We start from the raw sequence: 57671 nt of genomic DNA on the forward strand, positions 1-57671 counted from the left end.
CTCGACTTGCATGTATTAGGCACGCCGCCAGCGTTCGTCCTGAGCCAGGATCAAACTCTCCATTAAGGTAGTCTTTTCGGTCCGAAGGCCGAAATGACTACAAGGTTTGTTCGACTTGCTCAAAAGTAATGCTAGCGAGAATTTTCATTCTCTATTTAACACTCACTCGTTGTTCAGTTTTCAAAGGGCAATGAAAATGCTTGGGTTTACTCTCAACTCCGAATTACTCATCCGTCGAAAGCAACTCTTATATCTTATCACACTTTCAATCGCGAATGCAAGCTTTTTTTCTCGCATTTTATTTTCTTAAGCGCATGCCTCAGAAGCGACAAGTGTTAATATATCAAATCCTATCGAATAATGCAACCTCTTTTTTTAAGCCAATCTTTACAAGATACATATAGAACTCGATTCTGCCGACACCTGTAAAAAAAGCGTACGGCTCTCGGGAGCCATACGCTTGTCTTTCTTAATGCTTTACTCTCCCTGACGTTCACGCATAAGCGGGAATAGCAGTACGTCACGGATCGAAGGCGCGTTCGTCAGCAGCATCACCAGACGGTCGATCCCGATGCCGAGGCCTCCGGTAGGCGGCATGCCGTATTCGAGGGCGCGGATGAAATCATCGTCCATCTCATGCGCCTCATCATTGCCCTGCTCTTTTTCTACAAGCTGCGCCTCAAAGCGCTGCCGCTGATCGATCGGATCGTTCAGCTCGCTGAAAGCATTCGCATGCTCTCGGGCCACGATAAACAGCTCGAATCGGTCCGTGAACCGGGGATCGGTCTCGCTTTTTTTAGCCAATGGCGAAATCGCCACGGGATGTCCCGTAACAAAGGTAGGCTGAATCAGCGTTTCTTCTACAAAGGTCTCGAAGAACTGGTTGACGATGTGACCGAAAGTCATCATAGGCTCAACCGGAACTTTATGCTCCTTCGCCAGGCGATGCGCCTCTTCGTCGCTCATCTGCACGCTGAAATCCACGCCCACGACTTCCTTGATCGCATCCACCATAGTGACACGACGCCAAGGAGGCGACAAATCGATTTCCTTCCCTTGGTACATAATCTTGGTGGAACCGAGCACTTCTTGCGCGATATGCGCGATCATTTCCTCGGTGAGTCTCATGATATCCTGATAGTCGGCATACGCTTCATACAGTTCAATCATGGTGAACTCCGGATTATGACGGGTAGAGATCCCTTCATTGCGGTAAACGCGGCCGATTTCATAAACCTTCTCCATCCCGCCCACAATAAGACGCTTGAGATGAAGCTCGATAGCGATCCGCATATACAACTGCATGTCCAGTGTATTATGATGCGTGATGAAAGGCCGAGCAGCCGCTCCGCCCGCGATCGAGTGAAGAGTAGGCGTCTCCACCTCCAGATAACCGCGAGCATCGAGGTAACGGCGCATAGACTGAATAATCCGGGAACGGGCAATAAAGGTTTGTTGAACGTCCTGATTCATAATCAGATCGACGTACCGCTGGCGGTAACGAAGCTCTACATCCTTCAGGCCGTGATACTTCTCCGGAAGCGGAAGCAGCGATTTGGATAAGACGTCGACAGAATCCGCCTTAACGGAAAGCTCTCCGGTTTTGGTACGGAAGAGAGTGCCGGTAACGCCGATCAAATCTCCGATATCGAGCAGGCTATAGGCTTTATACGAGTTTTCATTCAAGGCGTCAGCGCGTACATAAATCTGGATTTTGCCGGTGATGTCCTGCACGTGGGCAAAGCCGGCCTTCCCCATTTCCCGCTTCTGCATGATCCGGCCTGCAATCTTGACCTCGACCGACAGCTCATCCAATTCTTCCTTCGTTTTGGATTCATACGTCTTGGCGATATCCCCCGCATGATGCGTACGGTCGAATTTTTGCCCGAACGGATCGACACCCAGCGCGCGCAGCTCATCCAACTTGTTGCGTCTTATTTGCAGCAATTCATTTAATTCCATGTCCACGGTCATGTTCTTCGCTCCTTGATTCATAAGTCCGACTTCCAGGCTAATAGGCAAAAAAGCTTCCTAAGGAAGCTTCTTCTAAAAGAGGTTGTTCAAAAAGCCTCACTCGGTCGCGAAGTAACGGATGAAGCAACGCGACATGAACCCTCAAATCACCTTCGAGGCCCGGTACCCATGGTGAGGGTTTACCGGCATGTCGCTCTTCCTTCCTCAGTTTCTCGCGCTTTTGCCCAGTGCAGATAGGGTTGGCTCTTTGAACTCGCATCTCCAAGACCTGCCTGCTTACTTCTGAATGTCGATAATTTCATATTGAATAACGCCTGCAGGTACGGTTACATCAACAACTGAGCCTTTGTTCTTACCGAGAATAGCCTTGCCGACCGGGCTCTCATTGGAAATTTTGTTCTGGAACGGATCGGATTCGGCCGTACCGACGATCGAGTACTCCAGGATATCTCCGAACTCGAGGTCCTTCAGAGTAACCTTGGAGCCTACGCTTACGGTATCGGTATCCACTTCGTCATTATTAATAATACGGGCATTGCGGAGCATCTTCTCCAGCGTGATGATGCGTCCCTCGACGAACGCCTGCTCATTCTTCGCATCCTCGTATTCGGAATTCTCACTGATGTCTCCGTAGCCGATAGCTACTTTGATCCGCTCCGCCACTTCACGCCGCTTCACAGACTTCAGATGTTCCAGCTCTTCTTCGAGCCTTATCAGACCTTCCTGGGTGAGAATGACTTCTTTTTCGCTCATTGCCACATATCTCCCGTCATGTGAAAGATTTTCATAGAACCAGATCGATCGAACATGAGTTCGCTTTGAATTGCAATATGAACGCATGGAAAGCGGCTTAACTCCCGCTAACCCCGATGACTATTGAATGATTATATTTCAAGCCAACTTAAATGTCAATGTAAGCCAAATAACGGAAAAGCCCGACCTCGGCCGGCCTGAAATACTTACTGCGCCGCCACTTCACGATCCTCCAGCGTATGAATGAAATCATTCAGCAGCTGGACCATCGCATCGCGCTTCGTTTGCTCCATGATAGCATCTTTAATACGCGCTGCCCCGTGAAGCCCCTTCAAATACCAGGCCAGATGCTTGCGCATCTCCTTCACGGCTACGGATTCGCCTTTGAGCGCAGTCAACCGGTCCAGGTGAAGAATCGCAATCCGTATCTTCTCTTGAGGGGACGGCTCCGCCGGGAGCTCCCCGTGGGTCAGGTACTGAATCGTGCGGTACAGCATCCATGGATTGCCCAGTGCGGCCCGGCCGATCATGACGCCGTCGACTCCGGTATGATCCAGCATCCGCTTCGCATCCTCCGGCGTAAACACGTCCCCGTTGCCGATAACCGGGATTTTGACGGACTCCTTCACTTCTTTGATAATGTCCCAGTTCGCATGGCCGGTGTACATCTGAACCCGGGTACGTCCATGAACCGCAACCGCAGCGCCGCCGCCATTTTCCACGGCCTTCGCATTCTGCACGGCATACACATGATCGTCATCCCAGCCTATGCGCATCTTGACGGTAAGCGGTTTGCTGACAGCCTTGGAAACGGTAGCGACCATCTGTTCGATTTTACCGGGGTCCAGCAGCCAGCGCGCTCCGGCGTCGCATTTCGTAATTTTCGGAACCGGACATCCCATATTGATATCGATGATATCGGCGTTCGTATGCTCATCGACATATTTAGCCGCTTCGACGAGCGTCTCGGTATCTCCTCCGAAAATTTGCAGACTGAGCGGCTTCTCCCTCTCATCGACATACAGCATATCAAGCGTGCGGTGGTTGCCGTGCAGGATCGCCTTGTCGCTGACCATCTCCGCACAAACAAGACCGCAGCCGAACTCCTTGGCGATCAGCCGGAAGGCGGGGTTGCAGACTCCGGCCATCGGAGCCAGAACAACATTGTTGGGGGCGGTGACGTTACCGATCGTTAGCATTTGCATTCACTCCTTTCCTGATGTTCATTCGTTACAAACGTCCGCTTCGGGCAGAAACGAGAGACGGCTCCAGTTCCTCCGGATCGATCCCCAGTGCTTCCGAGATCTTAACGATGATGGCTTCATCCGCTTTGCGCGTCCCCCGCTCGATAGCGCCCAGCACAGCAATGGATACCTCCAGCCGCTGAGCCAGTTCGTTTTGTGTAAAGCCTTTTAATTTGCGAAAAGCGCGGATGCGCTGAGCTAGCACGTTTTTCTCCAAGGCCTAACGCCTTCCTTTCCTTCAACCCACTCTAGCCGCTCTCGGAAAGCCCGCGCATCGGGCACCTCCAGCTTCTCCATAGCATCGATCAACGGAACGAGGACGAAAGCCCGCTCCATCATGCGTGGGTGGGGTAATATCAAGTCCGGATCATCCTGACGGACATCCCCGAACAACAGCAGGTCCAGATCGATCGTACGGGGTCCCCAGCGGACCTCGCGCTTGCGGCCAAGCCTCTGCTCTACTTGCTGCATCCGCTTCAAAAGCTCATAAGGCGGATGCGAGGTTCTTACCGCTACCACCATATTAAGAAAGGAGTCCTGATCGGTATACCCGACCGGCTCCGTTTCGTATATCCCTGAACAGGAGGCCGTGTGTATCCCTGAATCCTCCCCTAACAGCCGGATTGCCTCCGACAAGTACCGCTCCCGGTCCCCCATATTGGAACCCAGAGCGATGTAAGCCAAGATTAGCGGCTCGCGCTCCTGCGCGTCCGTTGCATTCATCCGTTATGCCCGCTTTCTATGAATTTCTGCCGACACCCCGTCAAACTGAATCGCTACCGGAGGATTCGGCTTGTGTACGCGTACCGTAATGGCATGTATACCAGTATAAGTGGATAGCACCTCGGATGCAATATGTTCGGCCAGCGCTTCGATCAGCTTGTACGTACGCTCTTCGACGATGCTTCGGATCAGTTCGGATACTTCCGCATAGTTCACGGTATCCTCGAGCGCGTCGGAGCGGCCCGCCCGATCCAGCGGCATATGCAGCTCCGCATCGACGACATAACGCTGACCCAGCTTGTTCTCTTCCGGGAACACGCCATGGTAACCGTAGAAGGCCAGGCCCTTCATCGTGATTTTGTCCATTGCCGCAAGTCTCCTCATTTCGCTTTATATTCGTAGCGGATCATCATGTCCTCATGTCAGGCACGATGCCGAAGGATAGTGTCCGTCATATCGGCTACACGCCGCATCGCAAGCACATCATGCACCCGTACGATATGACAGCCTTGGGCGATCCCGAGGGCAACCGTCGCAGCCGTCCCCTCCACCAGATCATGCGTGGGCAAATCAAGCGTACGGCGGATCATGCTCTTGCGGGAAGTCCCGAGCAGCACCGGGTAGCCGAGCGCCGCAATCCGGTGAAGTTCGTTCATCAGCTGCAGATTCTGCTCGTAGGACTTGGCAAAGCCGATCCCGGGATCAAGCACGATCTGCTCATCCCGGATACCGGCCTTATGCGCGCGTTCTATCATCAGCCACAAATCTTCCATAACATCCTGTATAAAATTAGCATACACCGCTTCCACCCGATTATGCATCAGAACGATCGGACAGTTGAAATCGGTAGCGACAGCGGCCATATCAGGATCATACATCAGACCCCAGATGTCGTTGAGAATCGTTGCCCCGGCCTGCATCGCTTCACGCGCGGTTTCGGCCCTGTAGGTGTCGACGGAGATCGGCACGGTGAGGCCGGCTTCCCGCAAGGCCCGAATGACCGGCGTCACTCTCCGCCGTTCCTCCTCTGGGCTGACGGGGTCGGCGCCCGGCCGGGTCGACTCACCGCCGATATCGAGTATATCGGCCCCCTCCGCGACCATCTGGCGCGCGCGTGCTACGGCAGCCTCAAGCTCTACATAAGCTCCTCCGTCCGAGAACGAATCCGGAGTCACATTCAGAATCCCCATGACAAGAGTCCGGCCGCTTGTACCGGCTTGCCGCCCTAGGTCGAAGGGCATTGTCCCTGCAGCGTTATTCATTTACCCTATTGCCCCTTCCTGTAAACATCCTTGTCGTCTCGGCCCGGTACAATTGCTGCAGACGCCGCGTGAGCGTGCCGGTCTCTCCCGTACCGACCTGCAAGGCCGCCCCCTTCCGATCCAGAAGAGTGGCAACCGGTACGATCTCTTGAATCGAATTGGTCAGAAACACCTCGTCCGCACCCGCAAGCCGTTCCCAGCCGTAACGTCCCTCAGCCGCTTCGAGACCCAGCTCCGCAGCAAGCTCCAGCACCTTGCGCCTCGTTATACCCGGGAGCAGACCCGTGTCTACCGAAGGCGTGAACAGCCGATCCTTTTCTACGAAGAACAGATTGCTGACCATCCCCTCGCACAAGTCTCCCGCTCCGTCCAGAAACAGTCCTTCGGCGCCGGCGGCCCAGGGGTAACCGTTCAGCTCGTGCCTGGCCAGTATATTATTCATATAATGCAGCGACTTCAGCCTTATCGGCCCTTCCGGCGTATTGCGCCTTAGCGACAAGAGCTGCAGAGCCTTGGGTGTCGGGAACACGGCAGGATCGTAAGGCGGCAGCGGCTTGACGTAGATGAGATCCCATGGCGCTTCATAGTCTCCAGGCGGCAATCCCAGCGCCTCGACTCCCGCTGTCACCGTCAGCCTGAAATACGCATCGCTCAGGCCATTGGCCGCGAGCAGAGCCGCGAACCGTTCCTCCAATCTCCGGCGGTCCGGGCGGTAGCGGATTCCCAGCGCTTCACAACCGGCCAGCAGCCGCTCCAGGTGCCAATCAAGCAAGTAAGCTTCGCCGCCATAGGTTCGAAATGTCTCGAATAGCCCCATACCGTAGAGAAAGCCGTGGTCGTATACAGAGACCACGGCTTGTCGTTCCTCTATAAGGATCCCCTTGCAATCGATCATCATACCCGGCTCAGGACGGTCTCTTGAAGGAAATTGCGAAGCATCTGATGACCGTAGTCGGTGATGATGGATTCCGGATGGAATTGCACGCCCTCGATCGGGTACTCTTTATGACGCAGCCCCATGATCTCGCCTTCGGCGGTTTCGGCGCTGATCTCGAGGCAATCCGGAAGCGTCTCCCGCTTGACGATCAGCGAATGGTAGCGCGTAGCCGTAAATGGCGAGGGCAGATCCTTGAAGACCGTCTTGCCGTCATGGAAGATTTCCGAGGTTTTGCCATGCATCAAACGTTCGGCCCGAATGACTTCGCCTCCGAACATTTGGCCAATGGACTGATGCCCCAGACAAACGCCAAGAATAGGAACCTTCCCTTTAAAGTGATCGATCAGGGATAAGCTGATACCGGCTTCATTCGGTGTACACGGTCCCGGCGAAATCAGAATATGATCCGGAGCCAATTGCTCAATGCCAATCAGATCGATCTCATCATTGCGGCGAACGACAATCTCCTGTCCGAGCTCCCCGAGGTACTGCACCAGGTTGTACGTAAAAGAATCGTAATTATCGATTACCAGAATCATCGTAAACTACCTCCTGCGGCTAATCGGCTGCCGCTCGCTGTATTGGATAGCTTTCCACATCGCCTTGGCTTTGTTCATCGACTCCGTATACTCCTTCTCCGGCACGGAGTCGATCACGATCCCCGCGCCGGCCTGCACATAACCAACACCATTACAAACGACCAAAGTCCGGATAATAATATTAAATTCCATATCTCCATTGTAATCGATCCAGCCCATCGACCCTGTATAGGGGCCGCGGCGGACCGGCTCCAGCTCTTCGATGATTTCCATCGTGCGGATCTTGGGAGCCCCTGTAATTGTCCCTCCGGGAAAGGTAGCGGCGATAACGTCGAATGCATCGCGTCCTTTTGCGAGCTTGCCCTCCACCTCGGAGACGATGTGCATCACATGCGAGTAATATTCGATAACCATAAACTCTTTGACCTGAACGCTTCCATATTCCGAGATACGTCCGATGTCATTGCGCTCCAGATCGACCAGCATAATATGCTCAGCCCGCTCTTTCTCATGATGGATAAGCTCAGCGGCCAGCTGCCGGTCCTCCTCTTCGCTCGCGCCGCGCGGACGCGTGCCTGCGATAGGACGCGTACGGACGACTCCCTCCTCCAGCTGGACAAGCAGCTCGGGAGAGCCGGAGACAAGCTGAAAGTCGGCGAATCGGAGCATACCCATGTACGGGGACGGATTCACCCTCCGCAGCCATTCGTAGATCTCTTCAGGCTCTGCGGAAAGCTTCTTGTGCTGCCGCACCGACAGGTTGACCTGGAACACGTCGCCGGCCGCGATATATTCGCGAATGCTCCGGACAGCGGCTATATAGTCGGCTCGGGGAAAATCCGCCGCAACATCTTGCATCGATTCGGGATCGATCTGCAAGAGGTCCTCGTCCATGCACCGGCGCTTTTCCTCCGCTTCTTGAATGTGCCGCGCGTCCTGCCAAGCCGCTTCGAGCCGGTCCCACAGCGACTTCATCTTGTCAACCGCGGCTGCGGCCGCCTGATACATCGACTCTAACCCCGACTTTGCACCTGTATCCCCGGAGGGAAGATGCGTATGGAAAGCGCAGTACAGTCTGTTGTCCTGATGGTCGACGATCCACAATTCATCTACACGAACAAAAGCATAATCCGGTATGGGCAAGTCCGCGGCAGCCCGTACCGGAAGACGCTCGATCGTGCGGATCGTGTCATAGCTCCAGAAGCCGAGGCAGCCTCCAAGCCACTTGGGGGCCTGCTCGACACGCGGCGACCGGTAAGGCGCCATCCATTGCTTGACCAGCTCGAGCGGTTTACCCTGCAGGCTCTGCGGGCACTGCCCTTGTTCCGTAACTACGGCTTCCAGGCCAGTGCCGCGAATCTCGGAGACCGGCCTCAAGCCGAGAAACGTATACCTTCCTCCCTTACCGCTTTCCAGCACGAAGGCCCCAGGCAGTGCCGTCTCCCAGGCAGGAGCCCAGGAGAGCATAGGACTTCCCTTCAAAGGGAAGCTTCGGACGTAAGGCAGTACGGAATAATCCTTTGCCCAACTTGTCCACATGTCATAGGATGTCAACAGCATCGATCATTCCGCCTTTTCTTCCGTTCGGATTCAAGTGTTGGAATTAGTATACTTGAAATCCGCTATGAAAAAAAGGGGATTACCAAAAAGCCCGCTCAGGTGAGCGGGCCATGCAGGCTGCAAGCTTAGTCTTCGAATTGATACAGAGGAGTGGACAAATAACGTTCCCCGTTACTAGGTACGACAGCTACAACGCGCTTGCCCGCACCAAGCTCCTTGGCTACTTTCAGAGCGGCAAAGATGGCTGCTCCGGAAGAAATACCGCCGAGGATGCCTTCTTCTTTCGCTACGCGGCGCGACGTTTCGAATGCATCGTCATTCTCAACAGGAATAACAGCGTCATACAAGCTGGTGTTCAGGATATCCGGCACAAAACCGGCACCGATACCTTGGATCTTGTGAGGACCTGGCTTCCCGCCGGAAAGTACAGGGGATGCAGCAGGCTCAACGGCATAGATCTTAATGTCAGGGAAGTTTTCCTTCAAGACACCGCCAGCGCCTGTGATCGTACCGCCAGTACCAATCCCGGAGATGAACGCATCCAACTTGCCGTCATGAGATTTAATAGCTTCTACAATCTCAGGTCCCGTCGTTTCCCGGTGAACCTTAACGTTCGCCTGGTTTTTAAACTGCTGCGGGATGAAGTAGCCTGGGTTTTCAGCTACGATCTCTTCAGCGCGCTTGATGGCGCCCTTCATTCCTTCGGCTCCTGGCGTCAGAACGAGTTGAGCACCATAAGCACGCAGCAGGTTGCGACGCTCGATGGACATCGTTTCCGGCATAACGAGGATCGCTTTGTAGCCTTTAGCCGCAGCGACCAAAGCCAGCCCGATTCCCGTATTTCCGCTCGTCGGCTCTACGATCGTATCGCCCGGCTTGATACGGCCCTCTTGCTCAGCTACCTCGATCATGCTGATCGCGATCCGGTCTTTTACACTCGCACCCGGATTCTGGTACTCCAGCTTCACATAAATTTCAGCGCTGCCTTCCGGCACAACGCGGTTAAGCTTAACAAGCGGCGTATCCCCAATCAATTCCGTGATGCTTTGGACCAATCTTGCCATTCGTATTCTCCTCCTCAAGAGCGCCAAAAATATCCGACTAATTTGCTAGGTATTATACAGTCAATATTATCAACCCATGAGGATGTTGTCAATATGAAAGTTAGCCGGATGCTACCAGCTCGGTCTCCCGGATCTGCACGTTCCACTTCTCGCGGAGCTTAGCTATCGTTTCCTTCATGGGCAGAGCTTCGCGCAGAGCCAATTCCCGGCGCACCTGCTCGCGTATCGCTTCGGGCGAGCCCTTGGATTCGACCTTGCGTTCCCTCAATTTCACAATAACATACTTACCGTCCACCTCGACGGGCTTCGACACCTGTCCAGGCTGCAGCTGCTTGCCCGCCTTCAGAATGGCAGGATGGATAAACGGATCGTCCTCATCCAGCCACCCCAGATCGCCCCCCGAGTTGCGCGTGGCGTCATCCAGCGATCGTTCCTTAGCGACTTTGGCAAAATCCGTTCCCTTGGCCAGCTCCGAGCTTGCCCGGTTCGCCTGTTCCCGGCTCGCGGTGACGATCTGCTCGAGACGCAACTGCACCCTAGGTTGAAATTCCTCCTGGTGATGCCGAATATATTCGTCCACTTCGACATCTCCGACTTGGATGCCTTGAATCGATACCTTTTCCATCAGCAGCTTGTGCTTGACGTCTGCATTCAGTGCTTCGCGGGACAGACCCAGTTGTTCCTCCATCGCTTGATAAAACTGACTTTCACTTTCATAGCCTTGCTGCATCCGTTCCAATTCCCGCTTGATCTCTGGCTCATCGGCGCTGATGCCGACCGCTACCGCTTCCCTGCGAACGACCTCCCGGTCAATCATCTGGTCGAGCACTTCTTTGCCGTATTTCTGAAGCAATTGTTGCTGCAAATCTTGCCGTGTAATGACTAATTCTCCGATGCTGGCAATCGCTCGCTCTTGCTCGGCCTTGCTCGGCGGTTCCGGGTTCGAATGGGCATCAGCGCTTGGCTGCTGATAGAGACGGGCCGTTAATACGGAGGAAAGGACGCCGACGGCGACCAGCAAGATTGAGATCATTCCCCATAGTACCTTAACGTTTCGCATGTCCTATCCCCTCATATAATCACTCGCTTGAGTTCCGGTCACAACCGCTTGACGCTGCTATCGTAAGCTTCGAAGATTTATAACGATTCGATCAACGCGGTTAGATCGTTCCCGGCGAACCGATACGTTTCATTGCAAAAGTGACAGGAAACCTCGGCCTGCCCGTCCTCAGCCAGAAGCTGCTCCAGCTCCGATTTCCCCAAGCTGATCAAGGTTTGCTCCACCCGCTCGCGCGAGCACTTGCACTGGAAGCGGATGTCATCGCGCCGCTCCAGCACCTGCACGTCGGGAAGCAACGTCTGCAGGATCGACTCCAGACTTTCTCCCCGCTCTAGAAGGCTGGTGATCGGCGGAAGTCCGGAAAGCTGCTTTTCAAGCTTCACAATCTCCGCATCGCTCAACCCGGGCAGCAGCTGGATGATAAAGCCTCCAGCCGTTTTGACCGTGTAGTCCACATCCACGAGCACACCAAGCGCTACCGCTGACGGCGTCTGTTCCGACTGGGCAAAATAATAAGTGAAATCCTCGCCAAGCTCCCCCGATACGATCGGAATGCTGCCGCGGTAAGGCTCCTTCAGGCCCAGATCCTTGGTCACATACAGAAAGCCTTCCGTACCTACAGCGCCTGCCACATCCAGCTTGCCGATTCCGTTGAGCGGAAGATCGACAGACGGATGATCGACGTATCCTCTTACTTCTCCATGGGCATTGGCATCGGCGACAACTTGACCGATCGGCCCGCCGCCCTTCACCTGAACCGTGAGCTTCTCCTCGCCCTTCAGCATGGCGCCCATCATCAGCGCGGCCGTGGCTGTGCGTCCGAGCGCAGCCGTAGCTGTAGGCGTCGTCTGATGTCTGACTCGAAGCTCTTCAACGATCGTTCTCGTTCTAACGGCAAAGGCACGCACTTTACCCTCTAGGGCAGTCGCCCGAATTAAATAATCCTGCATGGTCCACTCCTTCTTACATATTCCGATTATAGATGATCTGCAGCCCCTGCAGGGTCAAGAGGGGGTTGACAAGCTGAATCGTACGTGACTCGCTGGCGATCAGCTCGGCTAATCCGCCTGTTGCCACTACGGTGGGGTCTGTCTTGTATTCTTGCCGGATACGGTCGATGATACCGTCCACCTGCCCGGCGAAGCCGTAAATAATACCTGCCTGCATTGACGAGACCGTCGTGCGCCCTACAACGCTTCTAGGCTTCACCAGCTCGATGCGGGGCAGCTTGGCTGCATGCTGATACAGCGCTTCCGTTGATATGCCGATCCCCGGCGCGACAGCGCCTCCGATGTACTGTGACTTTTCATCGATATAATCCAAGGTTGTGGCAGTGCCGAAATCAACCACGATACAGGGAGGCCCATACAGCTCAATGGCCGCTACCGCATTGACGATCCGGTCCGCTCCCACTTCCTTCGGATTTTCGTAACGAATGTTCAGCCCCGTCTTAATCCCCGGTCCCACGACCATAGGCTTTTTCTTTATATACTTTACACATAACTGCTCCAGCACAAACATGAGCGGGGGCACCACCGAAGAGATGATGACGCCCTGCACCTGCTCAAGGCCGATGCCGGCATGCTGAAACAAATTGTACATCATAATCCCGTATTCGTCCGCTGTGGTCGCCCGACTCGTGCTCAGCCTCCAGTGATGAACCAGCTGCTTCTCCTTGTAAAGGCCGAGTACGATGTTCGTATTGCCCACATCCACTACCAGAATCATGCGTTCGAGTCCTCCCCGGGACCCTTGCGTTCATTGAGATCCAGGCTGATGTCGAGGGCCTGCACGGAATAAGTCAAACGGCCAACCGAGATGACATCGACCCCCGTTTCTGCGATCGCACGTACGGTATCCAGGGTGACCGTGCCCGAGGCTTCTATCAGAATATGCGGCGCGGCGCTTTTCATGCGCTGAACCGCTTGGCGCATAAGCTCAGGCTGCATATTATCCAGCATGATAATATCCGGGGCTGCTGCAAGCGCCTCTTCCAACTGCTCGAAGCTTTCTACCTCGATTTCGATTTTCATCGTATGCGGAATGTTCGCGCGTGCACGGCCGATAGCCTGGGCTATACCGCCCGCGCCCTTGATATGATTATCCTTGATCATGACAGCATCGTACAAGCCGTATCGGTGGTTATGTCCGCCCCCGACGCGCACCGCATACTTCTCCAGGGTCCGATGGCCCGGAGTCGTTTTGCGGGTATCGACAAGCCGCACAGGCAGTCCATCCAATCGCTCTACAAACTGACGAGTCCGTGTAGCGATACCTGACATACGCTGCAGCAGATTCAAGGCAAGCCTTTCCCCAAGCAAAATGCTGCGCGTGCTCCCATGTATCTTCGCAAGAACAGTTCCGACCTGAACAGCCTGTCCCTCGACAGCCTTGACTTCAAAACGAAGCTCCGGGTCCACGACCGAAAATACCGTTTCCGCCACAGCTAGACCTGCAACAATGCCTGTGTCCTTCACATGGATAATACCGACAGACTGCGAGGATTCTGGAATCGTCGTCATCGTGGTCACGTCGCCCATCCCGATATCTTCTTCAAGCCAGGCCCGGATGCTGTTCTCCAGTGCCGTCCGGTTTATTTCAAACATCGTCAATCCGCCCTTCCGTCGTCCCATTCCCGCGGCTGAACACCGTATGCTTCCGCCACACCAGATCGTCACGCTCCGGGAAATCCTCCCGATAGTGTCCCCCGCGGCTTTCCTCTCTAATCAAAGCGGCTTCCGTCGTCAGCAAAGCACAGATCAGCAGGTTAGCGAATTCATATTCCTCCCGCTTGCTAAGCGAGCTGTCGAAAATCGCAAGATGCCGCTTCAATTCCTCGTAACCTTTGGCTAATCCTTTGCCATTACGTACAAGCCCCGCATAGCGAAGCATCAGCTTCTGCAGCTTTAGCTTCTTCTCGACCACCGGCTGGATCGCCTGCTCGTGGGAACGCTTAAACTCAGCGATGGGAGGCGTGCTCCCCACTGGCGGCAATTCATTAATGCGTTCGACAATCCTTCTGCCGAATACAATAGCTTCGGATAAGGAATTGCTAGCCAGCCGGTTAGCGCCATGAACGCCGGTGGAAGAAACCTCGCCGCAAGCAAAGAGACGCTTTACCGTAGTTTCGCCGTGAAGATCAGTTTCAACGCCGCCCATCATATAATGCGCAGCAGGCGCTACCGGAATCCAATCGGAGGAAAGATCGAGTCCGTAGTGCAAGCAGGTTTCGTAGATCGTCGGGAAGCGCTGCTTAACCCCTTCCTCCGATTCATGGGTGAAATCGATATACACGAACGTAGATTTCGTATTTTCCATCTCGCTGACAATGGCACGGGCCACAACATCGCGTGGCGCAAGCTCAAGCTGCGGGTGGTAGCGTTCCATGAAGCGTTCTCCGTTAATGTTCCGCAATACGGCGCCTTCTCCCCGAACGGCCTCGGAGATGAGAAAACGCGGCGCACCCGGGTAGCATAAGGCCGTCGGATGAAATTGAATAAACTCGACATCGCGAATACGGGCGCCGGCCCGGTAAGCGATAGCGATTCCGTCGCCTGTGGCAATATCGGGATTTGTCGTATAACGGAACAGCTGCCCCGCGCCCCCTGTACAAAGCAGCGTCGCCTTGGCTTTCACGAAAACCTTAGCTCCACTCGGCTTCTGCACGATCGCCCCAAAGCATTCGCCTTCATGCGTAATCAGATCGATTACAAAATGATCGTCCCATATTTCAATATTCGGGTCTTGCTTGGTCTTCTCCGACAATGCACGTACGATCTCCGCTCCAGTCGCGTCGCCCTGCGCATGAAGGATACGGCGCTGACTATGCGCGCCTTCCTTCGTCAGAGCATAACGCCCGTCCTCCATATCGAACTCGGTACCCAGACCGATCAGGTCCTCGACTCCGGCCGGACCTTCATGTACCAAGACGTCTACCGCCGTAGAAGAGCATAAACCGGCTCCCGCGATCAACGTATCCTGCCTGTGATAAGCCGGAGAGTCCTCATCGGAGATGACCGCCGCAATTCCCCCTTGCGCGTAACGGGTATTGCTGTCGAGCAGCGATTTTTTGGTCACCATCAGCACCTTATGCTTTTCAGCGGAGCGGAGTGCCGTGAACAGTCCGGCTATGCCGGCTCCGATCACTATAACATCCGTATGTACAGTTGGAAGCTGCTCCAGGTCAAAATTAACCATATAACGCGGAATTTTAATTTCATTCACCTTCCCGGGCAAGAGAAGTAGCGCATGCTACTTGACCAGCAGCATGCGCTCCAAGGATGCACGAGCCTTGTCGGCCACGTCTTGCGGTACATAAATTTGGGGACTGTTCGTTTCCAGGCACTTGACCACTTTCTTCAAGTTGTTGACCTTCATATTCGGACAGACCAAATATTTGGTTGCGAAATGGAACGTTTTATCAGGGCTGTCCAGCCGGAGCTGATAGCCAGTCCCATCCTCCGTGCCGACAATAAACTCCTTGCAGTCCGATTCCTTACAATACTTGATAATCGCCGTCGTACTGCCGACGAAATCACCCAATTGGACAACCTCCGGCCGACATTCCGGATGAACGACGAACTGGGCATTCGGGTACTGGGCTTTCATTTCTTCGACATCTTTGACGGTAAGCATATCGTGAGTATTGCAATACCCTTCCCAGATGATCATTTTTTTGTCTGTGAATTTGGAGACGTAATCGCCCAGGTTTTTATCGGGAACCCAAATAATTTCATCCGAATCTACAGACTCGATAACTTTAATTGCGTTGGCCGAGGTACAGCAAATATCCGTCTCCGACTTCACATCGGCCGACGTATTGATGTAGGCGACTACCTTAGCGTTCGGATGCTGCCGCTTCAGAGCACGCAGACCATCGACATTCACCATATCGGCCATAGGACAGCCCGCCCGTTCATCCGGGATAAGGACGGTTTTGTTGGGCGCTAATATTTTGGCGCTTTCTCCCATAAAATGAACGCCGCAAAAAACGATGACATCCGCATCCGTCGAAGCGGCCTTCTGAGCCAATAAAAAGGAATCTCCACGGAAATCGGCGACTTCTTGAATTTCATCCCGTTGATAATAGTGAGCAAGAATAATAGCGTTGCGTTCCTTCTTCAGTTGCATAATCCGTTCCTTGAGTTCGCGCTGCTGTTCCGCTTTGCGCTCGAGAGCCAGAGCTTCCATCATGCACCTTCCTTTACTTCCTTATGATAAGACCCCTAGATGGTGAAAATGTTCACAAAGATATTAAAGATTTACACCTAATTTACACGTGAGGCCCCTGCTATGTCAATGCTTAAATACCAGTGAAAGCAGGCGAATACAGGCATTTCCCACTCGCCCGTTCCGTCCCTCTGCGGATTAGGCATAGTTTCTCGCGAATCGCCTGCTTTTAACCTGGTGCAATAAAGGAAAAACCGATGCAGTTAAGCATCGGTTCCTGTAGCTTATTGGTTCGATTCGTCATCCGAATCCTTTTTGTCGAAGTCCAGCTTGTTGGCATCCGCACTTGTTTCCTGGCTTTGGATATTAACTTTGATATCTTCGCCTGGTTCCGTGGCGGAGCCGGGCTTCGGCCCGAGCTTGCCGCTATCGATCAATTCCTTGATCTGTTCTTTCTCAAGCGTTTCCTTCTCGATCAGCGTCTCGGCGATCAAACGAACCTGGTCGCTGTATTGGGTCAAAATTTCCTTAGCCCGCTCATAGCAGCTGCGGATAATCGACTGCATTTCCTGGTCGATCTCATAAGCGATCGCGTCGCTATAGTTTTGCTCGTGCCCGATGTCGCGGCCCAGGAATACTTGACCTTGTGTCGTTCCGAACTGCATCGGACCGAGCTTCTCGCTCATGCCGAACTCCGTAATCATACGACGGACAATGCCTGTCGCCCGTTGGAAGTCACTGTAAGCCCCCGTGCCGATCTCGCCGATGAACAGCTCTTCGGATACGCGCCCGGCCAGCAAGCCGGTAACTTTATCGAGAAGCTCGTTCTTCGTCTGCATCATCTTGTCTTCTCCCTCTTTCGGGAGCATCATCACATACCCGCCGGCACGGCCGCGCGGAATGATGGTAACCTTATGCACGACATCCGCATGCTCGGCATGAATACCGACAATCGTATGGCCCGCTTCATGGAAAGCGACCATGCGCTTCTCACGTTCGCTGATCACGCGGTTTTTCTTCTGGGTACCGACGATCACACGGTCGAACGCCTCATCAATCTCATCCATCGAGATATCCTTACGGTTGCGGCGCGCGGCGATCAGTGCGGACTCATTCAACAGATTCTCCAGATCAGCTCCGGAGAAGCCGGTCGTATAACGCGCCAGCTGGTCCAGCTTCACATCTTTGGCCAGCGGCTTGTTGCGAGCATGCACCTTCAGTACCGCCTCGCGACCCTTCACATCCGGACGGTCAACCGTAATCTGACGGTCAAATCGACCCGGGCGGAGCAGGGCAGGGTCAAGGATGTCTGCACGGTTCGTGGCCGCGACAATAATGATACCCTCGTTCGCGCCGAACCCGTCCATCTCGACAAGCAATTGGTTAAGGGTTTGCTCCCTCTCGTCATGACCGCCGCCTAGACCGGCGCCACGCTGACGTCCGACTGCATCGATCTCATCTATAAATATGATACAAGGGGCATTTTTCTTCGCATTCTCGAACAAGTCACGCACGCGGGATGCACCGACCCCGACGAACATTTCCACGAAATCAGAACCGCTGATGCTAAAGAACGGAACCCCGGCTTCCCCGGCAACCGCTCTGGCGAGCAATGTTTTACCGGTACCCGGAGGACCTACAAGCAGAACCCCTTTGGGAATACGCGCGCCGACAGCGGCGAATTTGCGAGGGTCCTTCAGGAACTCGACCACTTCGACGAGCTCTTGCTTCTCCTCGTCTGCTCCAGCCACGTCCTCGAAGGTAACTCTCTTCTTCTCTTCATTATAAAGCCGCGCCCGGCTCTTGCCGAAGTTCATGACTTTCCCGCCGCCGCCTTGGGCTTGATTCATCAGGAAGAAGAACAAAATGAAGATGATGACGAAAGGAATGATGGATGTGAAGAAGCTAATCCAAATGTTATCCCCTTCCATCTTCTCGACGACAATCTTACCGGCGGGAATGTCGCTTTGTTCGATCAAACGGAAGATATTCGTATCTCCCTGTTCATACGGCGCACGGGCTTCGAAATTTTTCTTCTCCGGCGTTTCCGCGTTCTTGAGCGTCCCCCTGACCAAATACGTTTGGGCGTCATACTTGACGATAATGGAATCTACATTCTTGTTTTGTAAGGCCACCCGAAGCTCGCCATAGCTAATGACTGACTTTTGATCGTTCTGGGTGCTTATGAAATGGACGATTCCGACGGTGACCAAAAAGATCAGCAGATAAAAGCCTGTGTTACGTATAATGCGATTCATCCCCTACCTCCTCTCGACAAACGGCAACTTTGTATATTGTACCACAGCACGTCTTTGCTTCTCAAGAAATGCTAAGTGGCGTAAATCTCAGGCTTGAGCACGCCGACATAAGGCAGGTTGCGGTATTTCTCCGCGTAGTCCAGACCGTATCCGACAACGAATGCATCGGGTATGACAAAGCCCTTATAGTCTGCATCCAATTCGGCCGTTCTACGCGCCGGCTTATCAAAAAGAGCGGCGACGTTAATGGATAAAGCATTCCGTCTCTCCAGCACATCGATCAGATAGCTTAACGTAAGACCGCTGTCAATAATATCCTCGACGATGAGGATATGGCGGCCTTCCACGGGAATATCCAGATCCTTGATGATCTTAACGACGCCGGATGACTTCGTGGAATGCCCATAGCTGGACACAGCCATAAAATCAAGCTCAAGCGGTATCGTAATATTCTTAACCAGATCGGACATAAAGATAAACGCGCCCTTCAATACACAAATGACGAGCGGGTTGCGGCCTTCGAAATCCCGGCTGATCGCTTCTCCCATTTCCTTCACTTTGTCTTGAATTTGCTTCTCGCTGTACAGGATTTCTTGAACGTCGTTTTGCAAGAGTAGTCCTCCTACTGTAAGTTAAAATCGGTTTGCAGCTCTATCACCAGCCTGCGCTCGCTTTCCGCCCGGACCATCGCGTGCGACGATCTTCTTACCCCGGGCAGCCACAGAATCCGTCCTTGCGAGTCGGTTATGATCGGAATACGTTCCCTTAGCCGGGCAGGCACCTTCGCATCGATGAACATATCCTTTACTTTTTTCGAGCCGTTTAGTCCATAGACAGACATGCGGTCTCCAGGCAGCCGGCTTCGTATCACGAGGGGAAACGACATGTCCACCACGTCGAATACCTCGCTCATGGCGCCTTCCGGACAGACAGGTACGAGATTCTCCCGCTCCAGCCAGTAGAGCCTCATCCAGACACCCGTCTCGGTGATTGCTAGCTCTGTCTGTCCCTCAGACACCTCATAGGTATAAGGGACGGGGGGTAACACCATAGTATGAAGCATTACCCGATCATATTCCCTGCTGAGCATGAGCGAAGAATCCAGCTGCAGTCGAAGATTTGCACCTTGAGTACGGACGGCAGCGCTGCGGATTTGTTCGATCCTCTGGTAGTCGGCGCATTCCGGTTCTAGAGCAAGATAACTTAATATTAGTTTAATCAATCGCCTTTGTAAAGCGACGTGAAGCGTGGCAAACCACGAGGCCGACCACGAGATTTCGCCGCTTGCGACGGCCACATGTTCATCCAACAGTTCCTGAGTCAGCGACTGGAGCAGGTCGTCCTCGGCTCCGGCCATCTCGGCAAGACGGTTCAATGATTCGGGCAGGCGCTCCTGATAGCGGGACAAGTAAGGCAGTACGTCCAGCCGTATCTGATTGCGGAAATACTTCGTGTCCAGATTACTGCTGTCGATCCGGTACTCCAGCGACAAATCCCGGCAGTATTGAATAAGCTCCGCTTTATATATACGGAGCAAGGGGCGGACAAGTTCCGTTTCTTGCTCCATTCTCTTCAGCGGTATACCGGTCAGGCCGGTCAAGCCCGTCCCTCTCAGAATGCGCATCAAAACCGTCTCCGCCTGATCGTCGGCATGATGAGCCAGCGCTACGCGCCGCGCATCCGCCTCCCTGGCCGTTTCCAGCAAGAATTCGTACCTCCGGGCCCGGGCCGCTGCCTGGGAATTCCCGCCGTACCGCGCCAAGTAGCCGGGCATGTCCAGCTTCCTCAGACGGAAGCCCACCCCGAGCTGCTGCGCCAGCCTCTCTACAAAGGCCGCTTCTTCCGCAGACTCCTCGCCCCGGTACCCATGATCGACATGCGCGGCCGTCAATGTCCATCCCCAGGAGGCCGACAACGCGAAAAGGAGATGCAGCAGCGCGACGGAATCAGGGCCTCCCGAAACCGCAACAACTACTCCGTCTCCTTCTGCCAGAAGCGATTCTTCGCGTATGAGCCGCTCCACCTTTGTTCGTAACGTCCATCCCGCTTCCATAGCTGTCCCCTTTCCATCCAAGCCTTTCGTCGGCGCACGAGTCTGCGCTTCTAATAGATGCTATAAGCGGTCATCAGACCCAAGACTTGTCCCTACGTAAACGAGTAATACAGCGCAGCGGCGAACAGAACGAGCGAGGCGGCAAAGCACACCTTAATCCACGAATCCATAGCGGCCGGCCTTGGAACCGGACGACTGGACTGCCGGCTGCGGGCCCGCCAATCGGCAAGCGCCTGCTTCGAGGTCTCGTAGCGACCGGTCAGCGCCTTGCGAAGCACCGGCTCCACCGCACTCAAGTGACGATTGGTTTTTAGCATATCCAGCAGCACATCCGTGCTGCGGTTCTGCGGCAGCATGGCGGCAGCCTGAACGAACTTGCGTTCCCGGTCCGTCACGCTGAGCAAAAGTACGGCAAACGAAAACAGGTCATAACCGTCGCACGCCGTCCGCTCGCCGGCACTCCAGTATCCGCGGTCGAATACCTCCGTAAATTGCTTTACGCTTCGGCCTTTGGCGGTCACACCGCCAAAATCGATCAGTTCTACCTCACCGTATTCCGTTACCCGCATATTCTCCGCCTTCAGGTCGCAGAAGGCATAACCGCTGGCATGAAGCTCCACCAGCTTGCGGAGCAGGTGCTGACCGATCAGATAAGTCCAATCGAGCCCCTTGTCCCGCAAAAAATCGGTCAGTGATTTTCCTTTGATATATCGCATGACACTGAACGGATATTCCGTCCCCTTCCACTCCAGATCGTCGGATTCGATCCAAACCTGTTGAAAGGAAGTGGAGGAACCCGAGAGCACCTTCAGCGCATTGACCTCCGACTGATGCTCCAGCGTATCGAAGCCAAGCTTGAGCGCATAAGACTTCTTGCCGCGCTTGACCAGGTACACCTTGCCATTGGCGCCTTCCCCCAGCAGTCTCTCGACCTGGTACTCGTTCTTGTTCCATTTCCCGATGATGACTGTTCCTGGGGAAAATGAGAGATCAAACGATGTAGTCACTCCATATCCCTTCCTCACGCGTTCTTCCCGGAACCACCTGCGCAGGAATGGCAGGCAGCTTGTCAACTCCATACCTTTCATCGGCATTTCCGGCGACAAACTGTACTACTTTCATCAAGGCCGGGCCTGTCGGCGTCGTGCCCCTCATGTTTAATTTATAGAACAACCTGTTCAGATTTGCAAGATTAGCCGTCCAATCGAGATCCATCTCCACTTCCTGCTCGCCGCTCAAGTTGCCGGGGAAATGGAATACGGACAGCAAGCTTTCCCCCGTCCGGGCCTGCAGGCTTAGCTGCAGATCGCGGATCGATTCCTTGACCGCCTGCAGCTTCGGCTTCATGCTGGCGCTCGCATCGATCAGCAGGGCCACCTTCAGATCGGCTTTTTCCGCCCAATCGTCGATCACCCGGACCACCTCGGAACGCTCGTGCGGCGGAAGAGCCTCCACCTTGTCATGTCCGAGAATACTGCGAAGCTCCTGTCCGACTGCCTGCCGCACGGTTTGGGCGACTGTTTTGCGCGTCATCATCTGCACGGTCTGCGAGAGCTGTGCCGGCTTCACGATACGACTGATCCCTCCGCCGGCCCCTGCAATCTCTTCTATCTCGGAAGCTCCCAATACCCCAAGCTCCCCGTCGTCGGTAATTCCCACAACATGTACGACAATGCCTTCGGCATAAGCGTGGGCAGCAGCGATAACCGGACTCATCCCCACATTCGAGCATCCATCGGTAATGAGAATAATCTGCTTCATACACATTCCTCCCAAGCTATATTATTCTCATGATTTCCACTTGGAAGAATTCTAAACTTGTAGGAATCCAGGATACCGAATATACCGAATTATCGCCTGGACGTACACGCAGAAAGCGGCGTCCTTCACGGACCCCGCTTGTTACGTTATATATAGAAGAAACATCAGCTCACCGTTCGGGGGCGCTCGATCGGGTCGATCCCCGGCATCCGGAAGGTGGCCCACTGCGGCTGGAATTTGTCGATCCTCGCGACAACGACCGTCATATCGTCATAAATATCCCCGTGATGGTAGCGGACTACCCGTTCGAGCAGCACATCGGCGAAGTCCTGCGGATGATCGGAATCGATCTCTGTAATCATCCGCTTCATCCAGAGCTCCTTGTTGACGGCATGGCCCGGCGCATCATAGATCCCGTCCGTCATCATAATCAGAATATCGCCGTGCTTAAGCGGCACCGTAACGAGATCAACATCGATATCATGGAGAATCCCTACCGGCAAATTGTTGGCGGTCACCGGAAACACCTCGTTTCCTCGCTTGATGAAGCTGGGCGTCGATCCGATTTTCATAAAGGTCGTATTCGCATTGTACAAGTCGATCAAGGCGACATCCACCGTAGCAAATACTTCATCCGACGAGCGCAGCATAAGCACCGAATTGACCGACTTGATCGCCAGCTTCTCATCCATGCCCGATTGAAGCAGCTGCTGGAGGATAGACAAGGCCGCGCTGCTCTCCGCTCGGGCGCGCTCGCCATTCCCCATGCCGTCGCTGAGAGCCACGGCGAACTTCCCATTGCCCAGCTCAACCGTGCTGAAGCTGTCCCCCGACAGCAAATCCCCGCCCTTCGCAGCGCCGGCGATACCGGTCTCCACCTCGAATTCCTTGGCCGAACCGAAGAGCACCGTACTGTAGCCCTCCTTACGCTCTACGGCCAGCTCGTTTTTCACAGCGATATGCTCGCCCAGTATTTCCGATAGGAGCGGGGCGATAATTTTCCGGCATTCATCGAAGCCCCGGGTATATTGGTGGATGATTTCGATCTCCACATTGCCTTCATCGAGATTAATGATATCGATGCTGTGAATCGACAAGCCCAGCTCCTCCAGCGCGCTGCGGATCTGCTCCTCTTGCATGAAGAGCTCCTGGCCTTCGCGCTTGATTTCTTTGGCCAAATCCTCCATCACCTGAGACACGCCGGACAATTGCTCGGCCACCAGCTGCCGGCTATCCCAGATTTGCTTTTTCCAATGCTGGTCGTTTTTATATACATGATACTGCTGCTGCATAATCTGCAGCACCTGATCAGGCTTTACGCACAGCCTCTTCCACTCCGGCAAAATATCCTTCCTCGTCATCACCTCGCGCAGCTCCACCTCCGTCATCATATCGGTCATATATTTGTAGGTTTGATAGAAACGGTCGTCCCAACACTGGTTGCGCTTCCAGCAGGAGGCGCAGGATTTCTCGGCTATCGTATTCATAAAGTGCCCGATCTCTTCGTCTTTACGGAGCGGCTGAGTGTCCACGGTGATCTGCTTGAAGCTCCGGGACAGCTGCCGGAACACCTCCGAGAACTGCTCCACCCGCTGGGCCGTCACATCCCGAACGCGACGGGCATAGTCATGCTGGGACTTCAAATTTTCCTGCGTGCCGGGCACATACTTGGCCAGCGTCTGAACAACGGCGGCCGGCGTAAGCAGGAATAGCGCGACAGCCGCAACCGATTCCCAAGTGGAACTCATAATATCCGCCTGATTGCCCAAGTAGACCGATAAAATGGATGAGCCGAGCAGCATGCCGAACGCGACGCCCATCCGGCTCCCTTCTTTGAGCAGACCCGCCAGCATCCCCGCAAAGGCCAGCAGGCTCATCTGATAAATAGCGCTGGAGTTGGCCAGGCTCAGAATGAGTCCCGTTACGACGCCCACCGAGGCTCCGAGCGGAGCGCCCCCGACCAGAGCGAAGAGCAGGAGCAAGTAGCGGGACAACACATGCTCAAGCGTCAATGAACCGACGGTCCAGCCTACGGTCCCCGTCATGACGGAAGCGAGAAGAATGATCAGACAGATGACCTCTTCATTTTTGAGATTGTAGTTTTTGCGGGTTAACGTAAAGACCGGCAGCGCTTGGAGAAAGATATGCGTCAGAATGAGACTGAGCACAGCCTCTACGCCCGTCATCATCAGCGTGTACCAGCTGAACTGTGCCGAGACCAGGTGGGAGAACAGCTGAACAAAGAAGACGGTCGCGAATACCATAGCGGGTGCATAAGAGATATCGGAGCGTTGGAACCGCTCAATCCCCTTCTGAAGCAGCAAGAACACGAGCATCTCCACGAGCAGGTACCCTGTGTGCATCGGTTCGAACGAGAATAAGCTCCCCGCAGCGAGAAAAGCTCCCGTCCAGAGCAGGTGCTCTCTCCGCAAAAAATACATCACCGCGAAAAAAGCGACTCCAAACGGCGCCAGCTGATCGAGAATCATAGCTCGTCCCAACAGGAACGCCATGAATAACAGGAGTATCGACCATTTCCTGGCGACGATCGTCTGCACCAATCTGTTTTCCACGACCCAGCTCTTCAAGGAATTGCCCGCTCTACTCATCGTGTCCGCACCGGCCAACTTTACGCGTTTGAACATCTGCTTTTTTTGCATAATTTCTTTACACCACCCATACACTATTAGTGTTCCCTAGTATAAATGGTGCGCACCGGAAAGTTTGTCAGAATGAGCGACTGCCTTGCAAGTTTTTTCCGACAAAACGGGGAGGGCTGCGAAAACAGAGAGACCCATGCCCCAACGGCGTTTGTAAACGCTTGCAATTCGAGGTGGCGATCGGGTTGTCACCTTATGTTCGCGGCCTGTTCGATTCGAAAAGACGGTCTTTACAGGAATCTCTGTCGATTCTCCCCTGCCGACGAGCCGATCCGACAAAACTAGTGCCCTCATGAGAAAGTCTGAGGATTCCCTATTCCCGTAACCCCATGAATAAAATAAAGACCCCGCGTACAGCCTAACGCTGCACACAGGGTCTTGTTTGTAATCAATAGCGGCGGAGGGGATCGAACCCCCGACCTTACGGGTATGAACCGTACGCTCTAGCCAGCTGAGCTACACCGCCACAACAAGCATGAGTATATAACAAGGGGGAAGCGCTTGTCAAGCAAAAAAGCTGTTCGTACCGGAAACCGGTCAACGAACAGCTTTGAAAACGTATATGAAAGAACTAACTCATGAATTAATCCCTGCGCGCGCCTCGTCCGCCCCGTTTACCTTCCGTGTTCTTCTTCAGGGACGAAATTCGGTCTTCGCTGTCCTTCAGGAAACGCGCCATCTTGTCTTCAAACGTAGGTTTGCCTGCGGGGGGTTTACCGCCACGGCCACCACGGTCTCCACGGCCGCCTCCAAATCCGCCGCCGGGCCGGTCACCGCGACCGCCAAATCCTCCGCCAGGGGGACGGTCACCTTGCCTGTCAAAACGAGCGGGCCTTGCCGGAGCGGCATCCACCGGACGATCAACGGATTGCTTGATCGATAATCCGATTTTGCCGTCTTTGTCGACATTAATCACTTTCACGGTGACGGTATCGCCTAGCTTGAGATGATCGTTGACATCCTTCACATAATTGTCTGCAATCTCCGAGATATGAACGAGTCCTGTAACTCCCTCGGAAAGCTCGACGAACGCCCCAAAGTGAGTAATGCCTGTCACCTTTCCTTGCAGCTTGCTGCCCACTTCAATTGCCATAAAGTAAACTGATCCTCCCTTAAATAGTTAGACAAACATAAAAAGAAAACGAAGCTACGCCGATTATAACGCACGGCCTTCATACGGTCAACATAGGCTTGACAGATCGTCGTGCTTATTTCTTGACTGGCTGCGGCGAATAAAAGAGCGTTTCTCCGGGTTTCACGTATTGTAGTTCTTTGCGAATGATCTGCTCCACATACTCGGGGTCATTCAGCCTGGCGATCTCACGCTTCGCCTTGTCCTGCACCTGCTGGGCTTCCGCTTTTCTCTGCTCCAGCACTCTGACCTTTTCCTTCCGGTCATTGATCTTGTCGACTTGGTTCCAGAGAGTGACACCAGCCCAACTCAAAAAGCAAGTGAGTACCAGCATCACCAGGCGGCGCCGACGTATCGAGCCTTTATTAGGGAGCTGCGGATCGGTTGCTTTAGAGATTGCCTGCATCTTTGAGCGAATCCTCCTAGAACGGCCAAAAGAACCAGCGAACGAAATTCGCGACGCTTTGACCCGATTTCTTCATCCACGCGGGAACGGGGAACCGTATCCACTTGCCGAGCGGTCTGAGCAGCCACATCAGCAATTTCCACACAGGATGGCATAATTGTATCACAATTTTATACAGGAACATAGCGGTCGCTAACAAAAATCCCAAAATGATCACCAATACCCGGTACAGGATGACCACCGGTTTGAAGATCAGAATGACGACCATCCGTCTTAGGAAGCGAACCGTACCCACGATAACGCGGATGATGAGCTTTATTACCCAAACGGTCGGACGGCTAAACAGCAAAAAATAAAAAATAATTCCGATCCCAAGCCCCAGAAAAATAAAAGGCCTGACTTCCCCCCAATTGCTCTCGTAAAGCAAGGCGAACACGAGCAGCGTTCCGACAAACCAGTATACGAGATCCAGGACAGACTTGACCCAGCCGGGTATCTTCAGCTGGCCAGCAAGCACCCGATATACGTCAAATAATCCGCCCAGCGACAGTCCTCCCGCACACATCATGCCGAGCGTCACGAACTGTACATGGAGCGTCACTTAAACAGCTTGCCCCACAGTCCCTTGGATTTCCCCTGGGCATTGCCGTCCAGGTAAGCCAGCTCGTTCACGAAACCTTCGATCGCTACCAGGCCTTGGTCCAGGCTGAGGTTTTTGATATGCAGGTTCTGTCCCCTAATCATCAGATAGCCCGCATCGGTTTCAAGCAGAAACTCTTCGCTGTCAAAGCTCTCTACATTCAAGACGCCCGATACTTCCAGCAGCTTGCGGTTCAGCATCTTGATTTCCTGACGCTTGATCTTGCCCGGTTGCTCCACCATGGGTTCGTCCCCCTTCGAACGCTTGGCCGCGCTAGCCTCCCGCGCGCGGGTCCAAGCTTGTTTACTATTCAAAGTATGGGATAAGGACGAGGTTTAGAACCTCAGCCCGCGCCGCTCCATGCCTAAAGTTAAAAGGGCAGTACGATCGCACGCTGCGATCATACTGCCCTGCCTGGGTCATGCCGATATGGAGAGCCGCCCTCTAGAACAAAGGGGAGTCGCTCTCCTGCTGAATCTTTTCTTCCTTCAGCAGCGTGAACATCTTGGCCGCATCTTCCTTCCGGGTCGATTCGGACAAGAGCTCCACGCGAACGGTGACGAGCTTCTGTCCGAACTGAACGACAAGCTCGTCGCCCACCTTGACGGCGCTGCTGGGCTTGGCCTCCCGTCCGTTGATCCAGACTCTGCCCTGCTCGGATACGTCCTTAGCGACCGTACGCCTCTTGATCAGCCGGGACAGCTTCAAGAACTTGTCGAGACGCATTACTTCACCGCGTCTTTGAGCTTATTGCCCGCTTTGAACGCAGGAACCTTCGATTCCGGAATGGAGATTTCCTTGCCGGTTTGCGGGTTACGGCCTGTACGTCCGGAGCGCTTGCGGGTTTCGAAGGTGCCGAAGCCAATCAATTGCACCTTTTCGCCGCTGGCGAGCGCATCGGTTACTTCGCCCAAAAATCCGTTCAATACGGATTCTACGTCTTTTTTGGTTAATCCGCTTTTCTCAGCGATACTGTTGACCAGATCTGTTTTGTTCATGGTTATGAGTTCCTCCTCGAAAATGACACTGATCTAACATATTCTTTGCCACTCAGGAAAATCCTGCTAGACGCCATCGCTTTTCTGAACTTTTTTTGCTTCCTGCCATAGATCTTCCATCTCCTGCAGGTCGGTATGCTCCCACTTCTTGCCTTGCTCCTGAAGCCTCTGTTCGATGTAGCCGAAACGCCTGGAGAACTTACGGTTGGCATCGGCCATCGCTTCTTCAGGCTCGACCTTCAGGAAGCGGGCCAGATTGACGACGGCAAAGAGCAGGTCGCCCAGCTCCTCCTGCTGCTCGGCACGGCCCAGATGGCGGATCGCCTCCTTGACCTCCTCCAGCTCGGATTCTACGACAGGGAGCACTTCGTCCAGGGTTTTCCAGTCGAAGCCGACGGCTGCGGCTTTTTTCTGAAGCTTATACGCCTTCAGCAAGCCGGGCAGGTCGCGCGGAACTCCGGCGAGCACTGGCTGCTTCTCGGGATCGATGCCTTTGCGGCGCTTCTCTTCTTCCTTAATCTGCTGCCAGTTGCTGAGCGCCTCGTCCGCATTCTCGGCCAGCTCCGTGCCAAACACATGGGGATGCCGGCGAATCAGCTTCTCATTCAGCTCGGCGATCACGTCGAATACCGTGAAGGAGCCTTCATCCGCCTCGATCTGGGCGTGCAGCATCACCTGCAGCAGCAGATCGCCGAGCTCCTCGCGCAGATGATCCGGATCATCCTCGTCGATTGTCTCCAGCACCTCGTATGCCTCTTCGATCAGGTTGCGGCGCAGCGACTGGTGGGTCTGCTCACGGTCCCACGGGCAGCCCTCGGGGCTGCGCAGGATAGCGACAATTTCATGCAGCCGGGCAAAGGTCCGCTTGCGCACGCTCTCGCTCTCCGTACGCGGCACCCAAACGAGCGACAGGTTGCCGAAGCCCTCGACCCGGTCCAGCTCATAGAGCGGCACCTCGCGCACCCGCTCCTCGCCAGCGACGCCCAGCGCATGACCGACCGTAACCGGGTAGTCGTCCGGATACAGCTCCATAAGCGTCAGCTTGACGTCAGAGGCCGTAAAGGAGTCATACACCTGCCCGATCAGCGTATGCAAGCCGGGGTTCAGGTCGTAGGCGGACAGCGAGGTTCCATCCAGCAGTTGAAACCCTTCGATCGGATCGAAGCCCAGGCGGAGAAATGCCTGATCCAGGAAGCTCTCCCCGCCCAGCAGCGTCAGCAGGATGCCCTCGCCTGCGCAGCGCTCGCGCAGCAGCTGGACCGTACGCTCGGCTACCATCGGGTGCCCCGGCACGGCGTACAGCAGCTCGCCCGCTTCCGGCTGCCGGGCCTTGGCGATTAATTCGTCCGCGATCGCCTCATATACATCCTCAAACCGGTCGTTCGTCTCGTAGATCGCATCGAACGACTCGTAACGGATGCCATGATGGTCCAGCATCGAAACCACCGGATGCTCCTTGGTGCGCAAGTAAAGCGCGCCCCCTCGGTTGCCGGCCCCTTCCAGCTTGCGCCAGGCCCCGAGCGTCAATTGGGCTTCGTCGCCGGTACCTAGTCCGATGACGGTAATTTGCGGTTGTGCACTCATCGTAAAGCCATCCTCCTTCGGGTATGATGGATCAAGCGGGACTCGCCGCTAGCGCAGCAGTCCCAGCCGCCGGAGCCGCTCCAGCGGCTTGCCGCGCAGCTGCGGCACGAGCTCCAGGTCGCGCGCGGTGAAGACGCGCAGCGCCAGCAGCGCGAGCGCATAGACGAGCGCGCCCACGGCGACGCCGACGAGCGCGGTGACCGCGGCCAGCCCCCGCGAGGGGATGGCCATAGCGAGCGGGAGCTGCGCGAGCAGCGGCGCAGCGCCGTGCGTCACGGCCAGCAGGCTGGCGGTCATGGCCCCGATGCCCAGCAGCGGGGCTAGGACCGCGCGGCCGCGCGGGGCCGCGATGCGGGCGGCGCGCAGCGCATGCGCAAGCGTGAGCGCCGCCGCCAGCCCGAAGGCGGCGACGGCGGCCCAGGCCGCGCCGTCGATGCCATAGCGCGGCACGAGCGCAGCGTTGCCCGCCAGCTTGGCAAGCGCGGCCGCGAATAGGTAGACGGCCGGGGCGCGCACCGCGCCAAGGCCTTGCAGCACGCTGCCCGCAACCAGCTGAACCACCGTCAGCACGGCGGTGAAGGAGAGCACCCGCATCGCCGATGTCCCGACCGTGGTGCGGTAAAACATCAAGTTCAGCGGCTCCGCCAGCAGCGCCAAGCCGAACGAGGCCGCCAGCCCGACCAGCAGCGTCACTCTCAGCGCGTAAGCAGCCCGGCTGCGCACCGCCTCCAGATCGCCCCGGTGCGAGGCTTCGGCGAGGGCCGGAACAAGCGCTGCCGACATCGAGGCGGCAACCATCGCGACCAGCTGAACCAGGGGCTGTCCATGGTGATATAGGCCATATTGGTATAAAGCCCTAGTCTCATCCAGCCCGCCGATGCCAAGCAGCCGGGGCAGGGTGAACGCATCGACCAGCCCCAGAACAGGGACGGCGAGCGAGCCAAGGCAGACCGGCAGCGCGTACGCGGCCAGCTTCTTCGCCAGCTCCCAGTCCCCTAGCCTGCGCCGTTCTCCGTTAGCCGGCCGGCGGATATCTTCCGCCCGGCGCGGGCCTGACCCGTGCATACGTCCCCGGCGTGCCTTGCGCCAATACACGAGCATAACGGCCAGCCCGGCCAAAGCGCCGGCGACGGAGCCGAATGTCGCCCCGGCCGCAATCGCCTCCGGCGAGCTCCCGAGGCCGAGCAGCAGGAACAACAGCGCCAGCATGGTTGCGACGCGTACCGTCTGCTCCACAACCTGCGACCAGGCTGTCGGAGCCATGAGACCCATCCCCTGAAAGTAGCCGCGCAGCGCGGACATGAGCGGGACAACGAGCAGAGCGAACGATACGCTCCTTATCGCCATCGCTGCGGGAGCGGCGCCCATCCAGCCGGCGATCCGTTCCGCGCCCAGGTATAGGCCGGCGAAGGCAGCCAGCCCGGTAGCCAGCAGCACAAGCGAAGAGACGCGCAGTACCTGTCTTGCTTCTTCATCCCTGCCCTCGACCGCATACTCGGATACAAACTTGGAGACGACCAGCGGGAACCCGGCTGTCGCCAGAAACAGAATCAGCGTGTAGAGCGGGTATACGGTGTTGTACATGCCGAATACCACATCGCCCGCCATGTTCTGCAGCGGAATCTTCTGCAGCGTACCGAGCAGCTTGGACACGAGCGCCGCGATCCCCAGAAGCGCAGCTCCCTGCAGCAGAGCCGAGGCGGCAGCTTGCCCGCCAGGCGAACTATCGTCGCTAACCTGTCTAACCCCGCCTTGCTCTATCCCTTCTACGCCCGCCTTCATGCCGGTTGCCCCGCCGTTGTTCCCTCTTGTCGTGCCGTCCTCTACCTGCTGAGCGTGCCAGTCCCCTGATCCCTGCTCCTTCGCGCCTTCCCTCATCCTGCTGTGTGCCCCCTGTATGTTACCGTCCGTGTCTATCGATCGCCTACATTATACCGCAGGACACCGGTATTTACCAAAAATTCGCCGTCCTGCCCGGAATTTCAGATCTCGTAAGCTGCCTGAACGACAAAAAGGCCTCCTGTCTTCTCCCCAGCAGGAGGCAGTCAGGAAGCTTGTTGTCGCACCAAGGCATAACCGGAGCGTTTGTTCATAGACAGAGCTCTTATTGCTCCATCTGCTTGGCCAGAAAGCCTGCTGCCGTCTCGGCCATCTTCAATTCCATTTGACCCATCTTAAGGTTTTCATCCTTCGTCAACAGAATCACCGATCCGATCGGATCTCCGCCAGCCACGATTGGAGCGATAACATAAGAGCCGTACGTATCCGGAGCATCCTTGCATACCTCATAAGAGCCGGCCTCGCTTTCCATCGAAGCCTTGCGATTCTCCATACACGATTCGACCAGGGAGCCGATCGATTTTTCAAGATAATCCTTCTTCGAGCCACCGGCAACGGCGATTATCGTATCCCGGTCCGTAATCATAATCAGATGATTCGTGCTTTCAAATAGCGATTCGGCATATTCCTTAGCGAAATCCCCAAGTTCGCCGATAGGGGAATACTTCTTGAGAATAACTTCTCCGTCACGGTCCACAAAAATTTCCAGTGGGTCCCCTTCCCGGATACGCAGGGTACGACGAATCTCTTTCGGAATCACAACCCTGCCAAGATCGTCGATACGACGAACGATTCCAGTTGCTTTCATAATTCTAGATGCCTCGCTTTCCTTGAGGAATGTAAACCAATCTGGATGACCCTGTTATATACGCATGGAGGGAATTCGACTGACCCTAGTATTCTTCGATCCCCTGAGGGTTATGCATCAGACGCTTCTCTCGGGCGGCCGCCCTGCCTCATCCTAGGTAATGGCTATGTATGGCCCGCCGCTGTTTTCATTATGTCCCAAATAAAAGAAAACAAAACAGGATGCCCCTTGGGGCACCCTGGAAATTGTTACTTCTTTTCTTCGGTTTTCGGCGCTTCCGCCGCTGGCGCTTCCGTCTTCGGCTCCTCAGCCTTAGGCAAGTTATTGGTCTGAATCAGCCCTGGCAGTTCCTTCTCCAGGAAATTATAAATCTTTTCTTGCGCCGCCTCCGAACGGAGCCCTTCCTTGGCTTCATCGAACGTCTTGGCGCTGCGCGACTCGACCTTCATGACATGATAGCCGTAAGAAGTTTCAACCGGATCGCTGATCTGATTGAGCGGCAGCTCTACCGCAGCTTTCTTGAACTCAGGCACCCATTGGGAAACCTCAACGTTCTCATACTTGCCGCCTGCATCCTTGGAGCCCGGATCATCGGAGAATTCTTTCGCAAGCGCGTCAAAATCTCCGCCGGCCTTGAGCTTATCCTGAACTTCTTTCGCTTTCTTCAGCGCGTCCTCTTTGCTGCGCGTCTCTGCGCCGGTCGCCGCGTCCGTCGTACCGACCAAAATATGGCGGACCGTCGCCGTCGTATACACAGCTGGATCCTGTGCCAACCTCTCATCGTAAGCCTTCTTCATTTCATCATCCGTTACCTGCTTCTCGGCCGAGACGATAGCAACCAGACTGCTGCCGATAAAGTCCTGAACATCCTGCTCCGATACATTATTATCTTTAAGAGCCTTCTCCAAGCCGCCTTCCTGCATGCCCAGATAGGTTTTAATTTGTTCCATTTGCTCTTTGGCCTGCTTGTCTGCTTCGGCTTTCGCCCCGGCATCCGCACGGGAACCGAGAATCTTGAAGGCAAGCAGCTGGTTCATTATATCCTGCTGGAATGCCGGGTCTGTCTTAAACTGCGCGTATTGCGGGTAAAACAGCATGTTGATATTGACGAACTTGTCAAATTCGCCGCGCGCGATGCTGCCATCCTTATAAGTTACGAGCACATCGGCTGGATTCCCCGTCGATGTATTCGCAGGCGTCTCCGTCCCCGCTGCCGGCGCCGCAGGCGCCTCTTCCTTCTTGCCGCATCCCGCGGCGAGCCCCGCTACCAGCACGAGCGACATCATCGCTGCGGCCAGAGTGCGGTACGATTTCTTTTTATTTTTATTTTGCTGCATTTTGCAGTTCTCCCTTCGATTTCAGCGCACGCTTGTATTGTACCAGAAAACGCTCCAACAAATCGATGGATTGTTCTGGCGTCAGTCCCTTGCCCTTCGTCTCGATCGTCATATTCGATCCCGTCATCAGCCTTACGCGATTCTCGAACTCTTGAGCAAGCTTGCCCCACGCCGCCGTATCGAGGTTGTTTTTGTGCTCCGCATGAATCCGAAGCTCGTAATCCAGTCCTTTCTGCGCAATCGTCTCGATGCCGTATATCGCCCCGTACACCTTGAGACGTGCGGCTCGCAGCAGATTATGCACCGCATCCGGCAGGTCGCCGAACCGGTCGACCAGCTCGTCATGCAGCTCTGCTGCTTCTTCCAGCGATTGGACGGCAGCCACCTTCTTGTAGATCTCGATCTTCTGCACGCTGTCGTAAATATAATCGCCCGGAATATAAGCATCCAGTTGAATGTCCAGCGTAGTAGACCAAGCCTTGACCTCGGCCGCTACATCGCCGCCAATCTCCTTCTTCCGCTTGTTGACCTCCTCGGCCAGCATCTGCGAATACAGGTCGAAGCCGACCGACGCAATAAAGCCATGCTGCTCAGCGCCGAGCAGGTTGCCGGCCCCGCGTATGGACAAGTCCCTCATGGCAATTTTAAACCCTGACCCGAGTTCTGTAAACTCCTTGATGGCCTGCAGACGCTTCTCCGCCACCTCCGTCAGCACTTTGTCACGCTGATACGTGAAGTAGGCATAAGCGATCCGGTTCGAGCGGCCCACCCGGCCGCGGAGCTGATACAGCTGGGAGAGACCCATCTTATCGGCATCATGGACGATCAGCGTGTTGACATTCGGAATGTCCACGCCGGTCTCGATGATGCTCGTGCTGACCAGCACGTCGTATTCTCCGTCAAGGAAGTCCAGGATGGTCTTCTCCAGCTCTTGCTCCGACATCTGGCCATGGGCTACCGTCACCCGCGCATCCGGCACGAGCATGGAAATCTGCTCCGCCATCTGGGTGATGCCCTGCACGCGGTTGAACAAGTAATAAACCTGCCCTTCCCGTGCGAGCTCGCGCTCGATAGCCTCGCGGACCAGCGAGGCGCTATATTCCACGACGTACGTTTGGACCGGGAATCGATTCTCCGGCGGCGTCTCAATGACAGACAAGTCCCGGACGCCGAGCATGGACATATGCAAGGTACGCGGAATCGGCGTAGCCGTCAGCGTTAGAACGTCGACATTCGTCTTCAGCCGCTTGAGCTTCTCCTTATGGGAGACGCCAAAGCGCTGCTCCTCGTCTACGATAAGGAGTCCGAGCTCCTTAAACTGGACATCCTTGGACAGCAGACGATGAGTGCCGATGACGACATCTACGGTTCCCGCCTTGATCCCCTTCATCGTGTCCGTCTGTTCCTTCTTCGAGCGGAACCGACTGAGCACTTGAATATTGAACGGATAGCCCGAGAAGCGCTCCCGGAACGTCTCATAATGCTGCTGCGCTAGGATCGTCGTCGGCACAAGCACAGCCACCTGCTTGCCGTCGATCGCCGCCTTGAAGGCAGCGCGGATCGCCACCTCGGTCTTGCCATAGCCTACGTCGCCGCACAGCAGTCGGTCCATCGGCCTTGGCCGTTCCATATCCTTCTTGATCTCTTCGATAGCACGAAGCTGATCGGCCGTCTCGTCGTAAGGAAACATGCCCTCGAACTCCTGCTGATACGCAGTGTCCTGACTGAATCCGTAGCCTGTCGTAGCCTGCCGTTCCGCATACAGCTTGATCAGATCGTCGGCGATGTCCTGGACAGCCGCACGCGCCTTGGTCTTGACGCGATTCCAGTCCGAGCCTCCGAGCTTATAGACCTTAGGCTCCTTGCCTTCCTCCGCGCCGACATATTTCTGAACATGATCGATCTGATCGATCGGTACGGAAAGCTTATCGCCTCCAGCGTACAAGATATGCAAATAATCCTTATGAATGCCGCCTACTTCCAGCGTGCCTATCCCTACAAATTTACCGATCCCGTGGTTGACGTGAACGACGTAATCCCCGACCTTAAGCTCCTGATAGCTCTTGATCCGCTCGGCGTTCTCGATCTTCTTATCTACCTTCCGGGCTTTACGCTGCTTCTGGGTGAACATCTCGCCTTCCGTAATGACCACAAGATGAATACCCGGCAGCTCGAAGCCCGTCTGCAGGCTTCCGTCTACAATCATCGGCTCGTCGATCTGGTAGTCGGCCAGCACCCGCTTCATCCGTTCGACGCGCTCTGGACCGCCAGCCAGCATCATAACCTTGACGCCGGATTTTTTCCAGCGCTCCATCTCGCTTTTCAGCAAGTTCATCTGACCGTGGAAGTTCTGCATCACCCGGCTCATGAAATTGATTATATTTTGCGGGGTGGTATTCGGCACCTGACGTACGAACAAAGACACGTACAGGGTCGGGTAAGGCCTTTTATGCAGTAATGTCTCAAAGGATTTGGACAAGGTCAGCTGAGGCAGGCACTTGCCATCCGCCAGCGACGTGGTGACCCACTCCGCCTCGTCCTTCTCCAGCTGCCTGGCCGTCTCCAGAAGACGAGCAGGCTCGTCGACAAGCAGCACCGTATCCTTGGGCATGTAATCGAGCAGCGTCTGCTTGTCGGGATACAGCAGTCCCATATACTTGAACACGCCCGGGAACAGCTGTCCCTGCCGCATCAGCTCGATCTCATGTCCGATGCCTTCAAGCAGTTTGTCCTTCGCCGTGCGGTCGGACATTTTCGCAAGCTGCTCCTGCAGCAGCTCGTAAGCGTGCTGTGCCGCCGATTGTAACCGGTTTCGGTCGATAACGATCTCACGGCACGGCATGATGTCCAGCCGCTCGAATTTGTCCATCGAGCGCTGGTCCGCGACATCGAAGGAACGGATCGAATCGACCTCCACATCAAACAGCTCAATACGGAAAGGATGAGGACTAGTCAGCGGAAACAAATCGACGATCCCGCCGCGGACGCTCATCTCTCCCTTTCTTTCCACTCGCTCCACACGCTCGTAACCGAATTCCACGAGACGCCCGATCCATGCTTCGAGCTCCAGGGTTTGGCCTACCTCGACGGTCATCCGGGCGGCCGCGATGGACTCCTGCTGCGGGAGCAGTCTCCGCATTCCCGCATACGGAACCACGACTATGCCGCGGAAGCCCGCTGCCAGCCGGGACAGCGCGTCAATGCGCTGGGCCAGCATCTCGGGGCTTGCAATGGCGGCCTCCGCCGCCAGCAGCTCCTGTGCCGGAAACAGCAGCACCTCCCCAGGAGGCATCAGCTCTTCCAGATCCTCGAACATTTTCTGTGCGGCAAACATATTGTGCGTCACGACAAAAAGCGGCTGACGCAGTTCCTCATACAGCGATGCCAGCATCACCTGCCGTGAAGAACCGGTCAGACCGGCTACCAACTGTTCTCTCATGCCCGAACGGATGCCAGAGACGATGCTCTGGAATTCCGAATCGGCCGAGAATGCCTGTATTAACGCCTGCAACCAGGACACCCCTCTCAACCACGTCACACCAAAATAACTCCGCAAAGTGTAGCCTCGGCCTCAGCTTTAGGTACCCGACAAGGTACAAGGTCCTTTGCCGCGACCCCAAAAATCCTTTACGTTAAAAAAAGCCTAGAGCGGTGAAGCGCTTTAGGCAGATCCACATAAGAAAAGCCGGATAGCCGAAATGCGAAAAGCCCCTATTGCAGAGGATTCGCGAGGAGCGACAGCTCCGGATTGGCTTCCAGCGCTTCCTTGCAGTAATCGCAAACCACCTTGACGGTGATATCCCCATTAGGGTTATACGATATTATATCTCTCCGCTCCTCGGGGGTCAAGAAATGGAAGCCCAGCTGGAACTCGCTTGCTTCCCCTTGACGGATTTCTCCGATAAACGTTCGACAATGGCGGCATGTATACGTGACAGCCATAACCTATCCCTCCCTGGCGCTTTGCTTTCCACGCAAAGACTCGTATGGATTCAGTATGCCCAGCCCGAGAGGAGATTAGCCGAAGGTACCGGCTACACGTTAAATTTCGCCATTGTCGTTTCAAAAGGATGCGTCAGCAGATGCTCCATCGCATCGCTAGTCTTGTCCAGCACATCTCCGATCCGGGACGCTTCATCCTTGGAGAACGTATGCAGCACATAATCGGCAATATCCCGTCCGGGCGCCGGTCGCGAGATCCCCATCCGGATCCGGTTAAACGACTGCGTCCCCAGATGCGCGATGGCAGACTTGATGCCATTATGCCCTCCGGCGCTTCCTTGGTAGCGCAGCCGGATATGGCCATACGGCGTATCGAGATCATCATACACAATGACCAGATCCTCAAGGCTCACCTTGTAGAAATCCATACATGCACGAATGGATTCCCCGGACAAATTCATGTACGTCTGCGGCTTCAGCAAATAGACTTTCTGCCCGTTCACGACACCTTCGCCAAGCAGTCCCTTGCATTTACTCTGCGTAATCCGGATGCCATGCCTTCCGGCAAATCGGTCCAGCGCCATAAACCCGATGTTATGCCGGGTTTGTTCATATTGTTTGCCCGGATTCCCCAGGCCCACAAACCATTTCAAAACGACCCCTGCTCCCTTCCCGCTTCCTGAACAGGCGCTTCTATCTCCGACCTGTAGTGCGTATACCTCTTCCATGATACTCGAAAAACATCATCTAAGCCAACTTTATAGAAGACCCCCACAGATGCTTCTGCCCGCCCCATTCCGTAGAGTCACTATCTGGGGAATAAACGCCTGGCAAGGCAAACTGCAAAGAAAAAAACGCACCGATCGCATCGGCACGTTTTCCTCTTTGCTCGGACAAGCCAGGCAGCTTAGCTGACCGGCTCCTCCGACTTGTCGGCCTCGGCAGACGCCTCGGCTTTCTCGGCGGATTCCTCCACCTCTTCGGCATCCTCCGCTTTTTGCGGCGCCAGAATTGTAGCAAGGACGTCATGCTCGTCCGTTTTGAGCTCCACGTTGTCCGGCAGCCTCAAGCTGGACACCAGCAGATTCTCGCCAATCTCGAGCGCCGAGACATCCACTTCGATCGAATCTGGGATTTGCGTCGGCAAGCAGCGCACTTCCAGCTCATGACGCTGAATTTGCAGGATTCCACCGACTTGTACCCCAGCCGGATCGCCGGTGTAGTCCAAGCGCACTGTCGTATTAACAGGCTCGTCCATATTGATTTGATGGAAATCGATATGCAGCAGCTGACGGCTGAGTCCATCCCGTTGAATTTCATTGATCATTACCGGTTGTTTGCCGTATTCGGGAACGTCCAGCTCGATCACCGCATGAGGGTTAACCTTAAGCAGCGCCAAAAGCTCCTTCTGGTCGATCATGATCGGGGTTTGGGACACCTTCCTCCCGTACACCACACCAGGAACCTTTCCTTCAGCACGAAGACGCTTGCGTTCTCCCTTCGTACCTACGTTGCGAGCTTCCGCTTTCAATGCAGTAGTCATCAGACAACCTCCTTCGATTGGGAACAAGCTTAGCTTCTACTTACTTTACCCAATCGACGGAGGTCTAAAACGTCCGGACTATGATTGCTTCTTGGATGCCGCTTTCTTGGCCGCGAACTTGGCGCGCAGCTTGTCGGCGTAGCCTGACTTATTAGTCTGTCTCTCCCTGGCAATCGCCAGATCGCCCGGTTCAACGTTTTGCGTAATCGTAGAGCCCGCCACAACGTAAGCCCCCTTGCCTACCTTCACAGGCGCAATCAGGTTTACATTGCTGCCGACGAAAGCATCGTCCTCTACTTCGGTAAGCTGCTTATTGAAGCCATCATAGTTTACCGTAATCGCGCCGCAGCCGAAGTTCACGTTTTTGCCGATCTCGGCATCCCCGATGTAGCTCAGATGAGATACCTTGGTATCGTCGCCCAGCTTGGCGTTCTTGATCTCGACGAAGTCGCCGATCTTCACATTTTGCCCGAGGTCCGCTCCCGGCCGCAAATAGGCGAATGGCCCGACCGAGGAGCCGTCGCCGACTACGGCGTCCTGAAGCACCGAATACTTCACGGTTACGCCCGATCCGATCTTCGAATCCACAATATCCGCCTGCGGACCGATCACCGCAGCTTCGCCGACCGCCGTACCGCCGCGCAGCACAGTTCCGGGATAAAGCACCGTATCCGATCCGATGGTGACATCGGCCTCGATATAGGTAGCAGCCGGGTCAATGATCGATACGCCGTTCAGCATATGCCGACGATTGATGCGCGCACGCATCGACTGCTCCGCCTCGGACAAGGCGATCCGGTCATTCACGCCGATCGACTCGGAGGCATCGTCCAGCACATATCCGTCAATCCGCTCTCCTTGGGCATTCAAAATGCCGATAACATCCGTTATATAATATTCGTTCTGTGCATTATCGTTCTTAACCTGAGCCAGCGCAGCGAACAGCTTCCGGTTGTCGAAGCAGTAGGTGCCGGTATTGATCTCCTTCACCAGCCGCTCCTCGGGCGTGCAGTCTTTTTCCTCGACGATCTTCGTGACGAATCCGTCCTTATCGCGAATAATGCGTCCGTAGCCCTTCGGCTGATCGATATCAGCGGTCAGGATCGTAGCCGCCGCCCCGCGTTCCTGGTGCAGCTTGATCATTCCCTCCAGCGTTTCGGCCGAAATCAACGGCGTATCTCCGCATACGACAAGAGTCAGGCCCTCTTCCTCGCCGACCAGCGGCTTCGCCTGCAGCACCGCATGCCCTGTACCGAGCTGCTGCTCTTGCAGCGCATACTCCGCTTTTTCTCCGAGATACGCTTGTACCGCTTCAGCGCCATGACCTACGACGACGACAGTACGGGCCGTCTGCAGACTTTCCAGCGCGGAGACGACATGTCCAACCATCGGTTTGCCGCATACCGGATGCAGAACCTTGTACAGCTTCGACTTCATCCGTTTACCTTGCCCTGCTGCCAGTACGATTCCTATGATTTTCAATCTCTTCATCCCCTACTCCTCAAAGAATCCTATCCCATGGCTATGCGGCTTGTGGCCGCTTCTCTACCTATATTTCAATATAGCTTACTCATCGCCAAAAGAAAAGAGAGCCCACAAGGCTCCCTTAGAATGTCGATTAAGCTCCTTCTTCAATAACTTCTTCTTCCGTAGCGGCACGATCGTATTCTGTGAGTACGGCGGCTTGAATCTTCTCGCGTGTGGAAGAGGAAATCGGATGCGCGATATCTCTGAACTCTCCATCGGGAGTCCGCTTGCTAGGCATCGCGACAAACATACCGTTGTTTCCGTCGATCACGCGAATGTCATGTACGACGAATTCATTATCGATGGTAATGGAAGCGATCGCTTTCATTCTACCCTCGGAATTCACTCGGCGAAGTCTGACGTCTGTAATTTGCACCTTCGGTTCACCACCTTTTTCCATCTAGAAGACTTGAGGTAGTAATTCCACATTTTAGGGCAAATTCCTTCTCAGACATCGAACTTTTTAAGTAATTTTAGAAATACTTTATAAAAGGCAAATCATTCGACATTTACTGTGGCAATCAGATCTATTTCGACAAGGACATCCTTCGGAAGCCGCGCCACTTCTACGGTTGAGCGGGCTGGCTTATGATCGCCGAAGTAAGAAGCGTAGATCTCATTGACCTCGGCAAACTGGTTCATATCCTTAATGAACACCGTCGCCTTGACCACTTGCCCCAGCGACGAGCCCGCCTCGGCCAGCACAGCCTGAAGATTTCTGAACACCTGATGCGTCTGTTCCCCTATGCCGCCTTCTACCAGCCGGCCGTCAGCCCCGAGCGGAATTTGACCGGATGTAAACAGCAGATTGCCGAATTGAACGGCTTGCGAATACGGCCCGATCGCCGCAGGAGCCTGATCCGTAGATACGGTTTTGATCGTCATACGCAATACTCACTCCCCGAGAGTTCGTTTTCGTTGAAATAAGTGCCCGGAACCACTTTGATCTGCCGTGATTTCTGATCCACGGTCGACAGCTTGGCCAGCGAAATATAATCGTCCACGAGATGCTCGTCCACTTCCCCGGACTCCACGAATACGCCGACCCCTTCTACAGTAGCTTTGAACTCCTGCAGCAAATCCATCATGCCGTGAATCGTCCCCCCGGCACGCATGAAGTCGTCTATGATCAGCACCTTAGACTCTTCCTTCAAAGCCCGACGCGCCAAGGACATCGTCTGAATCCGTTTATTCGAGCCGGATACATAGTTGATGCTAACGACCGACCCTTCCGTCACCTTGCTGTCGCGACGGACGATCACGACGGGCAGATTCAGATAGGTTGCCGTTGCGTAAGCGAGCGGAATCCCTTTCGTCTCCACCGTCATGACCACATCAGGGTTTTTCTTGGCGAACACGGATGCAAACAGCTTGCCGACCTCATTCAGCACCATCGGCTCCCCGAGAATATCGGACATATACAGGTAGCCTCCCGGCAAAATGCGTTCCGGCTGCTCCAGTTGGCGGCACAGCTGCTGGATAAATTGCAGTGCGCTTGCCGAAGTGACCTTCGGGATATAGCGGACGCCGCCAGCCGCTCCTGCGAGCGTTTGCAGCTCGCCGAGCCCTTCTTCCTCAAATACTTCCTTAATGATGGCCAGATCCTCGCTGATGGACGACTTAGCTGAATTATAACGGTCTGCGAACGTCGTTAAAGGAATTAGCGTATGGGGGCGAATCAGCAAGTATTGGGTCATTTCCACCAATCTTGCGCTTCTTTTTAGTTTTTTCACGAGTAATCCCCCTTCAGCCCGACACAAAGTCAGGAAAAACCGAATATTATACTGTGAATATAACATCTTTATACGGTTAGGATCAAGGAGATTACCGATTTTTTTCGTTACATACATGTAAGGATATATAACATTTTCTTTATGCACTTGTGACATTTTTATGTAAGCAGGCTCAAGTCAGAAGCCGAACCGCGTACACATCCTTACAAAAACCGCGCAGCCCATTGTAGATCCGAGCTACCTTGGCTTCTTTGGAAACAAGCCCGAATACCGTCGGTCCGCTTCCCGACATGAGTACCCCCTCCGCGCCAAGACGCATCATGACCTCTTTCAGCTGCTTGACCTCGGGATATAGATCGAGCGTCACTTCCTCGAGCACATTACCCAGCGCCGCGCACAAGTCATCGAATCGTTTATGCCGGATGGCTTCTATAATATGTGGGGTGGAAGGACGCCTTTGGATTTCGGAGGCTCTCAGCTTGCCGTATATTTCCGCGGTCGACACGTTGATCGGCGGCTTAGCCAGCACCACCCAGCATTGCGGGGGCGCCTCGATAGGCTCGAGGAGCTCCCCCCGGCCACGGGCTACAGCCGTCCCCCCCGTTACGCAGAACGGCACGTCGGAGCCGAGGACGGAGCCCAGCCGCTGCAGCTCCTCGTTGCTTATGCCCAGCTTCCACAGCTTATTCAAGCCCCGCAGAGTGGCTGCCGCATCGCTGCTTCCTCCGGCAAGACCGGCAGCGACCGGGATTTTTTTATCAAGATGAATATAGACGCCCTGCTTTACCTCATACCGTTCCTTGATCAGACGTGCCGCCTGGAAGGCCAGGTTCTTCTCGTCCAGCGGGATATATCCGGCTTGGCTGGAGATGATGATGGTATCGCGCGGAAGCTCCTGCATCTCGATCCGGTCAGCCAGATCCACCATCGTCATCACCATCTCGACTTCATGAAACCCGTCTTCGCGTTTGTACAATACGTCCAGCGACAAATTAATTTTGGCCGGCGCTTTCTCGAATACCTTCATACGACACCTTCTTTGCAACTGTCTATCTTGCTACTGTCGGCCCGTTTGCCATGTAACCTAATACTATACCAAAAGCCGCACAAAAAAAAGCCGAAGCCCCTTGAGGGGATCGGCCCGGTCGGTATCGTGTTCAGTGGCCCGGATAAGGGGCGCTCGCGGGAGCAGGCTGGACCGCTGCATAGGGAAGGAATGGCGCCGCATAAGCGGGAGCAGGACGCTGCGCTTCCTGGGAAGCGAAGGTCGCCGACTGCACCATAGCGGGGATATGCGGCTGCCCCGGAGACGGAGTAGCGGCCTGCCGCACCGGGCTGCCCGCATAAGGCGGTCTTGAGGCCGGTGCCGCCGTCTGATTCGCCAGCGCCTGCTCCGCGATCTGAATAGCCCTCTTGACCATATTGCCGGCATCCTTGGTTCGGATGCCACTCCAGCCTTCCCGCTCCACCGTCTCATAAAACCCGAGATCCTTGGCCAGCTCATACTTGAACTGCTCGGACATAATTCCTCTGCGGTTTCTTCGGCTCATACGCTTCAAATCCCCCTTTGATGAAAAGTAAGTGGGCTTAGTATGTCCCATCACACGAGAGCATACTCAAGAAGCTGTATGAAGCCGCAACCTTCCGCTCCTTTGGGTCGTCAGATAGAATACACGCTATCCTTATGAAAATGCCTGTCCTTCGCCCGGTAATGGGCAGTCTGAAGGAGCCACCATACGAAAACGGCCAGCCGCTGTAAACGACCGACCGTTCTTATGTACGGTGGAGCTATTGTGGAGCTATTGATGTATCGCAATCCGTAATTCACCATCGTCGTGGCATACGGTGACTTCCACAGATTCCGTCAAAATGTCTGCATAGCTGTAGGAAACTCGCTTGAACGATTGCTGCTCTTGATCAAGCTTCACAATAAATACGGAAGGGTAGGTTTCCTCCAAGACACCTGAACGTTCTACGGTTTTGCGACGACCGCCGTTCGCCCGCAACATGATCTTTTGTCCGACATGAGGTTCCAAACAACGTTTGATCTCCAACAGCGTATTTTTTGCCATTGACTGCTACCACCTCTTTCCCATTAAGTATACCGCAATAAAGGTAGTATGTCAATTTAAGCGGAATATTATATCAACGATACCGATTAATTGTCAATAATTTTTTTGTTGAGATTCGCAACAGACCGAGCGTCTCCTTTTCTCTTTCCAAAGGCTAAGAAAAAAGCACCTTATCGGCGCTCAGGTAGACGTTACGTATTGAACTTTAGGAACCCCCCGCCGGTAATTGCCGCGGGACTCTATGCCTCCCATGCCTTCCAGGCCGCTATGGGTGAGGCTGATTACGTCCAGAATATCCACGGTTTCTCTTATAGGCGTATAGGCGACCTTGACTGCGATGCAGAGAGGATCCAGCGCGTGGATCAACACACGGGACGGCGAGCTTGCAAAGTTGGCTCCCGCTTGAAGCAGCGCCTCAAAGTGCGATTGGCAGGCTCCCGCGATAATCGTCAGTGCGTCGCGATTTTTCTCGAATTGCCTCGCTGCATGAACTGCATGCACAAAGTTATGGGAGTTTTTGTAGCTGCCCAGCTGAGCGATATCCCCGTTAACCCGATGCTTGAGCAATCCGTCATGACCGGTGATTACGACGATATCAGGCCGGACCTGGGGAAGGAGCCGACGCAAGGCATCCGCCATATCAGGCTCCGCGACATAGTAGCCCTCTGCCGGCACACGAAGCTCGCCGTATAAATTCATGCATTTGCGCAAATATATCGGATCTCCGTCCAGATGAAGCACCTTGCCGGGCATATCGAAGAAAACCGGTCGAGGCTTAGAGGCCTGACCTGCGGTGGCGGCACTCGAGGGACTTCCCCACCCCGGAGACTCTGCGCCTATCGCAGCGGCCGTACGGCTGCGCTGCACGGCTTCCATCCACTTAGGCCTTGTCAGGATTGTATCCACATAGGGGTCGAACTGCGGCATCACAATAAGGTCGGGAAGCGGAGCGTCTGCCAACAGCCGCAGCTCCACACCGCGAAGCACGGCAGATTGCCTGCCGAGTTCATGAATTTTGAATACAACGTCGCCGCCGTACGATTTCCGAGTGACCAGATCTCCCTGTTTCATGGCTCATCGCCTCCTCGTCTATCGTATGGCGGCTCTAGGCAAATGGTGCAGGGGAATTCGCCTATTCCCGGGCGGTCTGCCTGTCCGCCTTGCTCAAATAATCCGACAGCGCCTTTGCCAGCCTCGCATATTCGCCCATCGACAGCGTTTCGCCGCGGCGGGACGGCTCGATCCCCGCCTCATGCAGCAGGCGTTCGAGCTCTGGTTTGTTTTCTTTCGTAAAGTATCGGGCTGACAGGTTGTTATACAGGGTCTTGCGGCGCTGGGTAAAGCTGGCCTGCACCACCTCAAAGAAGAACGATTCGTCTTCGACGTCGACGGCAGGCGTCTGCCTCACCTTCAGCTTGATCACGGCAGAATCAACATTGGGCTGCGGGATAAACACCGTTTGCGGAACGATCGCAACAAGCTCGGGCTCGCAATAATATTGTACGGCGATGCTCAGCGACCCGTATTCCTTGCCGCCAGGCTTAGCCGCCATCCGTTCGGCTACCTCCTTCTGAATCATCACGACAATGTTCTCGAGCGGAAGCCGCTCCTCTAGCAGCTTCATCAGAATCGGCGTCGTCACGTAGTAAGGGAGGTTCGCCACCACGCTTACCTTGTCCACTCCCTGGAACTGCTCCGCGAACAACGCCTGCAAGTCTACCTTTAATACGTCGGCGTGTACCACCGACGCGTGGGGATAGTCAGCCAGCGTTTCTTCCAGCATCGGCAGCAATCGCTGGTCGATCTCGACAGCTACTACCTTGGATGCAAGCTTGGCGAGCTGCTGAGTTAACGCTCCGATCCCCGGACCGATCTCCAGGGCCCCTTTAGTAGCGTCAAGCTCAGCGGCCGAGACGATACGACCGAGCACATTCTGATCGATCAGGAAATTTTGACCCAAACTTTTCTTCAAGGTAAATCCGTATTTCTGCATCAATTCCTTCGTACGCTTGGGCGATGCAATATCGCCTGTCGCTTGTCCGCCCGTCTTGGGCAGCTGTTCCCGGCTCATGGTCGTTCCTCCTTATCGGCTTCCTGTTCCAGCTCATCCCTGGCTGCGGCAAACTCCTCGCGGGATATCTGAAACATCCGGCAGCGGTTGTAGAACTGCTTGCCGTTGCAATATCCGATGCCCAGCCTGTTGCCCATAGCCAGCCGCCTTGCCGCCGCTTGAGGATGGACGATCAGGCCGGCTTCCAGCAGGTCGTCCCAAGAGATCTGCGACTCGCTCTCCGGACAATCCGTGCGCACGTTCGCCAGCGCTTCGCGGATCGCTTGGATCGAAGCATTCTCAACGCCGATATCGCCCTTGCTCGTCGCCGCGGCTTGCGTCAGGAACGCATGCTTGGCACCCGGTATCTCCTTAGCGATAATTTTGCGGATGCGTTCTCCGGCATGATCCGGATCGGTAAAGACAATGACCCCTCTGCGCTCTTGAGCGAGGCGGATACGGCGGATGACCTCAGCATTGATCGCAGAGCCTCCGGTTTCGATCGTTTCCGCTTCTACCGCCCGCTTGATCGCGACCGTATCGTCCTTGCCTTCTACCACGATAATTTCCTTAATCACAATGGTTCGTCCTTTCTGCGCGCAAACATGGAAAAAGAAGAGAGCGTGAGCGCCTCTTCTTAATCCGTTCATCTATATGCATCAGTCTTCCCGAATTGCAAGCTCCTAATCGGCAGACGGCTTCTTCGGCCCGATGACGTATACCGTATAACCGCGCTTCACCCCGAAGCGCTCGGCATACTTGTCACTCTGGAAGAAGACGTCAATCTTATTCCCCTTTACAGCACTGCCTGTATCTTCAGCCCGGCGGAAGCCTAGACCGTCGATATAGACCCACCAGCCGATCGGGATCACTTTAGGGTCCACTGCAATCGTGCGACCTTCCGTTACCTTCGCACCCGAAGACGTTACGCCGTATTGCGGATGGCTCTCATCCTTCCCCGTCGATTCCGGCCCAGCCGAATAGGCGGTTAGCGTAACATTCTTAATCACTTGTTTGTATCCGAAGTTAACGCCGTTCTTCGTCACTTCCTCCACGTTCGGGGAAGAGGCGGACAGAGCAACAACCGGACTTTTCGTACCTACAGCGACGATGCGCTGCTTACTCTCCGTATGCACGGCTTCTTCTACGACCTGCTCAGATACGAGCACGCCATCCTCAAATACCTTCTCCGTCTTCTTCACGAGAAGACCTTCCTGACCTTCCTGCACCACTTGCTCTTTGCCCTTCAACAGCTGGGGCTCATTTTTCTTGACGGTCTCGAACGCGATCGCTTCCTGCAGCTCGCCTTCTTCTTTTTTCACACGAATCACTTTAACTTCATCTTCCGGTGCAAGCTCGCTGTCCAGTGCCGGTACAACCTTATCCAGCTCGCCGAGCTCTACATTCAGCTCCTGCAAGGCGCTTGCTACCGTCTTGCCGACCGTGTATACCGTTTTGGTCTCACCGTCCACCGTTAGCTGCAGCGGTGTCGAATGCGTAATCGTAATGCGGTCTCCCGACTTGATCTGCGTATCCAGCCCATGGGAAAGTCTATCGTAATCATTAACTGCAATGCCTTGCTCATCCAGGATTCGTTGCAGGACAGCTTCACGGGTTTGGAACGTGCGTTCCTGTCCATCCACAACGAGCGATACGCGCTTAACGGCCGTACCGTGTAACATCAGTAAGAACATGAAAGTCATAGCGAATGAAAGAAGTACACCAATCGTTATCATACGCAAGTTTCCATGCTTCCATCGCAACGCGAAGGTCATGCTGGATGATCGTCTTTCATGGGTTTGCTCAGGTGATACAGCTCCCACTTGTTCGGTCCTCCTTAAAGCCTCGCCATTTTGAGTGTTATGCATGATTAGAGTCTGACGCGACTATGGTAAATTGTTTTGACTACATTACCAACGTTTGTTCCGCTGTCATCAGAGCCGCCACTTGCCTGCTACGTCCCCCCTTCGGGTGCATCTTGGTGCTTGGACATTTATCCCATTGACGGGGAAACACAAAAAAGTCAGCGGAGAAGAGGAACCTTCCCGTGACTTTTTTCATTTGGCCCAAATGAAAATGTAAGCACACGACAATCGTTACCTCTCTCTGGACGCTTACGAGGTTAGCTGACGGATTCGGACTTGAGAGTCGCCCTACCTCTTGCGCACAAGTGCGCTCAAGGATTCACCCCTAAAAAAACACCCCGGAATCGGATAAGCGATCGGCCGTGATGTGGTTCCCCCGTTTCCCTTACGGAAACTCAGCGATGTTGGAAATGTTATGATCGTATGAAGTTATTATTGAGTGTACGACGGCGAGGCTTCGGTTGTAAAGTATACAAACCGAGAAAAAAAGAGCGAATTTGATTCGAATCTGCCACTTTTAGCGCTTTTGAGCGATCAAAACCCATCTATTTCTCGACGGGACGTAGTTTTTCACTCCTTTTACTCCCGTTTTCTTGATTCGTTATATGGAACTAGGTTTGTGAATGCGTTTTCTTAGGGCTTGGAGGGTCAGGTCATCCGAAAAAGCTCCATCGCGTTTCGGGTCGTAATTTCCGCTAATTCCTCTACGGAAATGCCTTTTATTTCCGCTGCCGTTTCTGCGACCAGACGTACATATGCAGACTCATTTCTCTTGCCGCGATATGGATGTGGAGCCAGATAAGGGGCGTCTGTCTCAATCAACAGGCGATCGAGCGGCACCTTTTCCAGCACCTCTTTCGGCTGCTTGGCATTTTTGAACGTGACGGGCCCTCCGAAGGAAATATAGAAATTCATGTCCAGACACATTTTAGCCGTTTCCCAGCTGCCCGAGTAGCAGTGCATCACTCCGCCCACCTGGGCCGCTTGCTCCTCGCGCAGCGTCTGAACCACGTCACGATGCGCATCCCGGTTATGAATGGCGATAGGAAGTCCGACCCTTCGAGCCAGCCGGATCTGTTCCCGGAACACCCGATCCTGGACATCCTTCGGGGACGTGTCCCAATAATAATCAAGCCCGATCTCCCCTATGGCGACCACCTTATCGTGGGAACAAAGCGACTCGAGCCAGGCCAGATCCTCTTCCGTCATATCCTTGGCATCGGTCGGGTGCCATCCCACAGTCGAATAAATGAATTCGTACTGCTCGGCAAGTGCCAGCGAGGTAGGAATCGTCTCCTGATTGAAGCCTACGTTCACGATTCGACGAATTCCATTTTCCTGTGCGCGGGCAATCACTTCATGTCGGTCTTCATCGAATTGGGGTGCATTCAAATGAGCATGGGTGTCGATCAACATACAAAGTTCTCCTTTTGATGGTCGTATTTTGGCGGGCTAGTCCGCTCAAGTCGGACAGGCCCGTGTTCTTTATAGAAGAAACACCATTTGCCGGTTTACAGATCGAATAACCTCCGTACTTCGGAATTCAGCTCCGGCAGCTGCTTCAACATCAGATCACGCGGGTAATACAGGTGGTATTTCCCCATCTGGATGCCGCTGATCGAACGAACAATTTCGGATCTATGCGAGATTTCGGTTAGCTGTTCCTGGGAGTCGAGCAAAAGAATCGGCAGCTTCTCATCCTGCTCGCCCGGACGGTAGACGTCATAGGACTGATCCGAGGGGAAGTCCACCTCCAGGTAATAAACCGGATCGATGCCGATAGCCGCCAGCTGCTCGCGGAGCCGCTCCAGCAGTCCTACATCCAAGATTTCTAGCGTCACGTACTTGAACAAGCGTCTCTGCAGAAAACGGCAGCACAAGTCGGATAATATCGGATCTTCCTCCATCGTCCACTGCATCAATGTCGTTTGCATGAACGCTTCATCCAGCAAATAATATTCGTCACACGTCAGCTTGCGCTCAAACAGGGCAGGCAGCGGCTTCAGCAGCGATCGGAACAGGAAGCCCTCCTCATACAGGTGCTTGGCTCTTTGAAAAATCTTGTGCAGGGTTATCTCGGCGCTACGGGTAACGGGATGGAAGTAAACCTGCCAATACATCTGATACCGAGACATGAGGTAATCCTCGACGGCGTGCATCCCGCTATCCTTAACGACAATATGCCCCTTGTAGGGCCTCATGACCCGCAGGATGCGCTCCAGATCGAAAGTTCCGTAGTTGACACCGGTAAAATAAGCATCCCTGAGCAGGTAGTCCATCCGGTCCGCATCCAATTGACTGGAGACGAGGCTCACTACAATCTCTTGGCGATAGGTTTTGGCGATTACGCCGGCTACTTCCTGGGGAAATGTCGGAGAGACGCGCCTCAGCACCTCGTTGACCTCCGTATCGCCAAGCACGATGCGGCAGGACCACTCCTCATGATGCGCGCCGAACGTTTTCTCAATAGAATGAGAGAAGGGCCCATGCCCCACATCATGCAGCAGCGCCGCGCACAGGCACAGCAGCCGCTCATCTTTCGGCCAGTCTTCGTATTGGTTGCGTTCGAACTGCGAAATAATCTTACGCGTCACTTCGTAGACGCCCAGCGAGTGGGAGAACCGGCTGTGTTCGGCGCCATGGAACGTCAGGAAGCAGGTGCCGAGCTGGCGGATACGGCGCAGCCGTTGAAACTCCCGCGTATTGATGAGATCCCAAATCGTCTGATCCTGCACATAAATATATTTATGAACCGGATCTTTAAATACCTTCTCTTCCTGTAAGGGATAACTCATAGTAACGCCTCCTTTATAAAAAATCATTAAGCATTTCGACAAAATCATTTTTTTATCCAAGGGCCTGTCGAATAATGTTTGTTCATTTCTTCCAAAAATGTTTGATGGAATAGCCCCCCCTTTCGCTTGCAACAGTAGGCAATCGGCTTTCATTCCAACGCAAACGATCATGCTCTCCAGCAGCGGCCGGGTGCGCTGACTTCAGGCCTGGCCCGGTCTATCAAACACGTCTAAATGTGCAATGAAAATCTGTAATTTTAGGTTGACTATTTTGGGAATGGTTGGTATCATATGTATAAAGAAATATGTCGAAACATGACGATAATTTTTTTTATTCCGCTACACCAATAGTTTAAACGGACTTCTGAGAGAGGGGAATTTTATTATGATGAAATCTACAGGTATTGTTAGAAAGGTCGACGAACTGGGTCGTGTTGTTATTCCCATTGAACTGCGCAGAACGCTTGGTATCGGCGAGAAAGACGCCTTGGAAATTTATGTGGACGGCGAAAGAATCATGTTGAAAAAATACGAGCCTGCCTGTATTTTCTGCAGCAACGCCGAGAATGTATCCTATTTTAAGGGAAAAATCGTTTGTCACGAATGTTTATCCGAGATGCCAATACCTGTGACAAAATAAAAAAAATAGGTTATAATAGAGATAGCAAATTTAACTATGGTAATTCTAACCTTTTTCATATCTCCTCTTGATCCCTGAGTCGGGCTTTTCCCGAATCAGGGACTTTTTTTGGGCCGAATTAGACCCATTAACGCTCACGATGCAATTCATTATAAAGCTCCCGCTTCGGCAGCCCCCGATCCTGCGCGGCGAGCTTGATCGCTTCCTTGCGTTCATGCCCCTCCGCTTCGTACTTGTCGACATGAGCCTGCGGAGTAAGCCCGCTCCACCACGTATCCGCCTGCTCTTCTTCTGAGCTCCCCGCTTGCAAAATAAAGCAATATTCCCCTTGGGGCGGGTTCTCCTCCAGATACTCCAAGCATTCGCGGATAGTCCCCCGAATCGCCTCTTCATACCTCTTGGTCAGCTCCCGTACCAAGCACAGCTCCCTATCCTCTCCTAAAGTCTCAGCCATCCGCTTCAAGCTCTTGACGATGCGGTGAGGCGATTCATAGCCGACGATCGTTCCGCTTTCCCTTTTCCATCCGGCCAGCTCCTGCTGCATGGGCTTCGCCTCCCGGGGGGGAAAGCCCACGAACGTGAATCGGTCCGTCGGCAGCCCGGATATAATGAGAGCGGACAAGGCTGCATTCGCGCCCGGAATGGGAATGACCGGCACGTCCGCTTCAATAGCCAGCCGAACCAGGTCGACTCCCGGATCGCAGATCGCGGGCAATCCCGCATCGCTGACCAGCGCGATATCGGCTCCGCTTGTCAATAACCGGATCAGCTCGGGTCCGCTCGCCTGTTTGTTGTGTTCATGGTAAGCGACGAGCCTCGTGGATATTTCGAAGTGCGAAAGCAGCTTGCGCGTCTGCCTGGTGTCCTCAGCCGCGATCCACTTGACCTCGCGCAGAATACGTACGGCCCGGTAGGTCATATCCTCCAGATTGCCAATGGGCGTCCCCACCAGATAAAGCCGGCCAGTCGGCTGCGCTTCACTATAGCTTTTTTGTATATTCACGCTTATCGGTTCCTTTGCTTAGTAAGTGTCGGGGTCGTGCTCCAACGTCAACCGGCGGCCAAAATACACATCCGCCAGTTCATCGCTGTACTCCGTCTGATTTTTATACACAATAAGCGGAGGCAATGTCCTCAGCTCCGGCTTGCCATCCCGCATTCCTTCGATAAGCACCATATTCGCTTCTTGATCTGCTCGCGGGTGCACGAAGCGGATACGCTTCGGTTCAATCCGGTACTGCCGCATCAGGAAGCAAATGTCGACCAAACGACTTGGACGATGCACCATCGCAACCTTGCCGCCAGTTCGAACAAGCCGGCTGCTGACCCGGATCACGTCCTCCAGCGTGCAGAACAGCTCGTGGCGAGCCGCCGCAAAATGCTCATTGAGGTTTTGATCCCCGTTTGGGACGGGCAGATAAGGAGGATTAACAGTGAGGGCATCGAACAAGCCGTGCCCCACTTCCTCCAGAGCTTGACGTAGGTCGCCATGCCGGATGTCGATTTGATTCTCCAGCCCATTGAGCCTGACGTTGCGCCGGGCCATCTCCGCAAGCTTGTCCTGAATCTCGATGGCCGTGATCTGGGCCTTCGTTCTTGTCGTCAGCAGTAACGGGATCACGCCATTGCCCGTACACAGATCCATGATTCGGCCCCGCTGCGGAAGAGAGCAGAACCGCGCCAGCAGAACCGCATCCAGCGAGAAGCTGAATACGTCGTCGCTCTGTATAATTTTTAAGTCTTGAGTTAACAAATCATCTATTCGTTCTCTGTCAAATATCGGTACAGCTTCCACGCAGACAACTCCTCTTAGCTTCCAAAAAAACCGTAGAGAAGTTGCTCCTCCCTACGGCTGGCATTCTTATTTATTCAGAAATGACATGCAGAACAAACAATCGCCTTCCGTCCGCAAATGTCCGTAATTCACATTGCAGATATGAAAGCCCTCCTGATAGATCCGTGCCAGGTTATCCAGTCCTTCACCGGCCGATTCCTTCGGTCCTATCAATTCTTGTTGAAGGCGAACCACAGCCGGAGCAGCCGGACCGGCCTCTTTCTTTAACAGCTTTCGCAGCTGGCTGTTTTCTATACTTAGCCGCTTATTCTCTTCAAGCAATTCAATCACATGCTGCTTCATCTGGCCAAGCTCCGCATAGAACGAGCCCACTTGCTCTTCCATTTGGTCGATTTGCACGAAAATATCCCGTTTCACCACGATTGACATCACCTCTACTCCGCTGGGAGCCGTTCCCCTACTTCCGGGCGCTTGCTTAGTGGTGCTCTACCACATCATCTAACGGTAGATCCATCACTTTTTTCAAATCGAATATTTGTACTTTAGCCATGCGCTCCCCGACGTTCAGCGAAACGAGACGTCCATTGCCGAATGAGGTCACCACTTCGCTGCCTACACGAGGAAGATCGTCCTTGGCGCTTTCATAATTATCATGCTCATATTTCAAGCAGCACATCAATCGGCCGCATAGTCCCGATATCTTCGTCGGATTAAGGGACAGATTTTGATCCTTAGCCATTTTGATCGAGACCGGCTCGAAGTCTCCCAGGAAGGAAGAGCAGCACAGGATTCGGCCGCATGGGCCAATTCCCCCCAGCATCTTGGCCTCGTCCCTTACACCGATCTGACGAAGCTCGATCCGGGTACGGAAGACGCTGGCCAGATCCTTCACCAGCTCCCGGAAGTCGACCCGTCCTTCGGCTGTAAAATAAAAAATAATTTTATTGCGATCGAATGTATATTCAACATCGACCAGCTTCATTCGGAGCTGGTGATCCTTAATCTTTTCCTGGCATACGGCAAATGCATGCTTCGCCGCCTGCTTATTATCCTCAACAAGCTGCGCATCCTGATGGTCCGCAATTCGGATCACCTTCTTCAGCGGCAGCACCACATCACTCTCGCCCACCGTTCTGCGTCCGATGACGACTTTACCGTACTCGACACCTCGGGCCGTCTCGACGATAACCGAGCTATCGGGATCGACCGGCAGATCGCTGGGATCGAAATAATAAATTTTACCCGCTTTTTTGAAGCGGACCCCTACAACGGAGAACAATCCTACACCCCCTTAAGCTGTATCAATATGTGTTCCAGCGTGAGCTGGGGATTGGCATGAAACCGCAATCTCTTTTGCGTCTCGATCGCTTGCTCCATACAAGCGATCCAATGCTCGGGCGGACGGCTAAGCGCCTCCCGGGCCATCCAATCGATTTGGTCGGAGAATACAAGCTCCTCCCGACGTCCTGTTCCGAGCTGAACCATATCCTTCAGCCATAGAATGAGCATGTCGAGCCAAAGCCCAATCTTGTCGCTAAGCTCGCCCTTCAGCAGCTTCTGCTGAGAAATCAGCAGCGCGGCAGGCAAGCGGGACAAGCTCTCCTTTGTCAATTGTATCACTAGGTTTCGAATCTCTGCAAACCCATTTCCTTGAATCATGTCCCGTGCCGCCTCCGGTCCAGCCGCCAGATGGACGGCCGCTTGTACAAGCAGAGGAGCTTGTCCTTCGGCTAGCAGCAGATCCTGCATCCGGCTCCGGGCCATCGGAAGGAATGGTACCCATTGCGACCTGGAACGGATCGTCGGAAGCAGGGCCTGTCCATTATCTGTAATCAGAACGGCTACCACCTGCGAGGCCGGTTCCTCGAGAAATTTTAGTAAGCTGTTGGCGGCCTGGGTCGTCATCCGATCCGCCGATTCCAGCACGTACATCTTGATCCCGGATGCTGTCGAGCGATAGGCAAACTGCTTCTGCAGCTCTCTGATCTGCTCAATTTTAATAGATGCGCCGTCCGGTACCACCCAGTGGAGATCCGGATGGTTCCCGTGCTCCACCTTCCTGCACTCCAGACATTCCCCGCACGCATCATCCGGCAATACCTTGCAGTATAAGGCCATCGCGAAGGCTTTGGCCATAGCTCGCCGACCGGAGCCGGCAGGTCCCGTAAAGATATAAGCATGCGATACCTTGTCCGTACGAATGCTTGTCTGAAGCATCTGCTTGACGCGTTCTTGTCCGATGACCGATTGAAAAGACATGATGCTCAATTTCCTTTCCTTTATCCCAAGAGGACGCATGACGACCGTTTTTCTAGAAAAACAGGTTGATCAGCATCCCGCGTATTTCTCCGATTTTCTGCAGCAAATCAATCCGGCCCTGCTCGCTTTCGAGCAGGTCATCAGCCAGGCCAAGCAGCTCCGTATCCAGCTCTTCCAGCAGCTTGTAGCGCTTGGAGCGTCCTCTGCGGTCCCAGCCGCGTGTTTCCCGAAGCTGTACCCCCCGGCGGGCCGTTTCCTCCAGAAAGCTCTTCACCATCAGCTTATACTGACGCAGCTCCCTGACCGTCATCGATTTGGCCAATCTTTGTCCTTGCTGGTCGATCTGGTCCAGCATGCGCTGGAGCTGCTCCCGGGTGGCCCGCTCGTCTTGATGCTGCATCATATCCTGAAATGATTTTTGCTGAAGCTGCTGGGAAGATGAATTCTCGCTGCGTACCCATTCCTTGCCGACTGGACGCCATCCCGGGTTTATTTTCACGCGGCTCCGACCTCTTCTCTAGAAATGTTCGAACCGTTCGACCGGAAGCACAAATACCGCAGCTCCCCCAACTTGAACCTCGACCGGAAACGGAATGTAAGAATCCGTCGTTCCGCCCATGGGGGATACTGGGGTCACCATCTGTTCGCGAATCTTGCAATTCGCTTTAATGACCTGCAGCGCTTCGCTTACGCGTTCATTTTCCGTGCCGATCAAAAACGTCGTATTGCCCGCACGTAGAAATCCGCCGGTACTGGCCAGCTTTGTTGCGCGAAAGCCCTCTTTAACCAATGCATTCGATAATCGATTGCTATCTTTATCCTGGACGACTGCAATTACCAATTTCATACATCCAGCCCCCTTAGTCAAGGATACGTTTTCCGCCTACTCTTATATAATTTGACAAGCACGTGATAAATTCCTTCATTAATATAGGAAACGTCTGCTTAAAATCCAAAAGTTCTTGATATTATACGCGCCCCCGAAGCCATTGGTTCACGATCCGCCTAATTTGCGAAGCAACCTTGTCCGGAGCTTGCTCCGCATCTATCCGTTGTACCCGTTCGGAATAGCGGCGGAGCACCTCCTCATACCCGTCGCGAACCTTCTGATGAAACTGCAGCGCTTCCAGGTCGAGACGGTTTAACTCCCGATTACGGTCCGAGCGGATGCGCGCGAGCCCGACCTCCGGGCTCACATCCAGGTATAGCGTAAGGTCCGGCATCCAACCCTCAATCGCAAATTTGTTAATAGCAAAGACTTCGTCCATCCCGAGCCCACGGGCGTAGCCCTGATACGCGAGACTGCTGTCGATAAATCGGTCGCATACCACCACACGTCCTGATTCCAGAGCCGGAATGACCTTTTCGCTCAAGTGCTGCCTGCGGGCTGCCGCATACAAAAGCGCCTCGGTGCGACTATCCATCGCGGTATGGCGGTTGTCCAAAACAATGGCTCGAATTTGCTCCGCGATCGCTATGCCCCCAGGCTCCCTCGTAGCTATAGGCTCAAGCCCCTGCTCACGAATCTCAGCCAAAATGGAGGCGATAGCTGTTGTCTTCCCTGCGCCCTCTCCGCCCTCAACGGTAATAAAAAATCCTTTATTCACAATAGTGTCCCCTATTCTGTCCATGAAATGTTTGTACCGGTACCGTCCCAAGCCCCGTAATATTGTGGCCTTGAAAATGAGC

The 57671-nt window shown here is 54.4% G+C and carries 60 protein-coding genes, 1 tRNA gene, 1 rRNA gene and 1 riboswitch (1 of these 63 running past the window's edge); of the genes, 1 reads left to right on the plus strand and 61 read right to left on the minus strand.

Features of this window, described 5'->3' with window-relative positions:
- The 52 genes from GSF01_RS25055 to GSF01_RS25310 all read right to left on the minus strand — a co-directional run.
- Positions 1 to 66: ribosomal RNA gene (locus GSF01_RS25055) — 16S ribosomal RNA — on the minus strand; the annotation flags it as partial.
- A gap of 411 nt (positions 67 to 477) precedes the next feature.
- Positions 478 to 1974 carry a lysine--tRNA ligase gene (gene lysS / locus GSF01_RS25060; protein WP_159888011.1) on the minus strand — a complete coding sequence of 499 codons (1497 nt, stop codon included), beginning with the start codon at positions 1972 to 1974 and terminating at the stop codon, positions 478 to 480.
- 276 nt (positions 1975 to 2250) lie between these two features.
- Positions 2251 to 2727: a transcription elongation factor GreA gene (gene greA / locus GSF01_RS25065; protein WP_159888012.1), complete on the minus strand. Its 477-nt coding sequence runs from the start codon at positions 2725 to 2727 to the stop codon at positions 2251 to 2253.
- A gap of 206 nt (positions 2728 to 2933) precedes the next feature.
- Positions 2934 to 3926, minus strand: a complete 993-nt coding sequence (dusB, locus tag GSF01_RS25070) for a tRNA dihydrouridine synthase DusB (protein ID WP_159888013.1) — start codon at positions 3924 to 3926, stop codon at positions 2934 to 2936.
- 31 nt (positions 3927 to 3957) lie between these two features.
- Positions 3958 to 4188, minus strand: a complete 231-nt coding sequence (locus GSF01_RS25075) for a helix-turn-helix domain-containing protein (protein ID WP_159888014.1) — start codon at positions 4186 to 4188, stop codon at positions 3958 to 3960.
- Complete coding sequence (folK, locus tag GSF01_RS25080; protein ID WP_159888015.1) at positions 4170 to 4694, minus strand: 2-amino-4-hydroxy-6-hydroxymethyldihydropteridine diphosphokinase; 525 nt, start codon at positions 4692 to 4694, stop codon at positions 4170 to 4172. Before folK ends, GSF01_RS25075 begins: the two co-directional genes overlap by 19 nt.
- A 3-nt stretch (positions 4695 to 4697) precedes the next feature.
- Positions 4698 to 5060, minus strand: a complete 363-nt coding sequence (folB, locus tag GSF01_RS25085; RefSeq protein ID WP_159888016.1) for a dihydroneopterin aldolase — start codon at positions 5058 to 5060, stop codon at positions 4698 to 4700.
- A 56-nt stretch (positions 5061 to 5116) separates the two neighbouring features.
- Positions 5117 to 5956, minus strand: a complete 840-nt coding sequence (folP, locus tag GSF01_RS25090; protein WP_159888017.1) for a dihydropteroate synthase — start codon at positions 5954 to 5956, stop codon at positions 5117 to 5119.
- Positions 5949 to 6854: an aminotransferase class IV gene (locus tag GSF01_RS25095; protein ID WP_159888018.1), complete on the minus strand. Its 906-nt coding sequence runs from the start codon at positions 6852 to 6854 to the stop codon at positions 5949 to 5951. The genes folP and GSF01_RS25095 overlap by 8 nt, the downstream gene beginning before the upstream one ends.
- Complete coding sequence (gene pabA / locus GSF01_RS25100; RefSeq protein ID WP_159888019.1) at positions 6851 to 7432, minus strand: aminodeoxychorismate/anthranilate synthase component II; 582 nt, start codon at positions 7430 to 7432, stop codon at positions 6851 to 6853. The genes GSF01_RS25095 and pabA overlap by 4 nt, the downstream gene beginning before the upstream one ends.
- Positions 7433 to 7438: 6 nt before the next feature.
- Positions 7439 to 8992, minus strand: coding sequence for an anthranilate synthase component I family protein (locus GSF01_RS25105; RefSeq protein WP_159888020.1), 1554 nt, complete (start codon positions 8990 to 8992; stop codon positions 7439 to 7441).
- A 125-nt stretch (positions 8993 to 9117) separates the two neighbouring features.
- A complete protein-coding gene (gene cysK / locus GSF01_RS25110) occupies positions 9118 to 10056 on the minus strand; it encodes a cysteine synthase A (protein ID WP_159888021.1) in 939 nt (312 codons plus the stop codon).
- Between the two features lie 100 nt (positions 10057 to 10156).
- Positions 10157 to 11116 carry a peptidylprolyl isomerase gene (locus GSF01_RS25115; protein WP_159888022.1) on the minus strand — a complete coding sequence of 320 codons (960 nt, stop codon included), beginning with the start codon at positions 11114 to 11116 and terminating at the stop codon, positions 10157 to 10159.
- Between the two features lie 77 nt (positions 11117 to 11193).
- Positions 11194 to 12066, minus strand: coding sequence for an Hsp33 family molecular chaperone HslO (gene hslO / locus GSF01_RS25120; protein WP_159888023.1), 873 nt, complete (start codon positions 12064 to 12066; stop codon positions 11194 to 11196).
- 13 nt (positions 12067 to 12079) lie between these two features.
- Positions 12080 to 12844 carry a type III pantothenate kinase gene (locus GSF01_RS25125; RefSeq protein WP_159888024.1) on the minus strand — a complete coding sequence of 255 codons (765 nt, stop codon included), beginning with the start codon at positions 12842 to 12844 and terminating at the stop codon, positions 12080 to 12082.
- Complete coding sequence (gene nadC / locus GSF01_RS25130; RefSeq protein WP_159888025.1) at positions 12841 to 13722, minus strand: carboxylating nicotinate-nucleotide diphosphorylase; 882 nt, start codon at positions 13720 to 13722, stop codon at positions 12841 to 12843. Before nadC ends, GSF01_RS25125 begins: the two co-directional genes overlap by 4 nt.
- Entirely contained in the window at positions 13715 to 15313 is a 1599-nt protein-coding gene (nadB, locus tag GSF01_RS25135; protein WP_159888062.1) for an L-aspartate oxidase, read from the minus strand. The genes nadC and nadB overlap by 8 nt, the downstream gene beginning before the upstream one ends.
- Before the next feature lie 54 nt (positions 15314 to 15367).
- Positions 15368 to 16306, minus strand: coding sequence for a quinolinate synthase NadA (gene nadA, locus GSF01_RS25140; RefSeq protein WP_159888063.1), 939 nt, complete (start codon positions 16304 to 16306; stop codon positions 15368 to 15370).
- A gap of 263 nt (positions 16307 to 16569) precedes the next feature.
- Positions 16570 to 18543 (minus strand): ATP-dependent zinc metalloprotease FtsH, encoded by a 1974-nt coding sequence (gene ftsH, locus GSF01_RS25145; RefSeq protein WP_159888026.1) that lies wholly within the window; start codon positions 18541 to 18543, stop codon positions 16570 to 16572.
- Positions 18544 to 18614: 71 nt separating this feature from the next.
- A complete protein-coding gene (gene hpt / locus GSF01_RS25150; protein ID WP_159888027.1) occupies positions 18615 to 19154 on the minus strand; it encodes a hypoxanthine phosphoribosyltransferase in 540 nt (179 codons plus the stop codon).
- An 11-nt stretch (positions 19155 to 19165) separates the two neighbouring features.
- Positions 19166 to 20596, minus strand: a complete 1431-nt coding sequence (gene tilS / locus GSF01_RS25155) for a tRNA lysidine(34) synthetase TilS (protein ID WP_159888028.1) — start codon at positions 20594 to 20596, stop codon at positions 19166 to 19168.
- A 92-nt stretch (positions 20597 to 20688) separates the two neighbouring features.
- Positions 20689 to 21603, minus strand: coding sequence for a protein kinase domain-containing protein (locus GSF01_RS25160; RefSeq protein WP_235941727.1), 915 nt, complete (start codon positions 21601 to 21603; stop codon positions 20689 to 20691).
- Positions 21587 to 22357, minus strand: a complete 771-nt coding sequence (locus tag GSF01_RS25165) for a vWA domain-containing protein (RefSeq protein WP_159888029.1) — start codon at positions 22355 to 22357, stop codon at positions 21587 to 21589. Before GSF01_RS25165 ends, GSF01_RS25160 begins: the two co-directional genes overlap by 17 nt.
- A gap of 164 nt (positions 22358 to 22521) precedes the next feature.
- Positions 22522 to 25017 carry a stage II sporulation protein E gene (spoIIE, locus tag GSF01_RS25170; protein ID WP_159888030.1) on the minus strand — a complete coding sequence of 832 codons (2496 nt, stop codon included), beginning with the start codon at positions 25015 to 25017 and terminating at the stop codon, positions 22522 to 22524.
- A 392-nt stretch (positions 25018 to 25409) separates the two neighbouring features.
- Positions 25410 to 25483, minus strand: a tRNA-Met gene (locus tag GSF01_RS25175).
- Between the two features lie 117 nt (positions 25484 to 25600).
- Positions 25601 to 26110 (minus strand): S1 domain-containing RNA-binding protein, encoded by a 510-nt coding sequence (locus GSF01_RS25180; protein ID WP_159888031.1) that lies wholly within the window; start codon positions 26108 to 26110, stop codon positions 25601 to 25603.
- A gap of 115 nt (positions 26111 to 26225) precedes the next feature.
- Positions 26226 to 26555 (minus strand): FtsB family cell division protein, encoded by a 330-nt coding sequence (locus tag GSF01_RS25185; protein WP_159888032.1) that lies wholly within the window; start codon positions 26553 to 26555, stop codon positions 26226 to 26228.
- Positions 26556 to 26571: 16 nt separating this feature from the next.
- The gene (gene yabQ, locus GSF01_RS25190; RefSeq protein ID WP_159888033.1) at positions 26572 to 27156 is read right to left on the minus strand and encodes a spore cortex biosynthesis protein YabQ; all 585 of its coding nucleotides are present in this window, start codon (positions 27154 to 27156) and stop codon (positions 26572 to 26574) included.
- A complete protein-coding gene (gene yabP, locus GSF01_RS25195) occupies positions 27153 to 27437 on the minus strand; it encodes a sporulation protein YabP (protein ID WP_159888034.1) in 285 nt (94 codons plus the stop codon). The genes yabQ and yabP overlap by 4 nt, the downstream gene beginning before the upstream one ends.
- 202 nt (positions 27438 to 27639) lie before the next feature.
- Positions 27640 to 27921 carry an RNA-binding S4 domain-containing protein gene (locus tag GSF01_RS25200; RefSeq protein WP_159888035.1) on the minus strand — a complete coding sequence of 94 codons (282 nt, stop codon included), beginning with the start codon at positions 27919 to 27921 and terminating at the stop codon, positions 27640 to 27642.
- The gene (locus GSF01_RS25205; protein ID WP_159888036.1) at positions 27921 to 28193 is read right to left on the minus strand and encodes an HU family DNA-binding protein; all 273 of its coding nucleotides are present in this window, start codon (positions 28191 to 28193) and stop codon (positions 27921 to 27923) included. The genes GSF01_RS25200 and GSF01_RS25205 overlap by 1 nt, the downstream gene beginning before the upstream one ends.
- A gap of 66 nt (positions 28194 to 28259) precedes the next feature.
- Positions 28260 to 29777: a bifunctional methyltransferase/pyrophosphohydrolase YabN gene (yabN, locus tag GSF01_RS25210; RefSeq protein ID WP_159888037.1), complete on the minus strand. Its 1518-nt coding sequence runs from the start codon at positions 29775 to 29777 to the stop codon at positions 28260 to 28262.
- 48 nt (positions 29778 to 29825) lie between these two features.
- Complete coding sequence (locus tag GSF01_RS25215; RefSeq protein WP_235941729.1) at positions 29826 to 31655, minus strand: putative polysaccharide biosynthesis protein; 1830 nt, start codon at positions 31653 to 31655, stop codon at positions 29826 to 29828.
- Between the two features lie 226 nt (positions 31656 to 31881).
- Positions 31882 to 32424 carry a stage V sporulation protein T gene (spoVT, locus tag GSF01_RS25220; protein WP_159888038.1) on the minus strand — a complete coding sequence of 181 codons (543 nt, stop codon included), beginning with the start codon at positions 32422 to 32424 and terminating at the stop codon, positions 31882 to 31884.
- 248 nt (positions 32425 to 32672) lie between these two features.
- Entirely contained in the window at positions 32673 to 33761 is a 1089-nt protein-coding gene (locus tag GSF01_RS25225; RefSeq protein WP_235941731.1) for a peptidylprolyl isomerase, read from the minus strand.
- The gene (gene mfd, locus GSF01_RS25230; RefSeq protein ID WP_159888067.1) at positions 33748 to 37272 is read right to left on the minus strand and encodes a transcription-repair coupling factor; all 3525 of its coding nucleotides are present in this window, start codon (positions 37270 to 37272) and stop codon (positions 33748 to 33750) included. Before mfd ends, GSF01_RS25225 begins: the two co-directional genes overlap by 14 nt.
- Positions 37273 to 37472: 200 nt before the next feature.
- A complete protein-coding gene (locus GSF01_RS25235) occupies positions 37473 to 37703 on the minus strand; it encodes an anti-sigma-F factor Fin family protein (protein ID WP_159888039.1) in 231 nt (76 codons plus the stop codon).
- A 92-nt stretch (positions 37704 to 37795) separates the two neighbouring features.
- Entirely contained in the window at positions 37796 to 38356 is a 561-nt protein-coding gene (pth, locus tag GSF01_RS25240) for an aminoacyl-tRNA hydrolase (RefSeq protein ID WP_159888040.1), read from the minus strand.
- Between the two features lie 254 nt (positions 38357 to 38610).
- Positions 38611 to 39246: a 50S ribosomal protein L25 gene (locus GSF01_RS25245; protein ID WP_159888041.1), complete on the minus strand. Its 636-nt coding sequence runs from the start codon at positions 39244 to 39246 to the stop codon at positions 38611 to 38613.
- A 78-nt stretch (positions 39247 to 39324) separates the two neighbouring features.
- The gene (gene glmU, locus GSF01_RS25250; protein WP_201305481.1) at positions 39325 to 40737 is read right to left on the minus strand and encodes a bifunctional UDP-N-acetylglucosamine diphosphorylase/glucosamine-1-phosphate N-acetyltransferase GlmU; all 1413 of its coding nucleotides are present in this window, start codon (positions 40735 to 40737) and stop codon (positions 39325 to 39327) included.
- Positions 40738 to 40864: 127 nt separating this feature from the next.
- Complete coding sequence (spoVG, locus tag GSF01_RS25255) at positions 40865 to 41149, minus strand: septation regulator SpoVG (protein WP_159888042.1); 285 nt, start codon at positions 41147 to 41149, stop codon at positions 40865 to 40867.
- 122 nt (positions 41150 to 41271) lie between these two features.
- Positions 41272 to 41658 (minus strand): RidA family protein, encoded by a 387-nt coding sequence (locus tag GSF01_RS25260; protein WP_159888043.1) that lies wholly within the window; start codon positions 41656 to 41658, stop codon positions 41272 to 41274.
- Positions 41655 to 42506 carry a pur operon repressor gene (purR, locus tag GSF01_RS25265; protein WP_159888044.1) on the minus strand — a complete coding sequence of 284 codons (852 nt, stop codon included), beginning with the start codon at positions 42504 to 42506 and terminating at the stop codon, positions 41655 to 41657. Before purR ends, GSF01_RS25260 begins: the two co-directional genes overlap by 4 nt.
- Before the next feature lie 172 nt (positions 42507 to 42678).
- Entirely contained in the window at positions 42679 to 43533 is an 855-nt protein-coding gene (gene ispE, locus GSF01_RS25270) for a 4-(cytidine 5'-diphospho)-2-C-methyl-D-erythritol kinase (protein ID WP_159888045.1), read from the minus strand.
- A 130-nt stretch (positions 43534 to 43663) separates the two neighbouring features.
- Complete coding sequence (locus GSF01_RS30615; protein WP_456238673.1) at positions 43664 to 44056, minus strand: small, acid-soluble spore protein, alpha/beta type; 393 nt, start codon at positions 44054 to 44056, stop codon at positions 43664 to 43666.
- Positions 44057 to 44305: 249 nt separating this feature from the next.
- A complete protein-coding gene (veg, locus tag GSF01_RS25280) occupies positions 44306 to 44578 on the minus strand; it encodes a biofilm formation stimulator Veg (protein ID WP_159888046.1) in 273 nt (90 codons plus the stop codon).
- Between the two features lie 180 nt (positions 44579 to 44758).
- Positions 44759 to 45649 carry a sporulation peptidase YabG gene (gene yabG / locus GSF01_RS25285; protein WP_159888047.1) on the minus strand — a complete coding sequence of 297 codons (891 nt, stop codon included), beginning with the start codon at positions 45647 to 45649 and terminating at the stop codon, positions 44759 to 44761.
- A gap of 61 nt (positions 45650 to 45710) precedes the next feature.
- Positions 45711 to 46649: a 16S rRNA (adenine(1518)-N(6)/adenine(1519)-N(6))-dimethyltransferase RsmA gene (gene rsmA, locus GSF01_RS25290; RefSeq protein WP_159888048.1), complete on the minus strand. Its 939-nt coding sequence runs from the start codon at positions 46647 to 46649 to the stop codon at positions 45711 to 45713.
- Positions 46646 to 47206, minus strand: coding sequence for a ribonuclease M5 (gene rnmV, locus GSF01_RS25295; protein WP_159888049.1), 561 nt, complete (start codon positions 47204 to 47206; stop codon positions 46646 to 46648). The genes rsmA and rnmV overlap by 4 nt, the downstream gene beginning before the upstream one ends.
- A 105-nt stretch (positions 47207 to 47311) precedes the next feature.
- Complete coding sequence (locus tag GSF01_RS25300) at positions 47312 to 48451, minus strand: ubiquitin-like domain-containing protein (RefSeq protein ID WP_159888050.1); 1140 nt, start codon at positions 48449 to 48451, stop codon at positions 47312 to 47314.
- 272 nt (positions 48452 to 48723) lie between these two features.
- Positions 48724 to 48904, minus strand: a riboswitch (cyclic di-AMP (ydaO/yuaA leader).
- Between the two features lie 237 nt (positions 48905 to 49141).
- A complete protein-coding gene (locus GSF01_RS25305) occupies positions 49142 to 49909 on the minus strand; it encodes a TatD family hydrolase (protein ID WP_159888051.1) in 768 nt (255 codons plus the stop codon).
- 95 nt (positions 49910 to 50004) lie between these two features.
- Positions 50005 to 51288, minus strand: a complete 1284-nt coding sequence (locus GSF01_RS25310; protein WP_159888052.1) for an HD domain-containing protein — start codon at positions 51286 to 51288, stop codon at positions 50005 to 50007.
- A 385-nt stretch (positions 51289 to 51673) separates the two neighbouring features.
- On the opposite strand from GSF01_RS25310, the gene GSF01_RS25315 reads away from it, so the two are divergent.
- Positions 51674 to 51928 (plus strand): AbrB/MazE/SpoVT family DNA-binding domain-containing protein, encoded by a 255-nt coding sequence (locus GSF01_RS25315; protein ID WP_072337934.1) that lies wholly within the window; start codon positions 51674 to 51676, stop codon positions 51926 to 51928.
- Between the two features lie 127 nt (positions 51929 to 52055).
- Here the strand turns inward: GSF01_RS25315 and rsmI are convergent, their stop codons facing one another.
- The 9 genes from rsmI to GSF01_RS25360 form a co-directional block, all read right to left on the minus strand.
- Positions 52056 to 52931: a 16S rRNA (cytidine(1402)-2'-O)-methyltransferase gene (rsmI, locus tag GSF01_RS25320; RefSeq protein WP_407945798.1), complete on the minus strand. Its 876-nt coding sequence runs from the start codon at positions 52929 to 52931 to the stop codon at positions 52056 to 52058.
- Positions 52932 to 52949: 18 nt separating this feature from the next.
- Positions 52950 to 53723, minus strand: coding sequence for a tRNA1(Val) (adenine(37)-N6)-methyltransferase (locus GSF01_RS25325; protein ID WP_159888053.1), 774 nt, complete (start codon positions 53721 to 53723; stop codon positions 52950 to 52952).
- 66 nt (positions 53724 to 53789) lie between these two features.
- Positions 53790 to 54143: a DNA replication initiation control protein YabA gene (gene yabA / locus GSF01_RS25330; RefSeq protein ID WP_159888070.1), complete on the minus strand. Its 354-nt coding sequence runs from the start codon at positions 54141 to 54143 to the stop codon at positions 53790 to 53792.
- 55 nt (positions 54144 to 54198) lie between these two features.
- A complete protein-coding gene (locus GSF01_RS25335; RefSeq protein WP_159888054.1) occupies positions 54199 to 55002 on the minus strand; it encodes a PSP1 domain-containing protein in 804 nt (267 codons plus the stop codon).
- A 2-nt stretch (positions 55003 to 55004) separates the two neighbouring features.
- On the minus strand, positions 55005 to 55982 hold the full coding sequence (gene holB, locus GSF01_RS25340; RefSeq protein ID WP_159888055.1) for a DNA polymerase III subunit delta': 978 nt from the start codon (positions 55980 to 55982) through the stop codon (positions 55005 to 55007).
- A gap of 52 nt (positions 55983 to 56034) precedes the next feature.
- Positions 56035 to 56481, minus strand: coding sequence for a YaaR family protein (locus tag GSF01_RS25345; protein WP_159888056.1), 447 nt, complete (start codon positions 56479 to 56481; stop codon positions 56035 to 56037).
- Positions 56482 to 56499: 18 nt separating this feature from the next.
- Positions 56500 to 56829 (minus strand): cyclic-di-AMP receptor, encoded by a 330-nt coding sequence (locus tag GSF01_RS25350; protein WP_159888057.1) that lies wholly within the window; start codon positions 56827 to 56829, stop codon positions 56500 to 56502.
- 121 nt (positions 56830 to 56950) lie between these two features.
- Entirely contained in the window at positions 56951 to 57589 is a 639-nt protein-coding gene (tmk, locus tag GSF01_RS25355; RefSeq protein ID WP_235941732.1) for a dTMP kinase, read from the minus strand.
- Positions 57582 to 57671 carry the 3' end of an aminotransferase class I/II-fold pyridoxal phosphate-dependent enzyme gene (locus GSF01_RS25360; protein ID WP_159888059.1) on the minus strand. 1422 nt of this gene lie beyond the right edge of the window, so only the last 90 of its 1512 coding nucleotides appear in the window; the start codon falls outside the window, past its right edge; it ends in the stop codon at positions 57582 to 57584. The genes tmk and GSF01_RS25360 overlap by 8 nt, the downstream gene beginning before the upstream one ends.

Source organism: Paenibacillus puerhi (genome assembly GCF_009846885.1).
In the GTDB taxonomy this organism is placed as follows: domain Bacteria; phylum Bacillota; class Bacilli; order Paenibacillales; family NBRC-103111; genus Paenibacillus_G; species Paenibacillus_G puerhi.

Bases quoted from the DNA above. Each gene is read 5' to 3' on its own strand.
- lysS (WP_159888011.1), bottom strand. From the start codon at position 1,974: ATGACCGTGGACATGGAATTAAATGAATTGCTGCAAATAAGACGCAAC.
- greA (WP_159888012.1), bottom strand. From the start codon at position 2,727: ATGAGCGAAAAAGAAGTCATTCTCACCCAGGAAGGTCTGATAAGGCTC.
- dusB (WP_159888013.1), bottom strand. From the start codon at position 3,926: ATGCTAACGATCGGTAACGTCACCGCCCCCAACAATGTTGTTCTGGCT.
- folK (WP_159888015.1), bottom strand. From the start codon at position 4,694: ATGAATGCAACGGACGCGCAGGAGCGCGAGCCGCTAATCTTGGCTTAC.
- folB (WP_159888016.1), bottom strand. From the start codon at position 5,060: ATGGACAAAATCACGATGAAGGGCCTGGCCTTCTACGGTTACCATGGC.
- folP (WP_159888017.1), bottom strand. From the start codon at position 5,956: ATGAATAACGCTGCAGGGACAATGCCCTTCGACCTAGGGCGGCAAGCC.
- GSF01_RS25095 (WP_159888018.1), bottom strand. From the start codon at position 6,854: ATGATGATCGATTGCAAGGGGATCCTTATAGAGGAACGACAAGCCGTG.
- pabA (WP_159888019.1), bottom strand. From the start codon at position 7,432: ATGATTCTGGTAATCGATAATTACGATTCTTTTACGTACAACCTGGTG.
- GSF01_RS25105 (WP_159888020.1), bottom strand. From the start codon at position 8,992: ATGCTGTTGACATCCTATGACATGTGGACAAGTTGGGCAAAGGATTAT.
- cysK (WP_159888021.1), bottom strand. From the start codon at position 10,056: ATGGCAAGATTGGTCCAAAGCATCACGGAATTGATTGGGGATACGCCG.
- GSF01_RS25115 (WP_159888022.1), bottom strand. From the start codon at position 11,116: ATGCGAAACGTTAAGGTACTATGGGGAATGATCTCAATCTTGCTGGTC.
- hslO (WP_159888023.1), bottom strand. From the start codon at position 12,066: ATGCAGGATTATTTAATTCGGGCGACTGCCCTAGAGGGTAAAGTGCGT.
- GSF01_RS25125 (WP_159888024.1), bottom strand. From the start codon at position 12,844: ATGATTCTGGTAGTGGATGTGGGCAATACGAACATCGTACTCGGCCTT.
- nadC (WP_159888025.1), bottom strand. From the start codon at position 13,722: ATGTTTGAAATAAACCGGACGGCACTGGAGAACAGCATCCGGGCCTGG.
- nadB (WP_159888062.1), bottom strand. From the start codon at position 15,313: ATGGTTAATTTTGACCTGGAGCAGCTTCCAACTGTACATACGGATGTT.
- nadA (WP_159888063.1), bottom strand. From the start codon at position 16,306: ATGGAAGCTCTGGCTCTCGAGCGCAAAGCGGAACAGCAGCGCGAACTC.
- ftsH (WP_159888026.1), bottom strand. From the start codon at position 18,543: ATGAATCGCATTATACGTAACACAGGCTTTTATCTGCTGATCTTTTTG.
- tilS (WP_159888028.1), bottom strand. From the start codon at position 20,596: ATGGAAGCGGGATGGACGTTACGAACAAAGGTGGAGCGGCTCATACGC.
- GSF01_RS25165 (WP_159888029.1), bottom strand. From the start codon at position 22,357: ATGAAGCAGATTATTCTCATTACCGATGGATGCTCGAATGTGGGGATG.
- spoIIE (WP_159888030.1), bottom strand. From the start codon at position 25,017: ATGCAAAAAAAGCAGATGTTCAAACGCGTAAAGTTGGCCGGTGCGGAC.
- GSF01_RS25180 (WP_159888031.1), bottom strand. From the start codon at position 26,110: ATGGCAATTGAAGTGGGCAGCAAGCTGCAAGGAAAGGTGACAGGCATT.
- GSF01_RS25185 (WP_159888032.1), bottom strand. From the start codon at position 26,555: ATGCAGGCAATCTCTAAAGCAACCGATCCGCAGCTCCCTAATAAAGGC.
- yabP (WP_159888034.1), bottom strand. From the start codon at position 27,437: ATGGTGGAGCAACCGGGCAAGATCAAGCGTCAGGAAATCAAGATGCTG.
- GSF01_RS25200 (WP_159888035.1), bottom strand. From the start codon at position 27,921: ATGCGTCTCGACAAGTTCTTGAAGCTGTCCCGGCTGATCAAGAGGCGT.
- GSF01_RS25205 (WP_159888036.1), bottom strand. From the start codon at position 28,193: ATGAACAAAACAGATCTGGTCAACAGTATCGCTGAGAAAAGCGGATTA.
- yabN (WP_159888037.1), bottom strand. From the start codon at position 29,777: ATGAGTGCACAACCGCAAATTACCGTCATCGGACTAGGTACCGGCGAC.
- GSF01_RS25215 (WP_235941729.1), bottom strand. From the start codon at position 31,655: ATGAGGGAAGGCGCGAAGGAGCAGGGATCAGGGGACTGGCACGCTCAG.
- spoVT (WP_159888038.1), bottom strand. From the start codon at position 32,424: ATGAAAGCAACTGGAATCGTTCGTCGTATCGACGATCTTGGCAGGGTT.
- GSF01_RS25225 (WP_235941731.1), bottom strand. From the start codon at position 33,761: ATGCAGCAAAATAAAAATAAAAAGAAATCGTACCGCACTCTGGCCGCA.
- GSF01_RS25235 (WP_159888039.1), bottom strand. From the start codon at position 37,703: ATGGCTGTCACGTATACATGCCGCCATTGTCGAACGTTTATCGGAGAA.
- GSF01_RS25245 (WP_159888041.1), bottom strand. From the start codon at position 39,246: ATGACTACTGCATTGAAAGCGGAAGCTCGCAACGTAGGTACGAAGGGA.
- glmU (WP_201305481.1), bottom strand. From the start codon at position 40,737: ATGAAGAGATTGAAAATCATAGGAATCGTACTGGCAGCAGGGCAAGGT.
- GSF01_RS25260 (WP_159888043.1), bottom strand. From the start codon at position 41,658: ATGACGATCAAAACCGTATCTACGGATCAGGCTCCTGCGGCGATCGGG.
- ispE (WP_159888045.1), bottom strand. From the start codon at position 43,533: ATGAAGGTATTCGAGAAAGCGCCGGCCAAAATTAATTTGTCGCTGGAC.
- GSF01_RS30615 (WP_456238673.1), bottom strand. From the start codon at position 44,056: ATGAGCCGAAGAAACCGCAGAGGAATTATGTCCGAGCAGTTCAAGTAT.
- veg (WP_159888046.1), bottom strand. From the start codon at position 44,578: ATGGCAAAAAATACGCTGTTGGAGATCAAACGTTGTTTGGAACCTCAT.
- yabG (WP_159888047.1), bottom strand. From the start codon at position 45,649: ATGAAACAGGGAGATCTGGTCACTCGGAAATCGTACGGCGGCGACGTT.
- rsmA (WP_159888048.1), bottom strand. From the start codon at position 46,649: ATGAGCCGGGAACAGCTGCCCAAGACGGGCGGACAAGCGACAGGCGAT.
- GSF01_RS25305 (WP_159888051.1), bottom strand. From the start codon at position 49,909: ATGTTGATCGACACCCATGCTCATTTGAATGCACCCCAATTCGATGAA.
- GSF01_RS25310 (WP_159888052.1), bottom strand. From the start codon at position 51,288: ATGAGTTATCCCTTACAGGAAGAGAAGGTATTTAAAGATCCGGTTCAT.
- GSF01_RS25315 (WP_072337934.1), top strand. From the start codon at position 51,674: ATGATGAAATCTACAGGTATTGTTAGAAAGGTCGACGAACTGGGTCGT.
- holB (WP_159888055.1), bottom strand. From the start codon at position 55,982: ATGTCTTTTCAATCGGTCATCGGACAAGAACGCGTCAAGCAGATGCTT.
- GSF01_RS25350 (WP_159888057.1), bottom strand. From the start codon at position 56,829: ATGAAATTGGTAATTGCAGTCGTCCAGGATAAAGATAGCAATCGATTA.